The sequence below is a fragment of the Robinsoniella sp. RHS genome (genome assembly GCF_001029355.1).
Taxonomy (GTDB): domain Bacteria; phylum Bacillota; class Clostridia; order Lachnospirales; family Lachnospiraceae; genus Robinsoniella; species Robinsoniella peoriensis.
Map to the genome: position 1 here is coordinate 115,344 of NZ_JNGB01000013.1, position 57,671 is coordinate 173,014.

The 57,671-nt window shown below is 41.7% G+C and carries 49 protein-coding genes and 1 pseudogene (1 of these 50 only partly in view); 13 read left to right on the forward strand and 37 right to left on the reverse strand.

Annotated features, from left to right (window positions below; all coding sequences use genetic code 11):
* Positions 1-987, forward strand: partial view of an MATE family efflux transporter gene (locus RHS_RS06695; RefSeq protein WP_047832698.1) — the 3' portion only. The gene continues 432 nt to the left of window position 1, outside the view; only the last 987 of its 1,419 coding nucleotides appear in the window; the start codon falls outside the window, past its left edge; it ends in the stop codon at positions 985-987.
* Positions 988-1,084: 97 nt separating this feature from the next.
* Here RHS_RS06695 and RHS_RS30395 read toward each other — a convergent pair whose 3' ends face one another.
* The 6 genes and pseudogenes from RHS_RS30395 to RHS_RS06720 all read right to left on the reverse strand — a co-directional run bounded on the left by RHS_RS30395 (position 1,085) and on the right by RHS_RS06720 (position 12,503).
* Positions 1,085-7,174 carry a family 78 glycoside hydrolase catalytic domain gene (locus tag RHS_RS30395; RefSeq protein WP_395021591.1) on the reverse strand — a complete coding sequence of 2,030 codons (6,090 nt, stop codon included), beginning with the start codon at positions 7,172-7,174 and terminating at the stop codon, positions 1,085-1,087.
* Between the two features lie 13 nt (positions 7,175-7,187).
* Positions 7,188-7,316, reverse strand: a pseudogene (locus RHS_RS30400) (DUF6783 domain-containing protein); the annotation flags it as partial.
* A 258-nt stretch (positions 7,317-7,574) separates the two neighbouring features.
* On the reverse strand, positions 7,575-8,363 hold the full coding sequence (locus RHS_RS06705) for a nucleotidyltransferase domain-containing protein (RefSeq protein WP_044295206.1): 789 nt from the start codon (positions 8,361-8,363) through the stop codon (positions 7,575-7,577).
* A 134-nt stretch (positions 8,364-8,497) separates the two neighbouring features.
* Positions 8,498-9,466, reverse strand: coding sequence for a glycosyltransferase family 2 protein (locus tag RHS_RS06710; RefSeq protein ID WP_044295208.1), 969 nt, complete (start codon positions 9,464-9,466; stop codon positions 8,498-8,500).
* A gap of 13 nt (positions 9,467-9,479) precedes the next feature.
* On the reverse strand, positions 9,480-11,438 hold the full coding sequence (locus RHS_RS30405; protein ID WP_070041024.1) for a hypothetical protein: 1,959 nt from the start codon (positions 11,436-11,438) through the stop codon (positions 9,480-9,482).
* 318 nt (positions 11,439-11,756) lie between these two features.
* Positions 11,757-12,503, reverse strand: coding sequence for a Nif3-like dinuclear metal center hexameric protein (locus RHS_RS06720; RefSeq protein WP_047832699.1), 747 nt, complete (start codon positions 12,501-12,503; stop codon positions 11,757-11,759).
* Positions 12,504-12,682: 179 nt separating this feature from the next.
* Here RHS_RS06720 and RHS_RS06725 point away from each other — a divergent pair, with 179 nt between their 5' ends.
* A complete protein-coding gene (locus RHS_RS06725; protein ID WP_047832700.1) occupies positions 12,683-13,309 on the forward strand; it encodes a Crp/Fnr family transcriptional regulator in 627 nt (208 codons plus the stop codon).
* A 360-nt stretch (positions 13,310-13,669) separates the two neighbouring features.
* Here the strand turns inward: RHS_RS06725 and RHS_RS06735 are convergent, their stop codons facing one another.
* From RHS_RS06735 to RHS_RS06760, 6 genes are all read right to left on the reverse strand, one after another.
* Positions 13,670-13,885: a hypothetical protein gene (locus tag RHS_RS06735; protein WP_047832772.1), complete on the reverse strand. Its 216-nt coding sequence runs from the start codon at positions 13,883-13,885 to the stop codon at positions 13,670-13,672.
* A 230-nt stretch (positions 13,886-14,115) separates the two neighbouring features.
* On the reverse strand, positions 14,116-14,961 hold the full coding sequence (locus RHS_RS06740; RefSeq protein ID WP_242881430.1) for a nitroreductase family protein: 846 nt from the start codon (positions 14,959-14,961) through the stop codon (positions 14,116-14,118).
* A gap of 94 nt (positions 14,962-15,055) precedes the next feature.
* The gene (locus tag RHS_RS06745; protein WP_044295212.1) at positions 15,056-17,062 is read right to left on the reverse strand and encodes a TIM-barrel domain-containing protein; all 2,007 of its coding nucleotides are present in this window, start codon (positions 17,060-17,062) and stop codon (positions 15,056-15,058) included.
* A 46-nt stretch (positions 17,063-17,108) separates the two neighbouring features.
* Positions 17,109-17,954, reverse strand: a complete 846-nt coding sequence (locus tag RHS_RS06750; protein WP_047832701.1) for a carbohydrate ABC transporter permease — start codon at positions 17,952-17,954, stop codon at positions 17,109-17,111.
* 1 nt (position 17,955) lies between these two features.
* On the reverse strand, positions 17,956-18,864 hold the full coding sequence (locus RHS_RS06755) for a carbohydrate ABC transporter permease (RefSeq protein ID WP_044289149.1): 909 nt from the start codon (positions 18,862-18,864) through the stop codon (positions 17,956-17,958).
* A 146-nt stretch (positions 18,865-19,010) separates the two neighbouring features.
* Positions 19,011-20,384, reverse strand: a complete 1,374-nt coding sequence (locus tag RHS_RS06760; RefSeq protein ID WP_027292726.1) for an ABC transporter substrate-binding protein — start codon at positions 20,382-20,384, stop codon at positions 19,011-19,013.
* A 332-nt stretch (positions 20,385-20,716) separates the two neighbouring features.
* On the opposite strand from RHS_RS06760, the gene RHS_RS06765 reads away from it, so the two are divergent.
* A complete protein-coding gene (locus RHS_RS06765) occupies positions 20,717-22,879 on the forward strand; it encodes a UvrD-helicase domain-containing protein (RefSeq protein WP_047832702.1) in 2,163 nt (720 codons plus the stop codon).
* 12 nt (positions 22,880-22,891) lie between these two features.
* Here RHS_RS06765 and RHS_RS06770 read toward each other — a convergent pair whose 3' ends face one another.
* Both RHS_RS06770 and RHS_RS30410 read right to left on the reverse strand, forming a co-directional pair.
* Positions 22,892-23,620 carry a response regulator gene (locus RHS_RS06770; RefSeq protein ID WP_044288918.1) on the reverse strand — a complete coding sequence of 243 codons (729 nt, stop codon included), beginning with the start codon at positions 23,618-23,620 and terminating at the stop codon, positions 22,892-22,894.
* A gap of 12 nt (positions 23,621-23,632) precedes the next feature.
* Positions 23,633-25,411, reverse strand: a complete 1,779-nt coding sequence (locus RHS_RS30410) for a sensor histidine kinase (RefSeq protein ID WP_395021598.1) — start codon at positions 25,409-25,411, stop codon at positions 23,633-23,635.
* 69 nt (positions 25,412-25,480) lie between these two features.
* Here RHS_RS30410 and RHS_RS06780 point away from each other — a divergent pair, with 69 nt between their 5' ends.
* A complete protein-coding gene (locus RHS_RS06780) occupies positions 25,481-26,434 on the forward strand; it encodes an AraC family transcriptional regulator (RefSeq protein ID WP_052377676.1) in 954 nt (317 codons plus the stop codon).
* 57 nt (positions 26,435-26,491) lie between these two features.
* Here RHS_RS06780 and yicI read toward each other — a convergent pair whose 3' ends face one another.
* From yicI to RHS_RS06795, 3 genes are all read right to left on the reverse strand, one after another.
* Positions 26,492-28,861, reverse strand: a complete 2,370-nt coding sequence (yicI, locus tag RHS_RS06785) for an alpha-xylosidase (RefSeq protein WP_047832703.1) — start codon at positions 28,859-28,861, stop codon at positions 26,492-26,494.
* Between the two features lie 204 nt (positions 28,862-29,065).
* The gene (locus RHS_RS06790; protein WP_052430824.1) at positions 29,066-29,869 is read right to left on the reverse strand and encodes a YgcG family protein; all 804 of its coding nucleotides are present in this window, start codon (positions 29,867-29,869) and stop codon (positions 29,066-29,068) included.
* A gap of 22 nt (positions 29,870-29,891) precedes the next feature.
* Positions 29,892-30,470, reverse strand: a complete 579-nt coding sequence (locus tag RHS_RS06795; RefSeq protein ID WP_027292721.1) for a LemA family protein — start codon at positions 30,468-30,470, stop codon at positions 29,892-29,894.
* Between the two features lie 306 nt (positions 30,471-30,776).
* On the opposite strand from RHS_RS06795, the gene RHS_RS06805 reads away from it, so the two are divergent.
* Positions 30,777-32,531: a S8 family peptidase gene (locus tag RHS_RS06805; protein ID WP_027292719.1), complete on the forward strand. Its 1,755-nt coding sequence runs from the start codon at positions 30,777-30,779 to the stop codon at positions 32,529-32,531.
* Positions 32,532-32,613: 82 nt separating this feature from the next.
* Here RHS_RS06805 and RHS_RS06810 read toward each other — a convergent pair whose 3' ends face one another.
* Positions 32,614-33,474, reverse strand: coding sequence for an AraC family transcriptional regulator (locus RHS_RS06810; RefSeq protein ID WP_047832705.1), 861 nt, complete (start codon positions 33,472-33,474; stop codon positions 32,614-32,616).
* Positions 33,475-33,619: 145 nt separating this feature from the next.
* On the opposite strand from RHS_RS06810, the gene RHS_RS06815 reads away from it, so the two are divergent.
* Positions 33,620-35,794 (forward strand): family 78 glycoside hydrolase catalytic domain, encoded by a 2,175-nt coding sequence (locus RHS_RS06815; protein WP_047832706.1) that lies wholly within the window; start codon positions 33,620-33,622, stop codon positions 35,792-35,794.
* Between the two features lie 76 nt (positions 35,795-35,870).
* On the opposite strand, the gene RHS_RS06820 is transcribed toward RHS_RS06815, so the two are convergent.
* The 12 genes from RHS_RS06820 to RHS_RS06870 form a co-directional block, all read right to left on the reverse strand.
* Entirely contained in the window at positions 35,871-36,284 is a 414-nt protein-coding gene (locus tag RHS_RS06820) for a hypothetical protein (protein WP_027292712.1), read from the reverse strand.
* Positions 36,268-36,501, reverse strand: coding sequence for a helix-turn-helix transcriptional regulator (locus RHS_RS06825; RefSeq protein WP_027292711.1), 234 nt, complete (start codon positions 36,499-36,501; stop codon positions 36,268-36,270). Before RHS_RS06825 ends, RHS_RS06820 begins: the two co-directional genes overlap by 17 nt.
* A gap of 66 nt (positions 36,502-36,567) precedes the next feature.
* Positions 36,568-37,557 (reverse strand): GTP-binding protein, encoded by a 990-nt coding sequence (locus RHS_RS06830; RefSeq protein ID WP_047832707.1) that lies wholly within the window; start codon positions 37,555-37,557, stop codon positions 36,568-36,570.
* Between the two features lie 53 nt (positions 37,558-37,610).
* A complete protein-coding gene (locus RHS_RS06835) occupies positions 37,611-38,501 on the reverse strand; it encodes a TIGR03943 family putative permease subunit (RefSeq protein ID WP_047832708.1) in 891 nt (296 codons plus the stop codon).
* Positions 38,498-40,060, reverse strand: a complete 1,563-nt coding sequence (locus RHS_RS06840; RefSeq protein WP_047832709.1) for a permease — start codon at positions 40,058-40,060, stop codon at positions 38,498-38,500. Before RHS_RS06840 ends, RHS_RS06835 begins: the two co-directional genes overlap by 4 nt.
* A 14-nt stretch (positions 40,061-40,074) precedes the next feature.
* A complete protein-coding gene (locus RHS_RS06845; RefSeq protein ID WP_044295242.1) occupies positions 40,075-40,875 on the reverse strand; it encodes a metal ABC transporter permease in 801 nt (266 codons plus the stop codon).
* Positions 40,872-41,534 (reverse strand): metal ABC transporter ATP-binding protein, encoded by a 663-nt coding sequence (locus RHS_RS06850; RefSeq protein WP_044295244.1) that lies wholly within the window; start codon positions 41,532-41,534, stop codon positions 40,872-40,874. Before RHS_RS06850 ends, RHS_RS06845 begins: the two co-directional genes overlap by 4 nt.
* A 45-nt stretch (positions 41,535-41,579) precedes the next feature.
* Positions 41,580-42,632 carry a metal ABC transporter substrate-binding protein gene (locus RHS_RS06855; RefSeq protein WP_152614207.1) on the reverse strand — a complete coding sequence of 351 codons (1,053 nt, stop codon included), beginning with the start codon at positions 42,630-42,632 and terminating at the stop codon, positions 41,580-41,582.
* A 109-nt stretch (positions 42,633-42,741) separates the two neighbouring features.
* Positions 42,742-43,065: a hypothetical protein gene (locus RHS_RS06860; RefSeq protein WP_052377675.1), complete on the reverse strand. Its 324-nt coding sequence runs from the start codon at positions 43,063-43,065 to the stop codon at positions 42,742-42,744.
* 42 nt (positions 43,066-43,107) lie between these two features.
* The gene (locus RHS_RS06865) at positions 43,108-43,512 is read right to left on the reverse strand and encodes a Fur family transcriptional regulator (RefSeq protein ID WP_047832710.1); all 405 of its coding nucleotides are present in this window, start codon (positions 43,510-43,512) and stop codon (positions 43,108-43,110) included.
* A gap of 48 nt (positions 43,513-43,560) precedes the next feature.
* Positions 43,561-43,686: a hypothetical protein gene (locus tag RHS_RS30415; RefSeq protein WP_255348065.1), complete on the reverse strand. Its 126-nt coding sequence runs from the start codon at positions 43,684-43,686 to the stop codon at positions 43,561-43,563.
* Between the two features lie 34 nt (positions 43,687-43,720).
* Entirely contained in the window at positions 43,721-44,620 is a 900-nt protein-coding gene (locus RHS_RS06870) for an AraC family transcriptional regulator (RefSeq protein ID WP_047832711.1), read from the reverse strand.
* A 166-nt stretch (positions 44,621-44,786) separates the two neighbouring features.
* On the opposite strand from RHS_RS06870, the gene RHS_RS06875 reads away from it, so the two are divergent.
* From RHS_RS06875 to RHS_RS06890, 4 genes are all read left to right on the forward strand, one after another.
* Positions 44,787-45,545: a sugar phosphate isomerase/epimerase gene (locus RHS_RS06875; protein ID WP_047832712.1), complete on the forward strand. Its 759-nt coding sequence runs from the start codon at positions 44,787-44,789 to the stop codon at positions 45,543-45,545.
* 94 nt (positions 45,546-45,639) lie between these two features.
* A complete protein-coding gene (locus RHS_RS06880; protein WP_047832713.1) occupies positions 45,640-46,812 on the forward strand; it encodes a Gfo/Idh/MocA family protein in 1,173 nt (390 codons plus the stop codon).
* Positions 46,809-47,813 carry a Gfo/Idh/MocA family protein gene (locus tag RHS_RS06885; protein WP_047832714.1) on the forward strand — a complete coding sequence of 335 codons (1,005 nt, stop codon included), beginning with the start codon at positions 46,809-46,811 and terminating at the stop codon, positions 47,811-47,813. The genes RHS_RS06880 and RHS_RS06885 overlap by 4 nt, the downstream gene beginning before the upstream one ends.
* A gap of 62 nt (positions 47,814-47,875) precedes the next feature.
* On the forward strand, positions 47,876-48,718 hold the full coding sequence (locus tag RHS_RS06890) for a sugar phosphate isomerase/epimerase (protein WP_047832715.1): 843 nt from the start codon (positions 47,876-47,878) through the stop codon (positions 48,716-48,718).
* A 162-nt stretch (positions 48,719-48,880) separates the two neighbouring features.
* On the opposite strand, the gene RHS_RS06895 is transcribed toward RHS_RS06890, so the two are convergent.
* From RHS_RS06895 to RHS_RS30420, 4 genes are all read right to left on the reverse strand, one after another.
* The gene (locus tag RHS_RS06895) at positions 48,881-49,279 is read right to left on the reverse strand and encodes a Fur family transcriptional regulator (RefSeq protein ID WP_027292699.1); all 399 of its coding nucleotides are present in this window, start codon (positions 49,277-49,279) and stop codon (positions 48,881-48,883) included.
* A 24-nt stretch (positions 49,280-49,303) separates the two neighbouring features.
* Positions 49,304-50,821 carry a catalase gene (locus RHS_RS06900; RefSeq protein WP_047832716.1) on the reverse strand — a complete coding sequence of 506 codons (1,518 nt, stop codon included), beginning with the start codon at positions 50,819-50,821 and terminating at the stop codon, positions 49,304-49,306.
* Positions 50,822-51,008: 187 nt separating this feature from the next.
* Positions 51,009-51,656 (reverse strand): hypothetical protein, encoded by a 648-nt coding sequence (locus tag RHS_RS06905; RefSeq protein ID WP_047832717.1) that lies wholly within the window; start codon positions 51,654-51,656, stop codon positions 51,009-51,011.
* Between the two features lie 173 nt (positions 51,657-51,829).
* On the reverse strand, positions 51,830-52,069 hold the full coding sequence (locus RHS_RS30420; protein ID WP_395021684.1) for a DMT family transporter: 240 nt from the start codon (positions 52,067-52,069) through the stop codon (positions 51,830-51,832).
* A gap of 315 nt (positions 52,070-52,384) precedes the next feature.
* Between RHS_RS30420 and RHS_RS06915 the strand changes: the two genes are divergently transcribed.
* Positions 52,385-52,693, forward strand: a complete 309-nt coding sequence (locus tag RHS_RS06915; protein ID WP_047832719.1) for a hypothetical protein — start codon at positions 52,385-52,387, stop codon at positions 52,691-52,693.
* Here RHS_RS06915 and RHS_RS06920 read toward each other — a convergent pair.
* The gene (locus tag RHS_RS06920) at positions 52,686-53,882 is read right to left on the reverse strand and encodes an MFS transporter (RefSeq protein WP_047832720.1); all 1,197 of its coding nucleotides are present in this window, start codon (positions 53,880-53,882) and stop codon (positions 52,686-52,688) included. The two genes, RHS_RS06915 and RHS_RS06920, sit on opposite strands and share 8 nt — an antisense overlap.
* Positions 53,883-54,304: 422 nt before the next feature.
* Positions 54,305-55,222, reverse strand: a complete 918-nt coding sequence (locus tag RHS_RS06925; protein ID WP_395017818.1) for a helix-turn-helix transcriptional regulator — start codon at positions 55,220-55,222, stop codon at positions 54,305-54,307.
* Positions 55,223-55,301: 79 nt separating this feature from the next.
* On the opposite strand from RHS_RS06925, the gene RHS_RS06930 reads away from it, so the two are divergent.
* Positions 55,302-56,372, forward strand: a complete 1,071-nt coding sequence (locus RHS_RS06930; protein WP_047832722.1) for a uroporphyrinogen decarboxylase family protein — start codon at positions 55,302-55,304, stop codon at positions 56,370-56,372.
* Between the two features lie 250 nt (positions 56,373-56,622).
* On the opposite strand, the gene RHS_RS06935 is transcribed toward RHS_RS06930, so the two are convergent.
* Positions 56,623-57,042, reverse strand: a complete 420-nt coding sequence (locus RHS_RS06935; RefSeq protein ID WP_377146651.1) for a VOC family protein — start codon at positions 57,040-57,042, stop codon at positions 56,623-56,625.
* Positions 57,043-57,207: 165 nt separating this feature from the next.
* Here RHS_RS06935 and RHS_RS30425 point away from each other — a divergent pair, with 165 nt between their 5' ends.
* A complete protein-coding gene (locus tag RHS_RS30425; RefSeq protein ID WP_255348096.1) occupies positions 57,208-57,330 on the forward strand; it encodes a hypothetical protein in 123 nt (40 codons plus the stop codon).
* Positions 57,331-57,671: the final 341 nt, after the last annotated feature.

Below are 57,671 nucleotides of genomic sequence, written 5' to 3' on the forward strand. Positions count from 1 at the left end.
TATCTGTTTACCAGTGTTTCCCAGATATATCTCTGCATTATGAAAAATACCGGCAAGGCATTGTTAAGTACTATTATCAGTTCCACTGCTATGATTTTAAATATTTTATTAAATGCAGTATTTGTATTTGGCCTTTTCGGCGCTCCTAAATTAGGTGTAGCGGGCGTGGCTATTGCAACAACTATTTCCCGGGCAGTGGAACTAATCTGGTGTATCGCAGAATCCCTCAAAGAAAATAATATTCACATTCGAATCAAATATATTATAAAAAATAATTGGGAACTGTTTAAAGATTTTATGCACTATTCTACACCTGTATTAGGAAATGAGCTGGTATGGGGTTGTGGGTTCACCATGTATTCCGTTATTATGGGCCATCTTGGAAGTGATGCTGTAGCGGCAAATTCCATTGCCAATATCGTTAAAAACCTAGCAATCTCTCTTTGCATCGGTGTCAGCAGCGGAGGTGCAATTCTACTTGGAATCGAGTTAGGAAAAAGAGATTTAAAACTGGCTAAACTATATGCTGCCAGGCTTTGTAAACTTTCCCTGATTACCGGTGTGATCGGCGGAGGCATTATACTTGCCGCCAGACCCTTTATCCTGGATTTTGCATCTTTATCTGATCTGGCAAGAGGATACTTAAGTACGATGCTGTATATCTGTTCCTATTACGTTATTGGGAAGTCAATCAATTCTACTATTATCGCGGGGATCTTCTGTGCCGGAGGGGATACTAAATTTGGCTTTATCTGCGATACCATTGATATGTGGCTGTTTGCGGTCCCTTTGGGACTTTTATGTGCATTCATTTTCAACCTGCCGGTTGGCTGGGTATACTTTATCATCAGTATGGATGAACTTGTAAAGCTTCCATTCGTATACCGGCATTATAAGAAATACCTCTGGCTTAAGAATATTACACGGGAGTTTGACAACATTAATCCTGATGGAGACTTAGTAGCAATTAAAAAAAAGGCGGTATAGCGCATCATGCTATACCGTCTGTTTTTTTATCTTCTGTTATATATCTTCTGTATTTGAACTACTTTTGAACTATTTTTGAACTATTTTTGAACTACTTTTAAACTACTTCTACTTTTACTTTTGTGCTCTTTCCATTGCTGGTTTTAATTGTGATTACGGCTTTTCCTTTTTTCTTAGCCACTATTTTTCCTTTCTTATTTACTGAAACAAATCTACTGGCAGAAGTTGTATAGGTAATTTTATCCGTTGCCGTAATTGGTGACCTGGAGATCTTCAATTGGTAACTCTTCCCTTTTTTCAATGTAACTTTCTTCTTATCTGCAGTAATCTTATTCGTTTTTACAGCGCTTTTTACAACTTTTATTCTGCAGACCGCTTTTGCACCTTTTACGGTTGTAACTATAATACTGGTATTTCCAGCTTTTTTTGCAGTAATTTTGCCTGATTTCGTTACCGTCGCAATTTTTTTATTTTTACTTGTCCAGCTTTTGATTTTATCTCCTGACAGGAGTCCCGATGCTTTCAACGCTTTTGTGCTCTTCTTTAATTGCAGTTTTATAGAAGATGCGTTTAATTTAACTCTTGGTTTTACTACTTTTATAGAACAGGAACCGGATACGTTACTTCCATCTGCCGCTGTGGCGATGATCCTTACCGTTCCATCTTTTTTAGCTGTGACTTTTCCCTGGTTATCAACAGTTGCGACTTTTGTATCCGATGAAGTCCAATTAAGGTTCTTATTCGTGGCATTTTCCGGAAGTAACACCGCTCTTACCGTAGTTTTCTCTTTAATAAAGATCCGGTTAGCTGATGCAGTAACGGAAATGCGACTAACCTTTACATCGGACGGCGGCACTGCTTTTAATGTTACAGTGGCTGTCCCAAATTTATCAGGATCTACCGCTGATGCAGCCCGAACCGTTAACAGTGCTGCTGTTTCATCTATTCCTACTGTCAGTACACCATCCTTGGAAATTGTGGTAGCCGCACTGTAATTTCCGGTAACGGACCATGTTACTGTCTGCTGAGGTTCATTTTTACCAATTACAGATGCCGTAAATTTCTGTGCGCTTCCTCTTTCCAGTACTGTTGACCCCGGAGATACTTTTACACTTTCTACAACCGGTTCTCTGTCTGCTGCTATCAGGTCTTTCATTGCCTGATTCAGAGCCTGGGCAACAGTGTCCACGGTTTCCTGATCTGCAGTTTCATCACTAAGTATCCTTTGTGCTTCTTCTAATGCATCCTGGAAATTTTTCCAGCTTGATTCCGTATAATCAGCCTGCTTACCCTCATAAGTTTTAGCATCTTCGATTGCTTTTTCCAGAGCAGCTCTATCAATTACCGGTTTGTTATCCCGGTTATAGATCCCCATTTCAGCCAGCTGCAGGAAATAATAATCTCTGTCCGCCGCTGCCGGATCGCCTAATTTTGTTACATGCAGTCTGACATACCTTGCATTTACGGATTCAAAAGTGAATACGGAAGGCTTACCAACTGCCGCTTCATAATCCGTATTGGTTACAATTGTATCGTATTGCGTTTCATTTTCTTTGCGTACTTCAAATGAAAAATCTTTCGGGAAATTCGGTGCCCCTCCGTTGATACTGAGGGTATCTGACCTTGGATAGAGCTGGATACGATTGAAGTCCGTATCTTCCCCTAAATCAATTTCTACCCAATAATCCACGTCCGGTGACTGACCTTGCATCGTAGTATAGCCCAAGCTTTGGGATTCACTGGTTAAAATACCATCTACGAGATTTGCATGTGACCATGCATCGATATCCCAACCTGTTTCATTACTGGTGACCGGCTGCTGTTCCGCCAGGTTTTCACTGCCAATCCATGCAAATTCTGCTGTTAATGTCATATTGCCCTGAGGTGTAACTGTAATCTGTGAGCTCTTAGCAGATGCATCTCCACTCCAACCCACACAGGCGTAATCTACATCATTAACCGGTACCGCTTTGATTGTAACAGCTTTTCCCTTTTCCACTTTAATTCCGGAAGGCATTACCTGCATCTCACTGCCATCCACACTTATGAGACAAGGAATTGTTGTATCTGCATTTTTCAGTGTGATATTACAGTATTCAGCCACACCTGTACTAAAGTGGTACGAGCCGGAAACTGCTTCAAACACAGCTTTATTATCTTTTGTTTCTATGTAGGATAAGCCATCTTTTTCTGCCGTCACTTCTGTATATGATTTTCCATTTACCGTAACTGTTTCACCATCCTCTACCGGAATAGAAATGGTTGCAGTTGTATTTGCAGGTACTACCGCATCATAATTAAATTTGGCATCCTGATAGCTCCAGTTGCTGACAATGCTGCCGTATGCCGAATCATATGTGCAATCCACTTTCTGAATAGACTGATCCGGTGATGGCTGAAGAATAATATGCTTGAATCCCGGATTCTGGGTGTCATACATAATTCCTGCCATGTAGCCATACATCCATTCTGCAACTGCCCCATAAGCATAGTGGTTAAATGAGTTCATGCTGACCGGACCGAATCCATCTTCAATTGTATAAGAATTCCATCGTTCCCATACAGTAGTAGCTCCCTGATCAACTGAATACAGCCAGGATGGATTACCATGCTGAAGCAGCAGCTGATAAGCCACATCGGTTGCTCCGATATCTGATAATGTCTGCATGATAATTGCGGTCCCTAAAAATCCAGTCTGCAGTTTATTGCCATTGCGTTTGATATTATCTAATAGCGCCTGTTTTACTACCGCTTTAGAATTTTCATCCGGCAGTAAATCCATTTTTAATGCCATCAGACATGCCGTTTGTTCTGTACGCTTCAGACTGCCGTCTTCCTGTACAAACATTTCCTGGAAAAATGCTTTTTCTTCTTCATAAAGTGCCTGATACCGCTCTGCATCCTCTGTTTTTCCCAATACCGCAGCCATTTCTGACATCATTGCGGCATCCCAGGCATAATAGGCGATACCAAACAGATTTTGTACTTCATCGTCATTACTTTCATATGCTAACCAGTCACCGTGATTATGGCCTCCGCCCATCTTATTCGTGGATGCCATAAAAATATCCATGAAGTCCTGCATGTTACTATAATTTTCTTCAATGACTGTGGCATCCCCGTACATTTTATAAAGGTTATAGGGTATGATAATACCGGCATCTCCCCATCCAAGCTGTCCGATCTCGCCATATCCGTTGTAAGGTGCAGTATCCGGATAAGCCCCATTGTATTCGCCCTCAGTTACCTGGGAATCATTCATATCATCCATATATTTTCTGAGAAATCCCTTGGAATCTCCGTTATATGCAGCAGCAGTTGAGAATACCTGAGTATCTGCCGTCCACCCTTTCCGCTCATCACGCTGCGGGCAGTCGGTAGGCACTGAGAGATAATTGCTATACTGTCCCCACAAAATATTGCTGATCAACTGATTTACATCGTCATCAGAAGTGGAGATCATTCCAGTATCATCTGCCACGGAACTCACCACAATACCTTTCATTCCATGAATCGTCACATCCTGCGTTGTTGTAACTTCCACATACCGGAAACCATAAAAACTGGAGGTGGAATGATAGCTTTCAATTCCCTCACCATTCATGATATAGCGTCCCGCCGCCTTTGCCGACCGGAGATTGGCTGTATAGATGCTGCCTTGTGCGCCATCATTTCCACGGGATTTCAGTCCGTTATTATCATTGAGCATTTCGCTGTGACGCATGGTCAGGATCGTACCCTTTCTGCCTTCAGCCTGTATCTCATCCCAGCCTGCAAAATTCTGTCCCATATCAAATACTGCTGTCTCTCCTGCTTTCAGAACAAAAGCGGATACAGGAGCATAAGTTCCTGTTATATTGATCCTTCCGAACTGATTTTCATTTGCATCCACAGCACCATCATATACTACCGCAGATTGTGCAGTAAGTTCAAGATCATTACGAACGCGTACAGACGGCCCATCCTGCGGGCAGATGATACCATTAAATTCTTTATTCAGATCCGCATATGTCCACTTTGAATCATCATAACCGGTCTGCCGGAATGACAAGTCTGCATTCGCATCATAGGTTTCACCATTATAAATATCACCATACAGGATAGGTCCCTGAAGCGCAGTCTTCCAACTTCTGTCTGTTCCGATCACTCTGGTCGAACCATCTCCATAAGTCAGCAGCAGCTGAGCACGGAATGCCTCTTCTTTGCCATAAAAACCTGCAACCTGTCCGGACCACCACCCTGAGGTTACATGTGCTGATATCACACTGGTTTCTTCTCCATTTACCATTTGTGTAACATCATAAGTATGGTAAATTGTTCGTTTGGAGTGATGGTTATAACCTGGTTTTAGTTCGTCATAAATCACAGATCCATCATCTTGCCTGGTTCCAACACGTTCGCCATTGATGAATACGTCATAAACACCTAATCCGGCAGTGTATAGCTTCGCAGATACCAGATTATCACCAGGTGTTACTTCCTTACGAAAAGTGGAAATCCCCTGAGGCGGCAGAAGAATACCCACGCCCTTTGTTACAAATCTGCCATCCTCTACCGCACCGGTAAGAAATGGGTTTTCATTTTCAAAATCATAATCATATACAATATGTCCGCTGATATTATCTGTATAATCTACTAATCTAAAATTATCTACTGTTCCGTTTTCCTCAAGATCTGCACGAAATCCCAGATGTGCAATTTGAGGAGCAATTCCTATTGAGTTCTGATCGCTCAGTTCACCAATAGAAAAAGTATCTATTAACTGTTCATTTATGTAAGTTTTTATTTCTTCTTCCGTTACATCAATCTTAATATGTGCGGAATTGGTCTTAAATTCCTCTGCTGAACCTAAATATGAAGTGACATCTTTATTATGACTGCTGTATGTAGCAAAGCTGCCATCCTTCCATGTATGGGGTTTGAATAAAACCTTTCCCGGCTGATCTTTTGTATTTAACTGAAACATGTAGAAGTTAGATGTATCTGTCGCATTAAATAATAAACTTACCGCATCCGTATGGCAGGTAATATCCGCCTCTACGGAATAATGCACTTTTTCTACTGTTTCTTCCTCTGTTTTCTCAAGCGCAATTGTTTCTACTCCTGTATATTTTGTATTCAGCCTGCCATTTTCAACGGCACCGTCATCAAAAGGATTATAACCATCCTCAAAATCATATTTTTTCAATACAATTCCGTCCGGATCTACAGAATAATCAGTCAGTGTAATATTGTCCATCCACCCTGCTTCATCTTCCATTGAATGAGAGCGGAAGCCCAAACGCCCTATGGTTCCGTTTAATCCAATTCCTCCCAGGTCAGATGCCGGAATCTCCTCAATTAAATGATCATTCAGATAAGTGGATATGGATTCATTAGTGGCAACAACTTTTACGTGCTGAACATCCGTATCTTTTCCGTTTATATACTGTGACACATTCATTTGCCGAATCGTATGGAAATTCCCCGCCTTCCTATAATGTGGTTTAAATTCCATATACCCGTTTTTATTATTAAACTGCCATAACAGAAAATTATTATTGTCTGTAGCTTCCAACAGAAGGCTGACGCTGGTAGTTACAATCTGAATATCGGCTTCCACAACATAATTCGTCTCTCCTGCTGTGGATGTTGGCGGTTCCGTAGAATTTCCTACCTGTATCCACTGGGACTGGTTCCATCCTTCATTTCCCAACAATCCCATTTCAAAGCTGGCTGCATCTGACTGTATTTCATTTCCGTCTTTATCCCATACTACCACCTTCCAATAGTAGGTTGTTGATGCTTCTAAAGGATTGCCTGCATATTTGATTCCCACTGATATGTCACTCAATATCTTTTGAGAGTCCCAGTATACATCAGCAAATTCCACATCCTTTGCCACTATAATCTGATATGCTGTCTGGCACTGTCCCATTGCAGTTGAGTTCATTTTCCAGCTAAAAACCGGATTAGCTGTATCAATACCAACCGGATTCACCAGGTCATCTGTTTTTAAATCATATATCGTAGTATCCTGGGTATCGTCAGCAAAGCTGCTGGTATCTTCTTCACCCACCATGCTGATTTCTGCTGCAAATACAGGTGCTTCGAGAGATACAACACTCATTACAACAGCTAACAGCAGCGCTAAACTTTGTTTTCTTTTCTTCCAAAACCGATTACAAATACTTTCTCTCCATTTCATACGTATCTTTTCCCTATCCCTTCTTCTTTTGCTTCATTCCAGAGCGTGTTTGATCATTGCTTTCCGACATCTGTGTGTCACACATTGTGAGGAATTTGTTCCGAAAATACAAGGCGCAGCGAGCTGCCTGACTAACTTCGGGGCAAAATTCACAATTTTTTCTTTTTTAATGCAGAAAAAAATATCACTATTATCAATTTTTTCTCATTTAGAATAGCAATAACCCGTCTTTTTTACTAGAGTAATATCTTTTGATTAGAGGTAAAATCTTTCTTTTTCTAAAAACCTCTTCTAGATGCGGATATAAAAATTGGCAAACAACAGGATACCCCGTGTTTGCCAATGTCATTCTAATTATGTATTTTAGTCTTTGCTTTTAAATTTCCAGGTGCTATGTATTTTACCACTCATAAATCAACGGCCGTGGCTCTATCCACCACTGCTCAAAATCACTTACATACTGGCTGAGAAGTTTGCTGTGTTCCTTTTCATGAGGATAATCAGTCCAATTCAGATATGCATTTACAACCTTATCACAATTTTCGCTGGACAGGTCAGACTCAAACTCTCTGCAAAGTTCCACAAACCCCTCCGGCTTATTTTCCTGTGCCTGCACCGTCTCCTCCAAACGTCTGTTACACGGGAATAACACCTGATTTTCCTGTAAGATCATTCGATAGCAGCTGTATATAATATCCCCTGCTGTCTTAAGACGCATGTACCCCTCTGGCTTACAGATGCTCCAGAAATAATCGTAATTCAGTTTCAGGCAGCTGTAAAAAGACTGCATCTTTTCAGCCTGTTCCTGCTTCTGGAATACAGGAATTTTTGCTACGATTTCTTCAATTTCCGGATCTATACTGTATACCACTTTAGAGGACATGAATGAATTTCTGGTGGGTTCATTCGCTTTTTTAGCTGCCTGTTTCAGATATTCTTTGGTCATATATTTGATATCAAAGTAGCCGCCTTCATAAGTACATCTGCCGTTAATCGTCTCACTCAGCCTGTTCTCCGCCTTTTTTTCTTCATATCCCCGGGGCGTAAGAATGACCATGGCATCCAGATCCGAATCCGGGCGTTCTGTTCCCTTAGCTACAGAACCTCCAAAAACAATTGCAATCACTTCTTCATTTTTGTTAAAATAGTCCACTAAATTTTTTAGTGATACCTGGTGATGCTTATACATAATTACTCCCTTTCCGGTTGAAAAACCTGCCTGTATTTATCCGCTTTTCTTATTTATATTTTCTTCTTAATTATCTACACATTATACTAATATACTATGAAATGTGCAATAGTAAAAGCGGTTTGGCATAGATTTTAAACCGGGTTTTCTGCCTTTTCATGATCCCCTTTTTCCTGCATTGTCTTATATCCCTCAAATTGATTCAGAGATAATTCAAACTGCTGTCTCTGATTGGTGCTGATTACATTTAAAATCAAACCGCTGAAGTATGACTGTAAAGAAGCCACAACAAGAAAGCCGCAGATAATCAGGGTTGGAAAGCGCTCTACCAAGCCTGTTTTGAAGTATTCTCCCAATACCGGTACAAAAAAAGCAACAGATAAAAGAAACAAAATAACGGCAATAATGCGATAAAAGGAAAAGGGACGGTAATGTTTGTATAGTCTCGCCACCATTTTTAAAACTTTTATTCCATCAGAAAAAGTATTCAGTTTGGAGATACTTCCCTGGGGGCGGTCTTTATAAGAAATGATCACATTTTCCAGGTGCATATTTTTATCCAGTGCATGGATCGTCATCTCTGTCTCAATCTCAAATCCTTTTGATAATACTGGAAATGTCTTGGCAAATCGATAACTAAATGCCCGATAGCCCGTTAGGATATCACGTATATTGTTTGCAAAAAGGAGATTAATCAGCTTGCGCACCACTTTGTTTCCAAGGTTGTGGAACAGTCTTTTATTTTCTTCAAAATATGTAGAAGACAGACGGTCGCCGATTACCATATCAATTCCTTTATCTAACACAAGATCTGCCATTTTCCGGGCATCTTCTGCCGGATAAGTGTCATCCCCATCTACCATCAGATAACACTGTGCATCTATCTCCCGGAACATGGTCCGGATCACTTCTCCTTTCCCCTGCTTCTTTTCATAGCGGACAACCGCTCCTTCCATTCTTGCTATCTCATCCGTTCCGTCGTTGGAATTGTTATCATAGACATAGATAACCGCTTTTGGCAAAGCACGCTTAAAATCCCTGATCACTTTCCCAATGGTAGTACTTTCGTTATAGCATGGTATTAAAACTGCTATTTCATCCATTATCTCACCTCTTTCAATTGCAAAGATACAAACCGCTTAACAACACACTGATCCCTGCTAATACGCCTGTGCCTGCATGGATTGCTGCCTTAAACTGCCTGTCTCTTATCTCGGTTTCCGCCTGCATTATTACCAACACTGCCGGTATGCATAAAAAGATTCCAAAGTCACACATATACCGCATTAATATACCTGCCATCTGCACATCTGCACCCATAATTACAATTGCTGCTGCCAGTGAAACCAAAGCAAAGGCAAACAGCCCTTTTTGCCGGAGTCCCTTTTTCATCTTTATAATGAACACGTTGAGCCATAGGAAAGGATGCAGCATTAAAATCCCCCCATACATTCCTTCGAAAATAGTGATCCCCTGATAGGCAGCCGCAACGTCTACTTTCTGCATAAACGGAAATTGTGTCTGAAAGTTTACCGGCTGCAGCAAAAACATATAGATTCCCAAAGGAAAGCGGTCCAGATGAAATCCTCTGTTTGTCATATCATTAGTTGTAAGATTATAATTTGCCCCGAAATCAAAAGGGGATCCAAATCTTGCATAATTATAATACATTAGCCCTGCTCCAATCAGAAGAAAGGGTAAAAGGCAAATACCAGCCTGTTTCGCCCAGACTCTTTTATCCAGCCTCCATGACTTTTTTAAATGCGGAGCCAAAAGGCAAAAACAGGGGAAACAGGCCGCCAGCATCTGTGGACGGCACCCTGCAGTAAGTGCCAGGCAGATACATCCTGTAAGGACACGTTTTATATTGATTTTCTCCTGCCCCGATCCGGATATTAAAAAATACATTCCCCATACCACAAAGCACATTCCCATAATGATCGGGAGGGCATAAAATGTGGGATATTCTGCTACAATCAGGCTTCCGCTTCCGCAAAATACTAATATTTCCAGAAGCAGCAGCATTCCAAAAGAAGTCTTTTTAAAATATCTTTTTACCAATTCCAACAGCAACATTACAATTCCCAAAACAAACAGTGCTTCGCAAAAGACTGTTCCCGCAACTGTCGGAAACCCCTGTCCGGTAATCAAGTAATATGGAAGATAAAAAAACAGTACCGGGGCAATTCCAAAATAAACATAATATTTTCCTTCAAAGTAGGCGGTATCCCATTCGGACGGAACTTTCAGGTTTTTCCGACGCTTTGTATCATAGGGATTATCCATAGCCAACAATTCTTTCGATGGTTCAATATCCAGATAAAAATGTCCTTTCGCCAATGATTGCGCCAGCTTCTCATATTGGTAGTGATGAACCCATGGCGGATCCACATATTTTGCAGTCCCAAATGCGCCAGACAATACCACGCCTAACTCAATACCAATCACCGCCACACAGATGCAGTATTGCTTTTTATTCCTCATATCACATTTAGCCTTCAATAAATTCCGCATGTAATACAGTCCGGATAACAGCATCCATAATATAAAAATCCCTGCTATATTAGAAATATGTAAATTTAAAGGCTTATGAACATTCAGACCAATCTGTTTGATCCAAACTGCTTCTCCTTTTAAATCTTCCAGTTCTATTTTCAGCTTTTTTGCTTTACCACTCAGGTTTAGTTTCACATATTTACCAGCAGCGCTGTTGACACTTATAACAAAGGGTGGAAGTTCATAGTACAGCTCATTTCCTTCATCCGCCGCTGAAATCCGAATTTGGAATTGCCTGATACTCTCCTTTTCCGGCTGCAAATCCAGATATAAATTGTGAACTGCTTCATTGATATCTGTAATTTCAATTACTGCCTCCTCTTTGCTAAAATGCACTTTGCCCGGCTCTTCCGTCTCCTTCTCCACACTATAGTCAACCGAATATCCCTCTATGGGTGAAAAGGTGAAAGACTCCCAGGTCCGATAATTGACCAGAAAGCATTCTGCCAGGACTGCAATCAATAAACCAATGATTACACTCTTTATCATCTTTCTCTTTGACTCACATTTCATTTTCATTTATTGCCAGCTCCATTCTGTTGTCTGTCTACTTTTTCTCGTTGTAGACCTTACTGTTATCTTAAAATAAGAATCTTTCAACACCCTTACAAAATCAGAGAACATTCTTACAGTTTTGTCATAATTTGTTTAAAACCCTGGATTGAACCTATATTTTTGCCATAAAATAAAAAATACTAACCGGCGATATGGAAAGACATGGACGCTGAATTGAAATCCATTTTTCTTTTGTATCGTCAATTAGTAATTCATAAAGTTTGGTTTTAGCTAAGAAAAGGAAGGGCCCTTTCTCAGCAAAAACCAATGTTTAATATAATTTCAATCGTTACTTTCCGGTATCCGGTACACTTCCACATCTGTACCCAAAACCAGTTTTTCCGCCATAGCATGTACTCCTGAAATCTCCGTATTTGTATGGCTGCCAACAAACAGATTCATTCCCGCAAAACGTGCATATTGCTGGGAATACAATGCATATTCACCGGTGACGTAGGTATCACATCCTTTTTCTACCGCAATTTTCATTTCCGTTGTAAGGTTCCCACCGCCTGCAGCTACGCATATTTTTTTAATCTTTTTGTTATGATTCTTATATTGCCGAACGGGTTCCTCTAAGATTCCAGTCAGCTTAACAGAAAATTCTTCAAATTGCATCCCGGTATCCAGTTCCCCTATACACCCACCATTATAAATTTCCGCATAAGGCAAATCCTTTTTTAAATTTCTGATTCCCAGCGCCTTAGCCAGCGAGGCGCTTGTTCCAAAATCCGCATCATCCAGCGGTGCGTGAAAAAATGCATGGATTATATGATATTCTTTCAGCAATGCATTACACTCTTCTTTCATTCCGAAAACGAATTCCCAGGAATCATGATGTGTCAGCATGAAATTGACCTCCATCTTTTTTGCTCGAAGAATAATTTCCGGCGTCAGATTCGTGGCATATCCGATACGGCGCACATCCAGCTCCATTTCATTATAAATCCCCCACTCTTCCGGTTTAGCAGCCAGTTTATCCGAATCAAACAGACCTATTAATTTAGATTTTAATATACAGTATTTCATTCATATCTCCTTTTCTGTTTATTTAATATCTCTCACTTTTCACCACATGGCTTTACATATACAGAGTGTATCTAATTGTGTATTAGATAATAATCTCACAGCTTTAAAGCTTGACAATAGAATAACCCCAAAGTATGATTAATGATAAGGTCAGTTGACCCACTTAAGGAGATTTTTATATGAGCAAAGATTTACTTTTATATATGCCTCCGGGGATAAAGGAAAAATTAGTGAGAAAACATTATTCTGCCGGAAGCCCAATCCTGCTTGCCGGTCATGATAATTCCTTTGTGTTTTTCTTACTCAAGGGGGAAGCCGAAGCATTTATTCAAAATGCGGAAGGTACAATGACTACCGTATATGTATACAAATCCAACAGTATATTTGGAGAAATTGAACCTTTCTATGATGAATTGAAGCCGGTAAGTATTACAGCAAATACTTCCTGCACGGTTGACGTACTTCATAAAAAAGATTTTATAGAATGGCTGCAGAATGATTTTGACGCAGTATCGGCATTAATTTCCATAATTGCAGAAAAGCTTGTAGGAAACAGTCTGTTAATTGAAGAATTATCATTAATGAATGTGCGTGAACGGGTTTTAAGATGTATTGCTGTACATTATGAACAGAATCGTCTGCATTTGCTTACAAAGAAACAGATTTCATTAGAAGCGAATGCTCCCATCAGAAGTATAAACCGTGCGATCGCACAATGTATAAAAGAAGAATTGTTCTGTTATGAAAACAAAAAAATACACATATTAAATAAGGAAGCTGTCTTGAACTTTCTTCCCCATATTTAAAATCAATGCACATAACACATAGCGGGGCAGCAAAAATCTGCCCAGGGAGGTTTTATTGTGATTACATATATCATTTCAATCTTATTATTGGTTTTGAATATCTTTAATCCCAGAGTTTTATGGTATTTCAAATTTTGGCGGGCTTTCGGTAAAAGTACCGAGCCTTCAAAAACATATATCCTTTATAACGGCATTTTATCTGTCGTTGCCATGATAATACTTTCCATTGCCTATTTTACAACATTTCTGGCGACACCCTGAATCTGGGAAAGATAGGAAACCCATAAGAAATAACTCAAAAATTGTTGGAAAATTGAGAAAGCGAGGAAACTCTTTCCCCGCTTTTTCAAAATCTTTCTCTTAATCTCTCTCGCTCTTATTTCCCGCTTTGTAATCGTCTCTTGCCCAGTTTGAAGCATTGACAGGACCAGCCTTAGCATTTCCGCTTTTCGCAGCACCCTGAATCTCAGGAACCTTTGCCTGTTCATTCTTAGGATGATGCATCCGTTCATGATTCTCTGTTCCGTGATTTTTAGGGTCATAAGGACTTGGCCTTCTCATACCTGCTTTTGCCATGATCATACCTCCTCTTGTTTGAAATTCATTCCCTCCATCTGTACGCCCCTTCGCGTGAAATTTGTCCCAAAAATAGTCAGCGTAGCCCGCTGCACCTGGCATTTTCATAACAAAATCCCACATTGTGTGACGCACAGCTGTCAGAAATCAAATTTTAAACATACTCTAGTTTTTGTATCTCAGGCAAAATTAATCAGGTAATATTTTGTAAATGCAAAGACTTAAGAACGTTACCGCCAGATAACGTCTGCTTTTCGCCTTGGGGCAGTTCTTCTGTATTTTACGTTTGGATATCCCAACAGCATGCAGCAAGACACCTTTTTTTCTCCAATGCCCAGCCATTCCTGCAATGCCGGACTCGTTCCCAGAACCCGCATCATATATCCGCTGTACAATGCTCCGGCTCCTTCTGCCACAGCCATGTTCTCAATATTTGCCGCTGCCAGTCCTCCATCCAGAGGATTTTGGGAAGCAATCACCAGAAATGCCGGTGCATTGAATAAAAATGTATCATCCTTTGGATTTCGCTGCCATTTTTTATAAAAACTTCGAAATGCTCTTTCATAATCCGGCGCTGATTCCTTTAAGATTTCCAAAACTCCCGGTATTTCATTCCAAAGCAATTCCCTGAATTCTTCCATCTGCTCCTGCACCAGCACGAAAGTACACGCCTGCATATTCTTAGCAGTAGCGGTATATCGTCCTGCATCTAATATACGGTCCAGTTTATCTCTTTCTATTTTCTGCTCCTTAAAATCGCGGATACTCCTTCGAAATTTCAATGCATGAAGATAGTGATCAGGACAGACCTTAAAATCTGCCTCCACATATTCCTCAACCTCATCCATCTCATATTCCGGAATACTTACAGCATTCACAGGGCAGATAGCCACACAATGTCCGCATTGTATGCATGGGCGGCAGGATTGCGCCTTATCCTCTGCCAATTTGATTGCCTTACCCGGGCAGTCCTTTATACATGCCCCACATCCTGTACATAATTCTTTATCAAATACTACCATAATTCCTCCTGACTGAGCTTGTTCTTCATAATCCGGATTGGAAACTGCCAACACCGGATTCAAAGATAAATGCTCTCAATTTCTAGTAATTCACCTCCTAAGTATAACATTAAAATCTGGAAGAAAACAGTATAAAGATACAGGAAGTTCATGCTTCTGATCTACAAGCCTTCCCAGCCCTGCAATATACCGGCAACGCATCTAACGGTGCTTCTGCCAGGATCGTCTGCCCGCCTTCATATTTCTCTTTCGTCCGAATGTCCGTCCATTTTGTTCCTTTTGGAAGGTAGACTTCCCGCTGTCTCTGTTTTTCATATAAAACCGGAGCAATTAAAAGCTCATCTCCAAACAGGTACTCATTTTCTATTTCCCAGCAAAGCCCGTCTTCCGGGAAATCATAAAATAATGGACGCATAGGCGGCGTTCCTTTTTCATGTGCCTTTTTCATCATTCTGGTGATGTATGGCTTCATTTGTTCCCGAAGTGCTAAATATTTCCGGCAGATTTCGTATGCTTCTTCGCCAAATGACCACACTTCATTATCCGCACCCGATACGCAGGCGGCACCGCCTTCTGATCCCATAGGCGCTTTAAGCGGTTCCCGATATCCATGAAGGCGCATTACCGGGCAAAAGGTTCCATATTCAAACCACCGGATCAGCAGCTCCCGAAATTCCGGGTCTGCGGGATTACCTCCATGAAATCCTCCAATGTCCGTAGTCCACCAGGGAATTCCCGCCAATCCCATATTTAACCCGGCTGCCAGCTGATTACGAAGGCTGGAAAAGCTGGAATGGATATCGCCGGACCAGACAAGTGCACCGTATTTTTGTGACCCTGCCCATGCACAGCGCAGAAGATTTATAACATTCTCCTGTCCCTCCGCTTTCATTCCATCATAAAAAGCTTTTGCGTACATTGCAGGATAAATATTTCCAATCTGTACATTGGGTCCCAGATGGTACCTGTAATTGTCAAAATCATATACAGAATACTCCGGCTCGGCTTCATCCAGCCAGAATACTTTTACACCTTTATCATAATAATTTTTCTTCGCCTTATTCCAGATATAATTTCTTGCATCCGGGTTGGTAGCGTCAAAATGAATGGTATTACCATGAAAATCCATGACCATACGAAATCCTCTGTCTGTTCTGATTAAATAGCCCTTTTCCTTCATCTCCAGGAAATTTTCGCTACGATAATCAACCGTGGGCCAGACAGACACCATCAATTCTATACCCATTTCTTTTAGTTCTGCTATCATTCCATCCGGGTCAGGCCAATATTTCGGATCAAATTTCCATTCTCCCTGCAAAGGCCAGTGAAAATAGTCAATTACAATTACCGAAATGGGCAGTCCTCTTTTCTTATATTCCCTGGCTGTCTCAAGCAGTTCTTCCTGAGTCTGATATCTGAGTTTGCACTGCCAGAATCCCATGGCAAACTCCGGCATCATTGGAACCGTTCCGGTAACGGAGGCATAGGCTTCTTCTATTTCAGCCGGCGTATCACCTGCTGTAATCCAATAGTCCAGTACCTTTGTTGAAACTGCCTCCCAACTGGTAATATTCTTTCCAAAGACAACCCTTCCCACCGCCGGATTGTTCCAGAGAAATCCATACCCCAGAGAAGATAATGCAAAAGGCACACTTGCCTGTGAATTTCTCTGCGCCAATTCCAAGTCCGTACCCTTTAAATTTAAATACGGCTGCTGGTACTGCCCCATTCCATAAATTTTTTCATCAGGATCAGATACAAATCTCATAGTCAAATGATAATCACCACCGGGTATCGGACAAAATTCTCTAGCCTCAACCTCCAGGGCACTGCAATAGTCTGCAAAAACGTCCAGGCGGTTCCTCAGATATTCCTCTAATAAAATCTCTCCTTTCTGGTTGTAAAAGATCATTTTCCCATACTTGGAAATAACTGCCTTTATTTTTCCGTTTGAAACAGATGCCTGGTCATCTTCAATCATTACTCTGAAGCAGGACTTCTCTTCTACTTTCTGAAGCGCCCAGTCCTCCCCGGGCATATCTGCCTGTTTTGTTGCTCTGATCCTTAAACTGTTTTCTCCCCAGGGCTCTACCCATAATTTTTCCGAATCATAATGGAACACCAAACGATTTCCATCTAATTGAAATACCGACATAGTCATTCCTCCTGTTTATTATTTTGTACGCTGTTTTTTTCATTATTTATCCCTTAACCGCTCCGCTTACCAGTCCACTGACTATATGTTTCTGCAAAGACATAAATAAAATTACAATAGGCAGAATTAATAAAACCCCATAAGCCATAATCATGTTCCACCTGGTTCCGTACAGCGTCAGAAACTGATATATTCCCGCTGTCATAGGCCGCATCGCCTCTTTTGTATTAAAGGTCATAGAATATGCAAGGTCATTCCAAGCCATAATAAATCCAAAAGAAAAAGCAGTCACAATTCCGGGCTTGGATATGGGAATAATAATTCTGATAAATGCACTGAACCGGTTGCATCCGTCAATTCTGGCTGCTTCTTCTAATTCTATGGGGCAATTCAAAAATATGGGCCGCAGCATTAGAATTACAAAAGGTACCGAGACAGTGGCCGTAGATAAAATCGGTGCCAGATAATTATTTAAAAGTCCCAGTCTGGAATAAATGAGATACAAGGGTGTCAACACTAAGGAAGCCGGAAGCATCTGGGTTACCAGAAATACCAGCATAAAAAACTTGGACCCTTTCACCTTATATCTTGCCAGTCCATATGCCGCCGGTACGGAGAGAGTCAGGCATATCAGCATAGAACCCACTGCCACAATAACGGAATTCAGAAAAGGTCTGAATACCGAGTTTGCACCGGTAAACTGCTGGATATATGCCGATAACGTAGGCAGATGGGGAATCAGTGTAGGCGGCTTTTTGAAAATCTCCTGATCCATTTTTAAGGAGCTGACAACGACCCAGTAGATCGGAAATAAAAATATAATCACTACAAGAACTGCCAGTCCATTATTAATCCGGTTTCTTTGTTTTTCATTTAAATGTATTTTTTTCATATTACATCACCTCGTCATCCGAAATAAATTTTAGATAAATCAGGCCTACTATGAACAGACATAGGAACAGTACATTAGCCGCCGCTGAACCATTTCCAAAATTGAAATTCTTAAAGGACAATTGATAGGAATAAGTGGATAGCACTTCTGTTGCATCCACCGGCCCGCCGGATGTCATTACATATATCAAATCAAATACTTTAAAAGTAAGCACAAATCCCAGAATCAAAACAGACAAAATAGTAGGCTTTAACAAAGGAAGCGTAATGTGAAAAAAACGTTGAATTTTATTTGCCCCGTCAATGCCGGCACTCTCATATACATCTTCAGAAATATTCCCAAGACCATTAGAAAGAAGAAGCATATTAAATGGTATTCCTACCCAGGAATTGGCAATGATAACTCCCAGCATGGCTGTTTTCCGCTCAATCAGCCATCCGATTGGCTCCTTAATAAAATGCAGGCTGAGCAGAATCTCATTGACAATGCCGTTTCCTTCTGCAAACATAAACTTAAAAGTAAGTGCCGTGACCGTAACCGGCAGCATCCAGCTGATCACGATCAGACCCCTGGTATACCGGGAAAAGGTAAATTTTTTCGAAAAAAACAGAGCAAGTGCAAAACCGATTACAAACTGAAAAACCAGACATCCTCCTGTATATACAAATGTATTTTTTAAGGAAGTCCAAAATAATTGATCCCCGAAAATTTCCCGGTAATTTTTTAAACCTGCAAATGCTTTGTTATTCTGGGAAATGGTCAAAGCAGTGGCATCCTGAAAACTGATTATGATGTTGTAGATAATCGGATAACCGATTAAAGCCAGCATAAAGACAACTGCCGGAAGGATAAAAGAATATCCCATCATCATATCCCTTCTGTATTCTCCTGTAACCTTTCTTTTTTTCATACAACCACCCATAAAAATCCTTTCTGCTAATGAATTTCATCTGTCCACTTTCTGTTTCATTAATAAATCCTGCAATTTTGACATAAAAAGTCCTGCCACCGTCTTCCCTGGCGGCAGGACTCCTGTATTTTCATTTAAAACAACAGTTATTTAATCGTAGCATTAATTTCATCTACTGTTTTCTGAGCTTCTTCCAGTGCATCCGGCACTGATTTTTCTCCGGTAAGAGCCTGTTGGATTCCTAACTGAATCGCGGTGGAAAGCTCTGTCCATTTTGGATGTGGTCCTCTTGCCTTTGCCACTTTCAGCTGTTCCCCGAACACTGCCATAACCTCGTCATCCGGGAAAGTCTCTTCTCCGGAAACATCGGACCTAGGAGAGAATTTTTTGATTTCACCACACAGTTTTTTGGATACGTCTTTACTTTCAAACCATGTTATAAAGTCCCAGCAGGCATCAATATTGGCATCTTTGGAAACAGCCAGATTCTCTCCGCCCAAAACAGATGCGAATTCATTATCTTTTGGTATCATCGCTACACCCCAGTTTTTGTCAGGTGCATCATTTTCAATCAGGTTATTGGACCAGGGTCCGTTAATCATCATGGATGCCTGTCCTGCTGCAAACTGTTTTTCTATATCCGTCTGCCCCCAGTTAATTATCTCTTTGCTCATATATCCTTTGTCTATGAGGCCGGCAATAAATTCCAATGCGCTTTGCGCTTCCGGTGTATTTAAATGTTCCGGATCCCCACCAGCCGATAAGAGGAACGGAATAAACTGGAATGTTGCTTCTTCCGTTTTAATGGCACTCATCGCCAGTCCATAACGGCCATCCTTTGTGAGCGCCTCCGCTGCTTTCTCCAATTCATCCCATGTTGTAGGAACTTCTATATTAGCCTCAGCCAGCTCGTCTTTATCGTAATACAGCGCGAGACAGTTGCTGTTAAACGGAATCCCATATATTTTATCCTGATATGTACAGGAATCCATAGGTCCCTCCAGAAACTGGTTTTCTTCCCATGATTGGAACTTTTCTGTCAGGTCTGCAAAAATTCCCATGGATGCGAAAGAGGAATGGTCGGTACAGTCAATGATTCCGATATCCGGAAGTTCACCGGATACAGCCCCGATGGTATACTGTTTTAAAAGCTCTTCCCTGGGTACATATTCCGCTTTTACATAGACTTTATTCTGGGACTCATTGTACTCACTTATGGTATTCTCCAGAGCTTCTTTTTCCAGTTCCGTTATGTAATGCCAGAGTACCACCTCTTCTCTGCCCTCTGCTGCTGCCGTACTCTCTCCCTGGGTCGATGCAGATGTGTTTTCCTCATTTGAACCTGCTTCGCTTACGGCTTCTGTACCTGCATCAGATTTTGTTCCTGCATCTGTTTCCGCCGCTTCGTCTGTTTTCGTCCCGGTTTCTGTGGTTCCACCGGAATCTGATGCAGCGCTGCAGCCAAAAAGTGTCGTTGCTCCTAATGCCATTGCCAGTATAATTGCTAATCTCTTTTTCATTTATCCTACCTCCTGCTTTTTATAACTCTATTATAAGAAACCCTGAGGAAAATTAAAATTCCAATATTATAAGAAAAGTGTAAATGATTATAAATAACAGTCATATCCTAAACTTTGTGGATGACGTATAAATAAGAAGATTTGAGGGAAATTTAGTATAGAAAAAAAGGCAATTGCGCATAAGCACCAATCACCTTTTCTCTTGCCTTTATTGTATCATACATAATCAGCAACAACAAGACTGTTTTTCAAGTTTTAGTTGTGCTAGACTTGATGGACAACGGCTATGGGACTAAGTTCCGGCCAATTCTGGATGAGAGGTGTTTTTCATAATGGTAAATAATCAATCTGAATTAGAATTTGAAAACAAAAGGCTGGAACAAACGATATCTTTAGCAGAGGAACAACTGGAAAAGGCAAGACAGAACAACGAAGAGAATAAGTCAGCCATTATTTCAGCAAAAAAAGAGATGCGCGAAAATACGTCACACTCTATATCAGGGCTCTGGTCATCGGAAGGTTTTGAAGCTCTCGCTGAGTTAAGCCAATATGTGAATCCGGTTCTGGATAAAATTGCAGACTATGAAGAGGTGGAGAACAAAATATTTCTGTTGGAAAATTTGATCAAATCCCCATATTTTGCCCGAATTGATTTTAAGTTCGATGATGAAGATACTTTTGAAAAAATATATATCGGACGTTCTTCTTTGAAAAACCTCACTACACACGAATTGTACATCTACGACTGGAGATCGCCAATTGCAAGTGTCTTTTACCGTTTTTTAACAGGGCCGGTATTTTATGATGCCCCCAGCGGGAGAATTAACGGAGAGGTTAACTTAAAGCGCCAGTTTGAAATAAGCTGCGGCAAACTGGAATACTTTTTTGACGCCGATGTTCAGATTGTAGACGAGTTTTTAAGACAGCTATTGTCTAAGAATACTTCTTCAAAAATGAAAACCATAATTGAAACCATACAGAAAGAACAGGATATTGTGATAAGAGACATGGAAAATGACCTGATGATGGTGCAGGGCGTGGCCGGGAGCGGAAAAACTTCCATTGCCCTCCATAGGGCTGCATACCTGATGTATCAGGACCTGCAGGTGAAACTTTCTGCGAATAATATTATTATTATCTCTCCAAACTCACTATTTGAACAGTATATCTCTGACGTATTGCCGGAACTCGGCGAAAGTAATGTTGTTTCCATGGTGTTCGAAGAAATTATTACAAAACTATTCCCGAATGTACATTTACAGTCAAGAAACCAGTTTTTAGAAAACCTGATCACAAGTCCCGAATACCGCAAGGTTATAAAAAGCAGTATCGAATTCAAAACCTCCCGGAGATTTCTGGAAATGATTGACCGATTTATTTCGGATTTGCCCCAGAGATGGATCGCCTTTGAAGATGTCTATTATGATAACAAGTGTATTGTAAGCAAAGATATAATGAGATATAAAATATCCGGAAGAGCAGAAACTCCTTTGGGAATGAAATTAAAACAATTAGAGACTTTTATTCTGGAATCTGTAAATGCAGCACAGAAAAAACGTTTGTCAAAAGCTCAGGAATCTTTGATAAAAGAAGAAATAAAAAAATTCACAGAACTCAATATTTCAGACCTGTACAGACAGTTATTCCTTGATAAAGAATATTTTTATAGCTTAGCAGATGACTTAGAGCATAATGAATACATGGAAGAAATTTTAGAATTCACACAGGAAAACTTAGACTCTAACCTTTTGCATTATGATGATGCAGCTGTTCTGGCTTATTTGCATCTGAAGATATATGGAACAAACGACTATAAAAGCATCAAACAGGTGGTAATTGATGAAGCCCAGGATTATTATCCTCTGCAATTTGAAATTTTCAATTTATTATTTCCGAATTCCAAATTTACCATTTTAGGAGATATGAACCAGACCCTGGGGAAACAGGAAAATCTATCGCTTTACGATCAGATCAGCAGTATTCTGAATAAGAAAAAATCATCTCTGGTTACCATGGATAAAAGTTTCCGCTGCACCAATGAGATCCTGAATTATAGTTTGAAATTTATTGAACATAACCCAGGTATCAAGAGCTTTAACCGCCAGGGCGATGCACCGGAAATTCATGCTGCTTCTGACCCGTCAGCTCTTAGCGGTATGATCCTTAAAGAAGTAAACACCTGTATGGAAAAGGGATATCGCTCCATCGGACTTATCTGTAAAAGTGAAAGAAATGCCCTTAGGCTGTTTGATTCCTTAAAGGACAAGATTGATCTTCAGTTAATAAAAAACGAAAGTGTGGCTGACCTTCACGGCGTGTTTATCATTCCTGTCTATATGTCAAAAGGACTTGAGTTTGATGCTGTTTTAATATGTGACACCGATGCCCTGAATTATAACAATGAAGATGACAAAAACCTTTTATATATTGCATGTACAAGGGCACTTCACCGGCTTAATCTGTTCTGCCCGGGAGATATGAGTCCGCTGTTGTAGTTAGGGTTTTGCTCAGCTAAACCCACGCTTTAAACTTGAAACATACTGTTTCGCCGATACCCCTGCATATTCTTTAAACACCTTGGAAAAATATTTCTGGTCCGGGTAGCCGGTCTGGCATGCGATCTCATAGATCTTCATATCTGTTTCTTCCAATAACTGTTTTGCTTTCTGCATTCTTACTTCTTTCAGGTAATTGGAAAAGGTCTTGCCAGTCTCTTTGGCAAATAATGTGCTCAGATACTCCGGTGCCATTTTATACTTGCAGGCAAACAAATCCAGACCCAGGTGTTTACCGTATTCTTTATGTATGGTTTCCACCATTGCGCAGATACAGGCGGAGTAGTGCTTCTCCTCTTTGGGCTGCTCCTCCCTGCCTCTGTTTTCAATATTCGCCAGCGTTTCCCGCAGATTATTCACCGTGATCGGCTTTAGAAGATAATCACGGATGCCAAGTCTTACTCCCTCCTGGGCATAACCAAATTCCGCATAACCGCTCAGTATGATAAAGACCGGATTCAGGCTCATGTTTTTCAGCTGCCTGATCATACTCAGTCCGTCTACTTTTGGCATCTGTATGTCTGTAATTACTACATCCGGCTCAAAATCTCTGACAGCCTTCATTCCTTCATAACCATTATCCGCTTCTGCGACTACGCAGTATTCCGGATTTATTTTCTCAATACACTTAACCAGACTATGCCGCACCCGCAGTTCGTCTTCTACTACTACAATACGCATATAGTTCACCCCTTATGGAATCATTAAAATGACTTTTGTTCCCCTTCCCGGTTCACTCTCAATTTGGATCTGTGCTTCACCTTTGTAATACAGATTCGTTCGGTTTACAATGTTGCTGATACCGATACTCTCGCTGTTAAGAGGCGTTTTATTGGAGATATCATTGTGAATCCGCTTTAGGATATCGGGTTTAATACCACATCCGTTATCCTCAATGAATATCATTAATTTCCCATCTTCTAAAACCTCCGCCTTAACAGAGATAACTCCTCCCTGCTTTTTATCCTGGAAACCATGAAGAATAATATTTTCAATAATCGGCTGCAGCAGCATTTTATAAATTGGATAGTTCAGTGACTCCTCCTCAATGTCATATTGGCACACAAAGGAATCGTTAAATCTTTTCTGCTGCAAAAAGGTGTATTTTTTCATCCATTCCAGCTCCACTTCCAGCGGTACCTGCATATCTATATTCGTAACACTGTACCGCAGCAGGCTCCCCAGTGAACTCAGCATCTGACTGATCTCTTCCTGATCATTCTCTATGGCAATCCAATTGATGGAATCCAGGGTATTATATAAAAAATGAGGATTAATCTGAGCTTCTAATGCCTTGAGTTCTGCCTTTCTCTGCCGGTTGGACATGGTCATAATTTCATAGTTCTTATCTTTTAGCTCCTGTATCAGCTTCTCATTTTTACCCCGCATCTTATCAAACTGATAGATGATCGATACCAATTCATCCTTTTCCTCCAGACGGGGCAGAACTTTTGTCTCTCCAGGCTGGTACTCTTCAATATACCGTGCCGTTTTTATAATAGAGCGGGATAAGCGGTTCGTAATTGTAACCGTCAGGAGTGTAAAGGACCCCATGATAACAGCTACGATTAAAAAGCTGATCTGCCTAAAAAATGTCACATCCTGAAACAGCAGTGTTTTGTCAATAACCTGTACCAGCTGCCAGCCTGTTCCTTCAATTTCATTAAAGAATATCCTGTGATTACTGCCATTTCCGACGGCATTGGCTGCTGTTTCAAAATCACTGCCTATCAGTTCCCTGTTTTCTGCAGCAATTACCTTACTGCGGTTATCAATCACATACGTAGTAATGCCCAGTTCCTCCATATATTTCTTCATTTGATTATTGCTGATTTTCGTATAATGAAACATATCCTCGTCCACGCCCACTACAATGATCCCGAACTTTTCTTTCGTAACCGCATCCTTTAGGGGATACGACAAAAAGAAAGAGTAGATTTTTTCTTCCCGGTTCTCCGTAAGGCAAAGGGTGGGAAGATATACCACTTCGTCCTGATCCCATACATTCAGGTAAAAATAATCCCGGTAGATCCGGTTATTCCATATTGTCTCCAGACGTCCCAGCCGCTTATCGTATAAAATATATTCGTCGCTGTCACTTAAATAAGTAATACTGTTTACATTGTCATAAATAGATGTGAAACTCTGAATTTTTTCCAGGATCTTTGATTTGTACGTATATTCCCCCTCCCTGCCGGCCTGATCCATTTTTCGGACCAATTTTAGAAGCTCCCTGTCCGTTACGATATTATAGAGAATATTCCGGTTGGACTTCAGCCGTTCTTCAATTACCTGCAGATCCCTCTGTGCGTTGTTATCCACAATTGCCTCTATTTTGGAATTGATGCTGCGGCTGTATACCAGATAACTGCCAATTCCGATGAGGATACACGGAATGATCCCCAGCAATATGTATCCCAGCACAATCTTATTCTTCAGCTGCATTACTTTTTTATCTTTTTTCTCTGTCATTTTCTTCTCTTACCTTATCTTGACTTTTCTCCTAAAAACGATTACATTAAAATTCAGGAGGAACGACTTATGCCTAATCACGAATTTGAATATATCAAACACAGTAAAACAAGTTATTGCAAAATATTTCTGGCTGAAATTTTCCAATGCACTCCCCAGCACTGGCACAGCGACATGGAATTACTTTTGGTATTGGATGGAACGCTTACTATAACTTCTCTGCCGGATAACCCCATTGCCAAAGAACATGACATGATTGTTTTTAACAGTTATGAAACCCATCGGCTTACCTGCACCTCCGGAAAAGGGCTTGTGCTGGCTGTCCAGTTTTCCTCATCCTTCTGCCGCAGTTATTATCCGTCCTTTGAATATACCTATTTTCATCAAAACCTGCTGTGTTCCTGCAGCAAATACACAACCTTGCAAAAACTAATGCTTCAGATGGCTTCCTCTTTTTTCCGGGAACCGGATTATTTTTCCCTCCATTGTATCGGGCTATTAAATTTGCTGACGGAACAGATGCTCCTAAATCTGCCTTACGGCCTGTTGGACATGCAGGAACGAAGCAGCCGTGAGAAAAATATATTCCGTATGCAGAGTATCCTTAACCACATAGAAAACCACTATACGGAAAAGCTGCTGCTTTCCGATATTTCTGAGCAGAAAGGACTGTCTCTGCATTATCTGTCCCACCTGTTCAAAAAAACCCTGGGCATTTCTTTTCAGAACTATATGAAGCAGCTTCGTTTTGAAAAAGCCCTCAATCTGCTTACCGAGACCGATAGCAGTATCCTGGATATCTGCATTGCCAGCGGTTTCTCAGACATCAAGTATCTGAACCAGCTATCAGAGGAATATTTCGGCTGTACCCCCGGTCAGTACCGCCGCCGTTTAAGAGAAAAACAAAGCGCCCCTGTCCCTATCCCTTATATCCGGGAGTGTTCCCTTACCAATGAGTCTCTGAGTGAAAACTTCTCCATATTATGCAGTTATTATCCTGAGCTGGAACTTGATCATGTTTGACAGGCGCCATTATGAAAGAAAACTTCCATTCTTTCATAACCGCACCTGTCCCTGTAATTATAATACCTTAATTTTATATTCCTTACAACCCGCTTCCGGAATCAGATATGTCTGATTACCTTCTTCTTCCAGACTTCCTCTGCCTCCAGTATTGCTGCAAGGATTTTCCAAACACAGCTTCCAGCCTGAATCATGTGTGGCCGTCACCGTTAAGATATCCCCGTTCTTCTCTGCCTGAAGCTCTAATTTATCATTCAGTTCCTTCTTGTACACTACGGCTTTTATGCTCTTTCCCTCTTCCGGTTCAATCAGATGGAACGTCACATTTCTGCAGTAGTCATATTCGGCACAGTCATCTCGGTCTCCCACTGCCAGCAGTGTATTCGGCTTCACTAACAGCGGCAGGGAAAAATAATCAAACTTCTGTGTATACCATCTGCCTCCCACTAATTTTTCTTTTGTTATCCAATTGGTCCAGTTACCCTCCGGTACATAGTAGTTTGCTATGCCGTCTTCACGGAATACAGGTGCTGCCAAAAGGCTGTCACCTAACATATACTGCCTGTCCTGATATGCACAATTTGGATCTTCCGGAAATTCAAGCATCATAGCCCTCATCATCGGTATCCCCTGTTCATGAACCTGCACTGCCTGAGAAAACAAATAGGGCATCAGAGAGCATTTTAACCTGGTGAAAAATCCCAGTACATCACAGGCTTCTTCATCAAACATCCAGGGCACACGGTAGGAATCATGTCCATGAAGCCTGCTGTGGGTAGATAAAAGACCAAATGCCGACCATCTCTTGTATAGATCCGGTGTGGCGGTGCTGTCAAATCCACTGATATCATGCGCCCAAAATCCGAAACCGGACTGGCAGAAGGACAGGCCTCCTCTTAGGCTCTCCGCCATAGATTCATACGTTGCCAGGTTATCTCCGCCCCAGTTTACCGGGAACTGCTGGGTTCCTACCGTTGCGGACCGTGCAAATACGCAGGCATCCCGTTCCCCTTTTTTGCGCTTAAGCATTTCATAAACCGTCCGGTTATATAGAAAGGTGTAGTAATTATGCATTTTTTTGGGATCAGATCCATCAAACCACTGCACCTCTGTGGGTATTCTTTCCGCAAAATCCGTCTTCAGGCAGTCTACTCCCGTATCCAGCAATTCCTCTAATTTCCCTGCAAACCACCGGCACGCATCAGGATTTGTGAAATCTACAATGGTCTGTCCGGGCATCCAAAGATCACTCTGCCAGATGCTTCCGTCTTTCCGTGTGAGTAAATAACCGTATTCTTTTCCTTCCCGGTACAATTCAGAACGCTGTCCTATGTACGGATTAATCCAAACACAGATTTTAACACCATTTTCCTTTATTTTGGCTAACATCCCCTTCACATCTTTAAATTTGCTGTCCCATTTAAAGTTGCAGAGTTCAAATGGCTTCATCCATCCTGCATCATAATGGAATACGCCAAGGGGAATATTCCTTTTCTTCATTTCATCCACAAAACCGTGCACCACTTCCGGCTCATAACTCGGTGTCCAGCTGGTAGACAGCCAAAGCCCAAAGGACCATGCCGGCGGAACCGGGCTTCTTCCTGTCAGCGCAGTATAATTTCCAAGAACCTGCTTCGGTGTACCCCCTCCGATTACCATATATTCCAGAGTCTCACCCTCCACACTGAACTGCACTTTTCTCACATTCTCCGTTCCCACTTCAAATGTAATATGCTCAGGATGATTTACCAGCACGCCGTATCCGTAATTAGACAGATAGAACGGAATATTTTTATAGCTCTGATCGCCAAATGTTCCGCCGTCTTTATTCCATATTTCGATCGTCTGGCCATTTTTAACGAGTGATGTGAATCTCTCCCCCAAACCATAGATATATTCCCCTACCCCTAGCGAAAGCTGCTCTCTCATATAGGTTTCCTTCATATAATGGGGACGCGGCGGACAATGATTGAAGTCACACCACTGGTCTGCCTCATAATCCAAATCTGTCACATATGCCAGGCTCCTGTCTTTACTGGAAACCATTTTCTTCCCTTCATAAAAAAAGCTGAAAGCAAATTCTCCTTTTTTTTCTATGATTACCGTAGTTTTGCCGCTGGTCATCGAAATGGTTTCTTCCGTATCTGCAAATTGCAGGTCTGTCTGCTCCTGAAATAACTTAAATTCAGGTCCTTTTTCGATTTTTCCGTCATAATGGTTCACCCTGATTTTGATAACATCCCTTCTGGGGGAAGTAAACCATACCGTCATTGCAGGTCCGTATGTAGTATCATTTAAATCCCGGATTTCAGCACAGGGGACGAATACCTCAATCCCCTCATCTGAAATCTTATACTCCCATAATGAGTGTACTTTATGCTGCCTGATTCCCTTTGCTTCTTCCCATATTCCATCTGTAAACCTCATGTTTTCCCTCCTGTATTATCAATTTTTCTTGTTGTAAAAAGTATATACAGAATTGATAAATTAAACATGGGCTTATTTGTCTTTTTTATTATGCAAATTAGCTATTTTATTTTCCGCGCACTACCTCTATCTTCAAAGCGTCCCTTACTCAGCTAAACCCCAATTTAAGCTGAAATTGTTTGGCATGGGGAATTGCATGGACTTTTAAAATCTCCCGGAAGCCCCGCCGCCGCCTGAAGAACCGCCTCCGCCAAAGGATCCGCCGCCACCGAAGGAACCGCCCCCGAAGGAGCCGCCGCCGAAAGAGCCACCGCCAAATGGGCCTCCAAAGAATCCGCCGCCGCGTCCGCCTCTGCCGCCGCCTCTTAAGAAGATTACGATAAAAAATAATATCAGACCTATGCTGATAAACGAACCTCCATTTGATGATTCCCCGTAATCCTCATCAGCAAAGCCCTCTTGTATATTGGCATCGTCCAGGTTAGATGGTTCTTCCAGGTTATATTCTGCGTACACTTCCTTTAATACACCGGTAAACATGGTCTTCATCCCCAAGTCCCAATTATCTTCTTTTAAAGCCGGTGTACCCAGATTGCGGATGATTCTTCCTGCCTTGGCATCATTAATCGCCCCCTCAAGTCCATATCCCACTTCAATTCTAACTTCTCTTTCCTGTAAAGCCAGAAGAATTAAGACACCGGAGTTCTTGGATTTATCACCAATTCCATATTCCCGGAACATCTCATTGGCGTAATCTTCAATAGAATTTCCATCCAGGGTCTGTATCGTTGATACAACAACCTGTGCTTTCGACTTGTCATTTAGCAATTTACTCTGTGCAATCATATATTGTTTCGTTTCATTACTCAAAAGTCCTGCGAAATCATTTACATAAAACTCTCTTGTGGGAGCCTGAATACCGGCTGCCGCTTTTACCGGTAAATAAGCCAGCATCAGCACCATCGTAACCATAAGGCTATATGCAAAAATATTTTTTATTTTTTTCATATGACTCCTACCATACCATCTCCTATTGCCCCTCAAAATTGACTTCCGGTACCTGCTGCGCCCCTTCGGCAGCCTGGAAATATTCTGCTTTCTCAAATCCCAGCAGATTAGCAAAAATGTTGGAAGGAAATCTTCTTATTTTCTGGTTATAATTTTTCACTGCATCATTATAGTCTTTTCTTGCAACTGCAATCCGGTTTTCCGTGCCCGCAAGTTCATCAGAAAGAGCGATAAACTGTTGATTTGCTTTTAGATCCGGATAATTTTCCACAACCATAAGCAGTCTGCTCAGTGCACCGGACAATTGATTGTCAGCATCTGCCTTTTCTTCCATACTTGCAGCTCCTGCCAGTTTTGCTCTGGCATTGCTTACATCTTCGATTACCTCTTTCTCATGTTCTGCATAACCTTTTACCGTATTTACCAGATTGGGAATGAGATCTACTCTTCTTTGGAGCATCGTATCAATATTAGCCCTCTGATTTTCCACATTTTCATTAATTCCTACCAGGGAATTATACTGGCTGATACCAACAACTACCAGTATTACAATAATTCCAACAATTACCCATATTGCGATTTTACTTCCAGATCTTTTCATGTTTTCACCCTCTGCACATTGCCGTTAACATCAGCAATGCTGCCGCCTCCTATTGATTTCTGTTGATTCTGCTGCCTTATTTGAAATATATTATATTTATTTTTATAGTATGAACGTTTTCTCTTTCTTAATTCTATATTAGTATTTACTATCCTTTGTAATCCATTCAGATTTTTATTATAGTAATTTTTTATCTTTCTATACATAAAAACAAACTAAAAACAGGCTTTCTGCGAAAAATAAGAACTATGGTCTTTCTTTCCGGCGATTTACATATATTGTAGAAAATGATTCTGGGAGAATTTCATGGAATGCAATCAAAATGTTGCCTCTGAAGAGTTTGCTGATTTTATCATATCGAATAGCAATTATAGTTTAGATGATACACTTCAGAACAATCCTTCGGCATGTGGGGATTATGTCGACAACCAATTTTCTATAGTATATATTCCCATGCAGGAAGCAGCTCCAATAACTACAGAAAAATACGAATATTATTCTATTCCAAATCTTTATACCACTCTCGATACATCCAGCATGGAAGCATCCGGTATATTGGATACCATTGAACAACCTCTTTTGAATTTGCGGGGACAGGGAACTATTATTGGATTTATTGATACCGGAATCAACTATCAAAATCCGTTATTCCGGCTTTCAGATGGCAGTTCCCGTATTTTGGGAATTTGGGATCAGACCTTACCGTCTTTGGAAATTCCCCAGAAATTACCGCCGGGAATACCAGGTTTCACTGTAAATGACACCATTATTTATGGAACAGAATTTACGAATACCGAAATTAATGAAGCTCTGGCATCCGAAAATCCATTAGAGTTAGTTCCAAGTACAGACACCAACGGACATGGAACCTTTCTGGCTGGCATAGCCGCAGGTACACAATCACCAAATGGAGATTTTATCGGAGCCGCGCCGGAATGTAATATTGCAGTCGTTAAACTCAAACCTGCAAAACAATATTTACGGGATTTCTACTTAATACAGGACTCTGCTGTAGCATATCAGGAAAATGATATTATGATGGGAATTAAATATCTGACACTTATATCTGCCCGATATAAAATGCCATTGATCATTTGTCTCGGACTTGGGACTAACATGGGAAGCCATGAAGGAACATCGCCGCTTGGGCTGCTGTTAAGAAGATTAAATCTGATGACAGGATTTGCATCAGTTGTAGCTGCCGGAAATGAAGTAGGAATGTACCATCATTTTTTAGGCAATATCAAAACCGGTTTGGAATATGAGGATGCAGAAGTATCCGTTGGCGTTGATGAAAAAGGATTTGTGGTTGAACTATGGTCATCTCCCCCGGAACTTTACACCGTCGGTTTTGTATCACCTACCGGACAAACGATCCCACGCATTCCCTTGATCGAGGAAAGAGACACACATGTGACTTTCACACTGGAAAACACACAGATTACAGTTCATTACGACATATCGGAAATGGGCTCCGGCAGTCAGTTTATCACTATGCGGTTTCAGTCGCCTACACCGGGAATTTGGAGAATCCGCGTGTATAATTATCTTTTTATAACCGGTAATTACCATATGTGGCTCCCGATTCAGGGATTTATTTCCAGCTCAACCGTTTTTTTAAAACCAAATCCGTTTACTACAATCACAGAACCGGCAAATGCCTACAGTTGTATTACTGTCGGCGCCTACAACCATCGGGATGGCAGTCTGTATATTCATTCCAGCTATGGGTATAACCGCATTAACTTTCTGAAGCCAAACCTGGTTGCACCCGGAGTGAATGTATATGGCCCTGCTGTGTCCGGCATACCTGCAGAATCCGGCATACCCATGACCTATCAGACCGGAACTTCCGTAGCCGCAGCACATGTTGCAGGCGCTGCAGCCAATCTGATGACCTGGGGCATTGTGCAAGGACATAATCCCGGTATGAATGCAAATTCTATCAGAACCTATTTAATCCGTGGTGCTGACCGAAATCCTGCGTATGTTTATCCGAACAGGGAGTGGGGTATGGGTACGCTCAATCTCTATCAGACGATTCTCAGGCTTCGTGAGTAGATAACGGGCTTTGGGTGGGAAAGTACCAAATTCAGAAGATGCAGTGTTCTGTATTGACTGGATTTGGTGCTGTACCATCCTGTTATGGCATCAGCTTCCTATATTCTCTGGGAGACATCATAACAAGTTTTTTAAACATACTGTTAAAAAACTTAATATCATCATATCCCACGGCACTTGCTATTTCAGATATCCGCAAATCGCTTCCGGCAAGCAGCACACAGCTTTTCTCTATTCGAATCTTCTGCAGGTATTCCCGAAAAGTAATTCCGGTCTCCTGTTTGAACTTCCTGCTTATATACTGCAGGCTGAAATGATGCTCCTGACAGAACATTCCAAGCGTGATGTGCTCCCTGTAATTCCTGTCCACATATTGAATCGCATCTAAAACAATCTCATTTTTAGTGATTCTCACATTGCTCTTTACTATACCACGCAGAGTAAGTATCAGAATTTCGATCAGTCTGCAGCGGAAAATCTCCGTATACCCCGGTCTTTTTTCCCGGTATTCTTCTGACATACCGGTCAGCAGCTGCAAAACCCTCTTGTCTTCGTCATGAAAGATACAGTTAGCCGGAGTCTGCATGAGTGATGGTGTATAGTACCGGATGAGACACCCCTGTATCAGTGCATCGAATGAATGGCACCCATGCAGTGTGTTATCTATAACTTCCGGAAGGAACAGACAGTTAATCAGATTCAGATTCCTGCTCTGGGAATAACAATGGACGCTCCCATAATCCACTATAAAATAATCCCCCTGCGTAAGCTCGCTGCTTACATCATTCAAGGTATGGATACAAGTGCCGCAGGTTACATAAACCAGTTCAAAAAAACGATGGTCATGGCTTTCCATATCATCCTGGCTGCAAGGCATCATCACCAGATTTTCTTTATCTCCTAAAGCAATCTGCTTCATATCAATCGTACTTTTTTTCTCCATAAAGATAAATTCACCCCCTATTTAAGTAGAAATCAGGTCTTTTTTTCCATTTTATTCTCTGGTATCATTAATGTCAAGAAACAACCATACATACTTAAAGAAATTTACAATCTCAGGAAATTTACGTAAAATGGAGGTAACTTTTATGGAATGGAAGGCAAAATGGATTAAACCCTCACTTGAAATGGGCGATGTGTGTCCTATGTTTAAAAAGAAATTTCAGACTACTGAAAAAGTAAAAAAAGCAACACTGACAATCACCTCTCTGGGGGTGTATGAAGCTCTGATAAACGGCAGCCGGGTAGGTGAGTTCATCCTTGCACCAGGCTGGACTTCTTACAAAAAAAGGCTCCAATATCAGGTATATGATGTAACGGATCTGCTGGGCGAAGAAAATCTGCTTCTTGTCACCGTAGGAAAAGGCTGGTACCGCAGCAGGATGCCAGGATGGGCCAGTTCAAAAGTGCAGTCTGCATTACAGCAAAATCCTGCAGGACTTCTGGCACAGCTAGATATTGTCTTCGAAGATGGCAGTAAAGAAACAATTATGACAAATGAGACATGGACTGCTGCCGAAAGCAATGTCCGTTTTTCAGAAATTTATGACGGGGAAACCTATGATGCTTCTTTCCAATCTGCCGATGAGACAGAAGTGTGTACTTTTGACGGACCTTTTGATACACTGATCTCACAGCAGGGTGAAGAGATACGGGAACAGGAAAGAGTTTCTGCCGCATGTATTTTTACAACCCCATGCGGAGAGACCGTAGTTGATTTCGGTCAGGAGGTTACCGGTTATATTGAGATTGAAGTTGATGCCAAAGCAGGTGAAGAAGTTTTGCTGTCCCATGCCGAAGTTATGGATCAGGATGGTAATTTCTATACCGAGAATTACCGTTCCGCCAAGGCACAATTGCATTATATCTGCAAAGACGGGCACCAGATCTACAAACCAAAGCTCACGTTCTTTGGCTTCCGTTATATTCGTATTGATAAATTTCCGGTTGCTGTGTCCGCTGCAAAACCAGAGAATTTTACTGCTGTGGCTGTTCATTCCGAAATGAAAAGAACCGGATTTTTACGTTGCTCGAATCCATTGCTGAATAAACTCTTCGATAATATTATATGGGGTCAGAAAGGTAATTTTGTAGATGTTCCAACCGATTGTCCCCAGAGAGATGAGCGCCTTGGCTGGACCGGAGACGCACAGGTATTTATTAGAACGGCATGCCTGAATTACGACGTAGAAAAATTTTTCACGAAATGGCTGGGCGATATGGCAGCAGACCAGAAAGAGGATGGGCAGGTAGGCCATGTAATACCCAATTTGCTGGATGATCCGGATAGCAGTGCTGCCTGGGCAGATGCTGCCACAATCTGTCCCTGGGAACTCTACTTAGCTTACGGCAACGATGAAATATTAAAATCCCAATTCAATTGTATGAAAAAATGGATTGGATATATTACCACCCATACAAAAGATGAATACCTCTGGACCGGCGGAATCCATTTCGGAGACTGGCTGGGACTGGACGCACCGGATGGCAGCTATAAAGGATCCTCCAGGGAAGATTTTATTGCATCTGCATTTTATGCATATTCCACCTCGCTGGTAATAAAAGCCGGTAAAGTTTTAGAAGAAGATGTTGCAGAATATGAGACACTCTACAAGAAAATCTTAACAGCTTTCCGAAAGACTTATACTGAGTATCATACACAGACCGAATGTGTGCTTGCGGTATATTTTAAACTGGCACCTGACTGCCAGGCTGCAGCAGACCAGCTTGCAGATCTCGTGAAAAGCTGTGGTAAACAGCTTCAGACAGGTTTTGTGGGAACGCCGTATCTGCTGCATGTTTTAAGCGAATATGGTTATACACAGCTCGCATATGACCTTCTGCTGAGAGAAACTTACCCCTCCTGGCTGTATCCAATCACAAAAGGTGCTACTACTATTTGGGAACATTGGGATGGAATTAAGGAAAACGGAGATTTTTGGAGTAAAGATATGAACTCCTATAACCATTATGCGTATGGCTCCGTAGCGGACTGGGTATATGGAGTAGCTGCAGGCATTACGCCTCTGGAGGAATATCCTGGTTATGAAAAAGTTCGAATTGCTCCTATGCCGGATCAGAGGCTTGACTGGCTGGAAGCAACACTGGAAACGCGGCATGGAATTATCCGCTCCGGCTGGAAAATCGAAGATGCATCATGGCGCTATGAGATAGTAACTCCTGTAGCAGCTGATATAGTAATTGCCGGACATGAATATCATTTAGAAAAAGGCAGTTATCTTTTCTATAGTAAAATTAAATAATCTATCTGATAGCAGCTGCCGCAGTACTGGGCAGCTGCTGGATAAAGTTTCAAAGAAGACTCGTTCAGCATTTGGATTATTCGTGTTTTTCCAGATAAATATTAACGGCCAGGTATATAAGAAACATTAGAACAAGCACTGCACATAATGTCCCGGCTATGACTAAATAATATTGATACTTAAAGATTCCATATAAAAGTGTGAAGGTAAAGGTTAGACCGCATATCACATAATTCATAGCCTTGATGACTAAATGACTGCTTTTCATAACCAGATATAAATCTCTTTCATCCGTGTTTTCTGCCAACTCTTCTAAAACACCCTTTTTCGAAAACCCTCTTATAAAGTTAACTGCTGATAAAGCTGCCAGCAAAACGCCTGATATCATGAGTCTCTTTTCATAATAGCCGAAATAGGAAATGAAACATACAATAGATAAAATTGCTGTCATAATTCCAATAACTAAACCACGTTTATTTTTTACTTTCATTCTCTTTTTCCTCCATTTTCGAGTTTTCTTTTAGACAGCATAAATCCTCAATACTTACGTCAAATATTTCAGAAATATGGTATGCCAGCATTAGAGATGGATTATATTGTTCTTTTTCGATAGAAATAATCGTTCTTGACGAAACATGAACCAGGTCAGCAAGCTGCTGCTGCGTTAATCCCATACTCGTTCGCAGTTCCTTAACTTTAGTCTTCATACAACACCTCTTTCTAATGTGAAGTAGACTTCTCATGAAGCCAACTTCATATTATACCGAAACATATCATTTGTCAACAAATAATTCCTGCAGCCTTTCTGTATCTAAAGAAGTCCCGATCACGCAGACTTTTCCGGTATATTGTGGTTCGCCTTTTATAATTTTCCACTCACCGGGCACCATATTAAAATAAATCCACTCTCCTTTTATACTTTCTACAGAACCCTTTGCACGTAAAACCATGCCGTTAACGGTATCCTCATCTAATTTTTTCAGTATCTGCTCTAACTCCTGTTTTGTAAAAACCTTTGCCGTCTCCTTGCTCCAGCTGCTAAATATTTCATCTGAATGATGATGGCTTTCACAGCTGCATACCCGAGGTGCATTCCGATGATGAAGGGATTTTTCATGACCGCCTTTCTCATGGAAAACTTCCTTCTTTTTTTCCCCGGTGTCTTCTGCTTTCCCTTCCATTACTTCTAAAATCTGCAGCCCCTTTAACTTTTCCAGAGGCGTCGTAATTACGGATGCCTTGGGGTTGACTTTACGGATTTCCTCTCTGCACTCTATTATTTTTGCTCTGTCTGCTTTATCGGTCCGGCTCAGCAAAATTGTATCTGCATTCCTGACCTGGTCGTTAAAAAATTCCCCGAAATTCTTTTGATACAGACCAAACTTCATTACATCCGCCACAGTAAGGCTGCTTTCCAATATTACGGACTGTTTCCCTTTCATCTCCTGAACTGCCTTGATTACATCTGATAGTTTCCCAACACCGGACGGTTCAATAAGTATACGATCCGGGCTGTATTTTTTCAGCACCTCCTCCAATGCCTTGCGGAACTCGCCTTTCAGGGAACAGCAGATACATCCCGAATTCATTTCCCGGATCTCAATGCCGGTTCCTTTTAACAGACCTCCATCGATGCCGATTTCTCCAAACTCATTTTCAATTAACAGAACCTTTTCCTTTTGAAATACTTCCCGAAGTAATTTCTGAATCAACGTTGTCTTACCTGCACCTAAAAATCCTGATATAATATTTATCTTTGTCATTTTGATTCTTCTCCTTGCTGAAATTTATTAAGACGTGCTACGCCACATTTTTCTTAACGAACTACTGGATAGACATAATCCTGTTCTGCCTTATCCGCATCTTCTATTCCGGTTACCTGGATTTCAATTCCTTTATCTTTATTATAATGGAAAATTCCCGTTACGGAAACCCATTTATCCTGTTCTAGATTTGACGCATCATCCCAAATGCATATTGGTCCGCAGGGAGAAAGGTCTGCTATGCAGCAGCTCATTAATAACCTGGTCACGGCAAACTCGTTTTCTTCAAAAGACTGATCCCGGTAAACTGTCCCATGCATTGTTATCTGATATCCATCATACTTATCCGAATAATAGCTAAGCTGCAGCAGCCAATTATAAAAATCTTCATCACGAACTGTTATGGTTCTGTTTGCCTCATCCAGACCTGCCGGAACCGGTTGTTTTTGTTTATTTGGCGTAGTTGGTGTGGTATTATCCTGAGCCTCGGTATTAACTTTCGTTTCCGGATTCGTCCCATCTGTAACTGATTTCCCGGCTTTCATATCTGTCTCATCCGTTTCGGACTCTCCTGCATAAGCCTGCCCGTCTTCTGGATTCCCCCCATCTATCATCTTTTCTGACTTTCCCGATCCACCACTTAAATAGCTTCCAACTGCTGCAGCGGACGTAAATGATCCATGGGGAAGCAGTATAATCATTAATGGAATCACCAGAATCAGACATCTGTTCATATTCATCTTATACTTTGGTATGCCTGCCTTCCAGAAACGAGACAGCGCCCAGATCATCATGACAATTCCTGTAAAATACAGAAAAGGCTCCATCCTTGGTGTAACAAAAATAAGATAACTTTTACTGTAAGCCATAGCAAACATCATAACGGAGAACAACAGGTAGCAGGCACCTTCCAGTACCGCTTCATAATTCACGTAACGTTTCATAAAACTACACCGCCTCCTCCCAGCAAACCAAATATCAGAACAATGCCAAAGCAGACAACGAGAGTCGTTAATGCCAGCCTGACTACAAATGACTTCTTAAAATACCCATTTAACATCAGCAGATTCTTAATATCCATCATAGGTCCAAAAACCAGGAAACCCATCATTGGCACAAAGGAAAACGTACCGGACATACTTCTGGCAACCACTGCATCCGAAGAAGAACATAAGGATAACAAAAATGAAAGGGCAATCATAGCCAAAAGCGCAATTGGCAGGCTGATAGTCCCCAGCCCTTTCAGCCAACTCAAATCAGCCACCTGAAATACAGAAGAAATGAAGATTCCGATAATCAAATATTTCCCAACATTAAAAAACTCCATCTGGGAATGTCTGAAAAACAGTTGGACTTTACCAGAAATTCCTTTCTGTTCTCCGATCTCTTCGTAACATCCGCAGCTGCAGCAGCCAAAATCCTCAGCCCCTTCTTTTAAGATCTGCTGCGGTCTTTTCAGAAAAAAAGTAAGTCCAATTAAAAACGCACACAGCAGTCCCAACCCCATCCGGTAGATTACAATCCGAATATCCAGGTTAAATGCATAGTAAGTAGACAGCAGTACTACCGGATTGACCACCGGCGCTGCGGCCATAAAACAAATGGCTGCCTGTATGGGAACTCCCTTTTTCAGCAGGCTCTTGAAAACCGGTATAGAAGCGCAGTCGCAGACAGGCAGAAAAAATCCCCCTGCCATCCCAATGAACATTCCAAGTATGGGATTTTTCGGAAATACACGCTCCATCCAGCTCTGGGGCAAAAAGACCTGGATTGCCGAAGACAGCAAAACGCCCAGCAATAAAAACGGTACCCCCTGCAGGAATACCCCCATAAAAAGAGTAAGAATGGTGTTGAGTGGCAGCCCTTTTTGTTCCAGAAATGGTGCCGCCAGTATCAGACTCCCTATTACCCCTATGCTGGCAGCCGCCGGAACATAGGGTGCCATTCTTTTTTTCTGAACCGTCTGCTTCATTTCCGGTTGAGAAAGCAGGTGGACTTCCGATCTGGAAATACCGTGAATCTTCTGTTCAAACCTGCTTCTGTCCTCTTTGGTCTCTGCATTGCGAAGAAATGTCAGGTCACTGGCTGCCACCTGAGAAATTGGTGCTTCTCCGGTCTGCCCAAGCAGCATATCCGCCACAGGCACATCTGCCAGATAGATCACTTTTGCGATATGGAAAAGTTCGCCCATCCGAAGCTGCAGAAAAATACGTTCCAATTTTGAAAATGCCTCCATCCCATTCCATTCCACCCAGATTTCATCAAACTTCTGATGCTGCATTATCTGGCAGATTTCATCTGCAATACGTTCAAAGGATTGCTCCAGTTCTTTTTTCGACCAGCCAAGAAGCTTGCAGTGCTGCGTGGCATACAATATCTGTTCCCCTTCTTCAAATTGCAGAACCAGTATTTCTTTTCTTCTGCAATGGCGAAGCATCCGGGATATGAATGTTGTTTTGCCGCTATCCAGGAAGCCGGCAACTACATATAAAGGTGTTGTCATAATGCTCCTCCTTCCTATTTTTTTATCAGCGCTTTTCGAAAAACAATAATGACAAACCATACCACTTCCAAAAGTACGATTGTACCTCCCGGTTTCCAACCGGCATAATAGGAAAGTATTAATCCTGCAATTGTTGTTGACACTGCAACGATTACGGCCCACAGAAGGGCTTTTTTATAGCTTCGTCCCATCTGCATTCCGCAGGCTGCCGGCACCACCAGCATGGAAGAAATGATAAGCGCCCCCACCGTACGGGATGCTATCGATATGGTAAGCGCCGTCAAAACAGTAAACACAAAATTAATCCTCTGAACCGGTACACCGGAAATACGCGCTGCATTTTCATCAAACCCTATGTAAAATAATTCTTTATAAAGTAGCAAAACCGTAATCAGCACTATCAGACTGATAACAGTAACCAGTACAAGTTCCTCCCTGCTGATCGCAACAATGCTGCCAAATAAAAAACTGCTGAAATTCGCACTGTTTTTTACAAACCCGGACAATACCCCAGCTAAACCAATACCCCCGGACATAACAATTGCAATAGCCATCTCCGAATAGCGGGGCAGTTTCTTACGGATCCGCTCAATACCCAGTGCCGCAGCCACGCATACCACTGCCGCACTCAGAACCGGATTGATACCAAAGATCAGGCCTGCTGCCACTCCTGCAAGTGAAGAATGGGAAAGGGCATCCCCGATCATTGACATTCTTTTAAGCACAATTGTCATCCCAATACACGGGGTTATCAGCGCCAGCAGAATGCCTGCCAAAAAGGCTCTCTGCATAAAACTATATTCCAGTATACTCATTCTCTGATTTTCCCCTCTTTCATCTTAAGTATCCGATGCGCTCCAATACAGTCTGTGGTACTTCCATGGGTAACCAGGAATATCGTAACTTTGCGGCTCAGATTAAGTTCCTTTAACAACCGGTAAAAATTCTTAACTGATTCCGCATCCATCCCTGCAGTGGGTTCATCCAGAACCAACAGCTCCGGATTACCCACTAACGCCCGTGCCAGCATAATTCTTTGCTGCTGCCCTCCGGACAGTTCTCCAATCCGGTTCTTCATAAAACTCTCCATTCCAAGTTCCTCCAATGTTTTGCGTACACGATCCCGGTGCATTCTGCCCGGCAAACGAAATCTGCCAATCTGCAGATAAAGACCTGTCAGCATAATTTCTTCCACCGTTGCCGGAAAACTCTGGTTATGGCTAATACTGTTTTGCGGGACATAACCTATGCGGCCACCGGAAAAAACATGGGTTGTTTCCTTTTCGAATATTTCCACACGCCCTTCCTGGGGCTGTAATTCCCCCAGTAAAAGTTTTAATAGGGTACTTTTTCCACTTCCATTTTCTCCGGTAAGAAGCACATACTCCTCTTCCCCGATTTTTAAACTCAAATTTTTCAGAATCGGTACATCTGCATACCGAAAAGTGATATTATCCATGCTGACTATGTTCATGAAGCGTTCCTTCCTTACTATTATTTTTAACTATTTAGCACAATTCTATTTTAAGGCTTCTTCCAGCGTTTTCAGATTGTCCCGCATTACAGAAAAGTAGTCCGCACCCGCCGAAAGCTCCTCATCGCTTAATCCTTCCAGCGGATTCAGAACTTCTGTCTTTGCTCCAATTTCGCTTGCAATTGTTTTTGCAACTTTTGGACTTACAAGCTCTTCAAAAAAGATTGTTTTAACATTGTTTTCCCTTGCAAACTGAATAATCTCATTCATTCTTGCCGGGTCCGGCTCGGAATCCGGCAAAAGACCTTCGATCCCAATCTGATTCAGTCCATACGCTTTACAGAGATACCCAAAAGCTTCATGCGCCGCAATCAGGTCTTTGCTTGCTGTTTTTGCAATTCCTTCTCTATACTCCTGATCCAGCTTTATAAATTCCGCTGCATAAGTTTCATAATTTTTTTCATAGTAATCCTTGTTCTCCGGGTCTGTTGCCACAAAAGCATTTTTAATGTTCTCCATCTCCGATTTAGCATTCATCGGATCAAGCCATACATGAGGGTCGCAGCCAGAGTATTCTTCGGTTTCACCCTCGGTATTTATTTTGCCTTTATCATCGGTTTCACTCTCAGCGTCTGTCTTACCATCCCCCTCATGGCTGTGGGTTTCTTCCATGAGTTTTAATCCTTTCGACGCTTCTACGGTAGTCAGCTTCTGATTATCCAGTGATTCCAATATATTTTCTACCCAATGTTCCATACCGGCACCGTTGTAGACAAACACATCTGCGGTCTCTAATTCTCTGATATCCGTTGCTGCCGGCTCCCAGTCATGAGGTTCTGTGCCTGCCGGTACCATATTAATAACTTCCACTTTGTCCCCGCCTATTTTTTTAGCAAAATCATACATGGGATAGAAACTCGCTATCACTTTTAACTTATCTCCGGCATTATTTTCATCGGTTTCCCCACTGGCATTGCTGTTTATCTGGTTAGCCATTTCTTTGTTCTCATCTGCCCCTATACTGCTTTGTTTTCCACAACCTGCGCAGCACAAAGAAACCGCCAGCGCAGACAGGATAATGTACACTGATTTTTTCATGATGAAATCCTCCATATTCAATTATAATTTTGGTAATTTGGTAAAATGGGCGCAAAAAAACAAGGTTTCTTTCTGCAAAAAGGCAGAATTCTCCCTTGCGTCCGCTGATTTAATCGTTCAGCCTTACCTTATAAGATATGAGTGTTTTTCTCTGAAAGAATTGATAAAATGACGGTATCATAGCGATAAATGCTGCTACAATACAAACTACGGAAGCAAAACAAATTATAGCACTTCCAATCTGATGAATCAGACTTTCTGCATGCTGTATTTCGGCACACACCGGACAGCTTTCACCTGTACATTGATGATGGATATTTTCTGCAATAAAAAAATTAGAGAGAAATAGAACGCTTAAAACAGCTGCAATCAGAAGAATGGCGGCAGCTTTTTTGTAGACTTCTTGAGTTTTATTATGCAGATTCATCATCATCGTTATTTCTCCCTCCTTTCAGATTGCATTTATTGTTCCGCTTCAGCGGCAAAGACTGCAATAGCCATAGAGTGTCGTGTGCTGCTGATCCAGTTCAAAATGATGTTCATTTAAAATATGGACAGAAAAATCCTCCATACAATCACATTTTAAAGGAACCGTTTGTCCACATTTCAGACAAACCAGTTTCCCATGATTCTGTTTATCTTCATCTCCTATATACCTATATTGAGCAGGGGAACCGTCCATAGATGGAATTTTAGTAACCATCCCTTCCTGGTGCATCCGCTCCAGCATACGATATAAAGTAGTCTGACCTGCATGCATTCCCTCGTTGCGCATATAATCCATAAATTGTTCAACTGTATAGAATTTCTCCTGGTTCGCTTTCAGACATTGCAGGATATTCTCCCTTTGTTTGGTCTGATACTGACCGCGTTCCCCCACCGTGTTTTCCTCTTTTCTTCAAATATGAATTTGAAAATCATTTTCATTTTATAGTAGATTGTATATTTTGTCAACTGCTATTGCTTTGGAAAGGTTAGAAAATACCAGTTCTGCGGCCAGCTGACGGAGTCCATACAAGTTTCCCACTCCAATCTTGACCTGCACCATCTCCATCTACAAAGCGTCCCCTTCTCAGCTAAACTGCTTCCTACTTTTTCACCATAATACTTTCTGCAGTATGCGGATCAATGATACCGCTCACAGGCGGAAGCACTCCCCTGTCCCTAAGTGGAGAATGTCCAAGGATTCTTTTATAAGCACGATAAAAAGCGGAATAATCTGCAAATCCTGAGGCGGCGGCCGCATCTGCCGCGCTGCACCCGTTAATCAGCAGCTGCTGGGCAAAGATCACCCGCTTTTGCACCAGGTAATCAAAAACCGTAGTCCCAACTGCCTTGCGGAAAACTCTGTTCAAATAATGTTTGCTCAGCAAAAATTTCTCAGCCAGATTATCCAGCGTAATTTCCTCTGAAAGATGGCGATTCAGATAAATTAAGATCTTTGTTGCCAGGTCATTGTCCAGATTATGCCCATGAACTCCGCTTTCTTTACCGATTATGGCAACAATACGGCCAAGAACGGCTTCCATACCTATGGGGATTAGCTGTTCCTGAAGTCCGGACGGGCTTTTCACATATTCACAGAGTGCCTGCAGGCAGGCATCCAGTTGAAATTGTCTTACATTTTCAAAATATATTTTCTGTTTTGGATTTTTCTCAAAAGCTTGAAATACCGATAATAATAGCCTTCGATGTTCCATGGAGATAATATCCGGATGAAAATGAAGCGCATATCTCCGGTAATGGCTGTCGGAATTAATTTTTACTCCATGAAATACATGGGGCGACAGCAAAAGAAGGCTGTGGGAAGTAAGGCAATATCGCTGTCCTTCCACCAGGTAGTCCGCTTCTCCTTCCACAAAGTAAAAAATCTCGTAATAGTTGTGACAATGCAGATCATACTGACCCGTCATATACTGTGTATCACTATAGCCGACATTGATCAGTTCCAGATAACGGCTGTCCTGTTCTTTTTCATTTTCTGGCATTTTATAACCTCCCTCAACCGTAACATAAAAATACTATAAAACATCAGAGCGATATTTGCAATATAATCGACTCTGCAGGCAATGGTATTTTTATTATAAATAGGCTATAGTTTCTTCAAAGCTCCGGTAAACAAAAATAAAAACACCGGACAGAAAGGATATTATTATGATAACAGGAGCACAGCTTTATACCGTCAGAGATTATATCCAAACGGAAAAAGATTTTACATTTACAATTAAGAAAATAGCAGCCATGGGCTATACAACGGTGCAGATATCTGCGATCGGCAAGGATATTCCTGCTGATCGGATACGTGAAGTGTGTGATGAAGCAGGTTTGGAGATCGTTTTAACCCATAATAGTGCTGACCGGATTCTATATGATACGGATGCACTGATTGCAGAACACAATCTGATGGGCTGTAACTATATCGGACTGGGCTGTATGCCGGACAAATACCGCAGTACAGACTGGATTTCTCATTTTGCCGATGATTTTCTGGAACCTGCTAAAAAAATTGCTGCCGCCGGAAAACTCTTTATGTACCATAACCACAACTTTGAATTTGAAAAACTGGGACAGAAGCGTATCCTGGAATATCTTCTGGAAGCCTTTGCGCCGGATGAACTGGGCATTACGCTGGATACTTACTGGGTCCAGGCTGCAGGCGGTGACATATGCCACTGGATTACGAAATTAAAAGACCGTATTCCCTGCGTCCACCTGAAAGATATGGCAGTTGATCATGGTACTGCTGTCATGGCACCGGTAATGGAAGGAAACCTAAACTTCACTCAGATTCTGCAAACCCTTGAACATACAAACTGCAAATATCTGCTGGTGGAACAGGATATCTGCCAGACCGGTCCCTTTGACTGCCTGCAGAAAAGCTATGACAATCTTGCTGCTGCAGGTTACCGTTAAAACAATCATCCCGGGGCGTGTCTGGAAAATCATTTTATCACTCTGACACATCCCAACCTCCGTAAGAAGTGAAAAATAAAATGAGGAATAGAATATGGATAAAATAAAACTTGGAATTATCGGAATTGGAAATATGGGCAGCGTTCACGCTGTTTCGCTGATTGAGGGAAATATCCCTGAACTGGAATTAACCGCAGTAGCCGATATACGGGAATCCAGAAGGTGCTGGGCAAAAGAACATCTCCCTAAAAATGTACAGATCTTTTCAGATGGAGACAGCCTGATGGAAGACGGTTGCTGTGATGCCGTACTGATCGCTGTCCCCCACTATGACCATCCGCGTTTTGTCATAAACGCATTTGCCCATGGACTTCATGCCATGTGTGAAAAGCCGGCGGGTGTATACACGCTGCAGGTACGTAAAATGAATGAAGCGGCAGCCAAAACTGACCGGGTATTCGGCATGATGTTTAACCAGCGCACCAATCCTGTGTACCGTAAGATATATGAAATGGTGCACAGCCAAAAATATGGTGCATTGAAAAGAGTGAACTGGATTATAACCGACTGGTACCGAACCCAGGCATATTATAATTCCGGTGGCTGGCGCGCCACATGGGCAGGGGAAGGCGGCGGCGTTCTGATTAACCAATGTCCCCACAACCTGGACCTTCTGCAATGGATCTGCGGAATGCCTGCAAAGGTACACGCATTCTGCCACATTGGAAAATGGCATGATATTGAAGTCGAAGATGATGTAACCGCATATATGGAGTTCCCAAATGGAGCCACCGGCGTATTTGTAACTACAACGGGGGATGCCCCTGGTACCAACCGTCTGGAAATCACCCTTGAAAAAGGAAAAATAGTCTGTGAAAATAATGTTTTACGCTTTTACGAACTGGATTGCAGCGAACGGGAATACTGCTTTACTACCCCGGAAGGCTTCCGGCCTCCAGACGGACACTGGACCGAAATAGTTACAGAAGGCAAAAATCTACAGCATACAGGCGTCTTAAGAGCATTTGCCGCAAACATTTTAAGAGGGGAGCCCCTGGTGGCAAACGGCGAAGAAGGCATAAACGGTCTTGCACTTTCCAATGCTATGTACCTATCCGGCTGGCTGGGCAAAACAGTGGAACTTCCAATAGATGAGAATCTGTTCCTGGAAAAATTAAATGAGCTGCGCGCGAATTCTAAGATGAAAGAAGTGCAGGAAATAACCTTTAATACAGAAGGAACTTACGGTTCGGGGGGAAAACCATGAGAGCGGCTATAGTAGGATGCGGCAGTATTGCCCACGTCCACGCAGAAAGCATCTCCCGGTTAAGCGATATCACCCTGACTGCATTTGCTGATATCATCAGTGAGCGGGCACAGGATTTCAGGAACCGCTACGGTGGAAATGCCTATTCCTCACTGGAAGAAATGCTGGCAAAGGAAAAACCGGATGTGCTGCATATCTGTACACCCCATTATTTACATGTACCAATGATGCTGTATGCACTTAAGCACGGAATTCACGTCTTTTCAGAAAAACCACCGGTAATCTCAAAAGATCAGCTTAATGAACTGCTCTCTCTCCATACAGAAAAGTATATGGGATTTTGCTTTCAGAACCGTTATAATCCCAGCATCCGCCTGGTAAAAAAACTGCTGGAGTCAAAAGCTGCCGGAAATGTCATAGGTGCAAGAGGAATCGTTACCTGGGAAAGGGATGCATCCTACTATAACGAAAGCGGCTGGAGGGGGAAACAAGACACAGAAGGAGGCGGAGCGCTGATCAACCAGGCCATCCACACAATGGATCTGCTGGTTTATCTGCTGGGGACACCGCTCAGTGTAGATGCCGGAATGCACAATCATCATCTAAAAGGGGTGATTGAAGTAGAGGATACACTGGAGGCATATATCCGTTTTCCAGATGCAAGTGCTGTCTTCTATGCAACCACTGCTTACTGCGAAAATGTCCCTCCACTGATCGAACTGTCCTGTGAAGACAGAACCATTCGGATTGAAGACCACGCGGTCACTTATTACTACCGGGATGGGCGCATAGAAACTCCCAAACTTTCCTCCGCGGAAGCACTGGGGAAAAGCTACTGGGGAAGCGGGCACGTGAGCTGTATAGCAGATTTTTATAAATCCCTCTGTGAAAACAGCCGGTTTAGCCTGGATCTTCCGGGAACACTGGATACCATCCGTCTGATGCTTGCTTCTTATGAATCCGCCCGAACTCAGAAAGAAATTTTTCTCTTAGATAACTAAGTGAAAACTATATAACATACTCAAATAGTATTTAACACGTTGGAATAGAAAGGATTACAAATATGTTGAAAAATGCAAAGATATCCTGTTTCGCTGACGAAATTGACACAGACCTGAAAAAACAGATGAGGCTTTTGAGAGAATTAGATATACAATTTATAGAATTCCGTAGTGCCAATCACAAAGGCATTGCAGATTATACTCTTGCAGAAGCGTTAAAAGTCAGGAAAGAACTGGATCATAACCGTATTGCTGTTTCTGCCATCGGCTCACCCATAGGGAAAATACATATCACTGATGATTTCACTTCACACTTTAAACAATTTCAGCATATAGCAGAACTGGCTGATATTTTTGAGACTCCTTATATCCGGATGTTCAGCTTCTATCTCCCCAAAGATGGCGCGCCCCAGACCCATAGGTATGAGGTCCTGAAACGCATGGATCTGCTGGTGAATTACGCTGCAAAGAAAAATCTGATATTGCTTCATGAAAACGAAAAAGGGATCTACGGCGATACTGTATCACGCTGTTTGGATATGATGAAACAATTCTACGGACCGAATTTCGGTGCCACCTTTGATTTTGCCAACTTTATACAATGCGGGCAGGACACCCAGGAAGCTTACGAAATGCTGAAACCATATATTGTGTATCTTCATATCAAAGATGCCATACAGGCTACCGGGGAAATTGTTCCAGCCGGCAAAGGAGACGGACATATCTCTTCTATCCTGAAACAGCTGGATCAGTGTGGATACAGCGGATATATCAGTCTGGAACCTCATCTTGCGGACTTTGATGCCCTGAAATCACTGGAACAGGAAGGGCAGCAAAGAGGGAGGACAGATGGAGCCGAGGCATTCCGAATGGCCTATCAGGCATTAATGAGCATCATACAGTAACTTGCCCCCGCCCGACGACATCGTACATTTTTCTAACTTCATACGTTTGACCTCATGTGGTGTGATATACTATGCTTTTTGAGAAATATGATATTTGTTGTAATAAACAGCCTTTAAAATATAGGAAATAGGCAGGGAATCAATCTTCCCTGCCTACGTTTTCTAATCCTTATTAAGTATTGACTTCTGACAGTCGCAACATATGCCATCAAATACAGTGCGGTGGCGCATTACAATATAACTGGTCTGCTCTTGGACTGTAGTATCCAGATGTTCGTTATAAGAAAGCGGCAGATCTGTTATATTTCCGCATTTCGTACAGATTATATGATAGTGGTAATCCAGCCGACAGTCAAACCGGTCTGCACTTGGCACTTTAACTTGTAGAATCTCTCCGGATTCAGTCAGGAGATTTAGGTTGCGGTATACGGTTCCACGGCTGATTTTATCATCCTTTTCCCGTGCCTCCAGGTAGATTTCATCTGCACTTGGATGGTCATGGTGAGATCTGACAATTTGTAACACAAGTTCACGCTGTCTGGTATTTCTTTGCTGTTTCATAAAACACACCTAACAAATTATATTTTACTCCATTATAGGTGAAATCGTTGCCTGAATCAAGCTTTTATTGTCCAATTTTGCAAGCTTTTTGACCTTGTCCATTGATAAACCTGCAGCCTCAGTAAAACGTTCGCCATATTCCGGATCTGCCAGATAGCAGTGAACGGCATGACGGTACTTAATATTAGGGGTAACGCTTGCAATATCATCTGCCGTATTCTGTATCAGGATTTGCTTTTTTTCTTCTGTCAGAACCCGCCATAAGTCACCACCTGCACGGAAACAATCATCCGTGGGATCGTCCTTTGGATCATAACGGTACATAGCACCTTCCAGAGAAAGCTCAGGTTCCATGACCTCAGGCTGTGCGGTCCAAACCCCTGCACTGTTAGGAGTATAAGCAGGAGCTCCCCCATAATTTCCATCTGTACGCATGGCACCATCCCTATGATATTCATTTACCTCCACTTTTGCGCGGTTTACCGGGATATGATTATGGTTTACCCCCAGACGGTAGCGCTGTGCATCTCCATAAGCAAAAAGTCTTCCTTGTAAGAATCGGTCCGGACTAAATCCTATACCCGGTACCACATGCGCAGGGGCAAATGCAGCCTGCTCAACCTCAGCAAAATAATTATCCGCATTTCGGTTTAATTCCAACTCTCCCACTTCAATAAGCGGGTATTCCGCGTGTCTCCAGATCTTAGTGATATCAAATGGATTTTCATAGTGGTTTGCAGCCTGTTCTTCTGTCATAATCTGGACATACATGGTCCATTTGGGAAAATCACCTTCTTCAATGGCATCATACAAATCTTTCCCGTGATATTCCCGGTCCAAGCTATTAACTTTTGCGGCTTCTTCATTTGAAAAATTCTTTATACCCTGCTGCGTTTTAAAATGAAATTTGCACCATACACGTTCATTTTTTTCGTTGTATAGAGAAAATGTATGCTCGCCAAAAAAGTGCATATTCCGGAAAGAAGCTGGAATTCCGCGATCGCTCATAACTATCGTTATCTGATGGAAGCATTCCGGAAGGAGGGTCCAGAAATCCCAGTTGTTTTGTGCAGAGCGGCGCCCTGTGCGGGGATCTCTTTTGACTGCACGGTTCAAGTCAGAGAAATTATGAACATCCCTGATGAAAAAAGTGGGGGTATTATTCCCAACCAGATCCCAATTACCTTCTTCGGTGTAGAACTTCGTGGCAACACCTCGTATATCACGCTCACAGTCTGCCGCTCCACGTTCTCCGGCTACCGTGGAAAAACGGGTAAAAGTTTCTGTTACAGCGCCAGGCTGTAATACCTTTGCTTTGGTATACCTGGAAATATCATGGGTTACTGTAAATTTCCCATAAGCCCCCCAGCCCTTTGCGTGCATACGACGTTCCGGAATTACTTCCCGGTTAAAATGTGCCATTTTCTCCATCAACCATACATCCTGCATCATCACTGGTCCTCTTGAACCGGCGGTGATTGAAACTTCATTATCGGCTACCGGAGCACCGACCTCGTTTGTCAAATTTTTATGTTCATTCATAGCAAAACTCCTTTCAATTATTATATATGTGATGTGTTAATGAGTATCTTTCTGAACAGCTGCTGTGTTTCTTAAATTTTGGTTTTTCGGGTACCAGCCCTTTTCCACCTATCCACCCCTCCTTTTTCTCCCTGCTAATAGAACGATAGCGGGATAAATAATTATGTATTCGAAAGATTATTATCCCCTACAGAAATAAGCACATGCCGATAATCCAGAGGTAGCAGCCTGTTTTGGGCAACATCAGCATTCCGATCTTAGGGTTACGGTTTGCAAAAAGAACAACCGGAAGATAAAAGGAAAAGCTTAATAAAATGGCAAGCCACATATAATGGACACTTGCTATCACATTTCGGTTCACAAAAAAGAGTATAGACACCATAAGGCCCATAACAAAGAAAGGAATGTTACGATAGATTCCCCACTTCACCGGAGGTTGGGCATCTGTCCAACGGTTCCACGGAAGTAAACAAAGTGCTATGCGCAGAACAGCCAAGACATAGATTATATAGTTCCAGAATGGTAAAACCGAAATATTGCTTATCTGCAGTCCTATCTGCCAAAGCAGAAGGTAAAATACAGTCATAGAAACAGAGGTAATCTGCTTACCACGCCCCAATGCAGTTCGCCGGGCTATTTCATTTTTAGAAATGATAACCCTGATACGGGGAAGAAGATGAAAAGAATCTCCAATTACCAATATCAAAGCCATAATTCCAGCCAGCATATGCAATTTGGAAGCAGATACCATAAGCAGAAAAATCCCCATTATTAAGGCTGAAAGCAGGTACAATATATCAAAAGCAATTTCAATCTTTCCAAAAACTCGTTTCATTATAATTCTCCTATCTTCCAAATAAAACAGTAATAGTACTTAGTACTAATAATAGCCGATTATATGATCCGTGTCAAGGAATTTTATTCCAAATGATGGAAATATGTAAAAGATACCCGTCTATGCTTATGAATTTGAAGAATCTTGTTTTTCGTTAAAATGCAGGCAGGAAATCAAAATCCCCCCAATAATACACCCCAGTCCAACCATATGTTCCCCATAACAGTTTCTTTCAAAACAACCGCCGACAATACAATACTGCTGACCGGAACCATACTGGTAAAGACTGCCGCATTGCTGGCGGGAACTTTTTCTATTCCTTTAAACCAGAGCACATAAGAGAGAAACGAAACGAAAAAACCGTAATAAATCACGCAAATAACAGAGGAAAGATCTATTCTTGTCCTAATGATTGCAGAAGGCTATCTGGAAGGACACCAGGGATCCGGCACGATTGTAGCAGACGGCATACAGGAGTTAAAAAATCCGCTGAATCATGCAGGTATAGCTGGAATCCAAGTAAAAATAAGTTAAATCAGACAGATGATATAAATACTATAGGGAATAGAAATAAGACAGACAAAACAGCTAATACAGAGTCAATAGAGTATTCAGGAAAAGTTCATCATAAGGAAAAATATAAGAATACCGGAATATTACAGAACACTGGCAAATTTTTAGAATACTGGAGAAATTCAAAACACTGAAGAATTTCAGAATACTGGAAAATGAAAAAGTACTATCACAAAAACCGAAATCATCTGATCCGGGAATTAACGGATCAATTTGCCAGTGAGTTTAAAATCCTCGGGCAGGCTGCCGGACTGCATATAGTAGTCCGGTTTCATAACACAACCTTTTCCAGGGATCTGGTACAGGAAATAGCACATCAGGGCATCCGCATATACCCGATTGAAAATTATCTGCTGGAACACTCCGGCTGCAATTATGCCAGCGAAATACTTATGGGTTACTCTCATTTGAGTTTTGAAAATATTGCAGAGGGCGTCCATATTCTTAGGAAAGTCATTACCTAGACGATGCATATTTTTTTGCAACAATTTTATTTAACCGCTCGGACATAACCAGCATCAAAATTGCAAAAATACTTAAATATAATGGAAATATACTAATGTTGATAGCGGAAGCAAGAAAACCAAAAAGCGGCGGCATAATCGTTGTACCCACGTAGGCGCTTGCCATTTGGATTCCGATAATCCCCTGTGAATTTTCTCTGCCAAAATTAAAAGGTGTTGAATGGATAATAGCCGGATACGTGGGAGCACATCCCAGGCCCGTAATAATTAATCCAATCATTGCAAAAAACGTTCCTTCTACCGGCAGGGCAACGAAAATGATTCCTAACAATGAAAGCAAAATACCAAAACGGATTAGTAACTTATCTCCTAATTTATCTGCTATAAATCCACAGAGAAATCTCCCCGCTGTGATACCAAGACAAAACAGAGAGGCAAACCTGGCTGCAATACTCACGTCCAGTCCCCTATGCTGCACCAGATAACTACTTGCCCATAACATTGCCGTCTGTTCCAGCGCACAATATGAGAAAAATGTTACCAGAACCAGGGGAACCCCTTTCATTTTTAAAATCTGCGCAAACCCTAGGGGTTTGGATGAAACTTCCTTATCAAGTTCCGCATGTTGTATATGATCTGTATTTCCCCTCTTCCAAAGCGGCAGGCTGATAAAGAGAATTACAGTTAATATAATCTGCACGATACTGACCACACGATAACCACTGTGCCATCCATGGCCGCCCGTAAGGCAAAAACTCATTATGTACGGGCTGACAGCCGCCCCAACTCCCCAGAAGCAATGCAGCCAGCTCATATGGCGTGATGCATAGTGCAGGGCAACATAGTTATTCAGTGCTGCATCTACCGCTCCTGCTCCCAGTCCATACGGAACCGCCCATAAACACAGCAAAATAAAAGAATTCGATACCGAAAATCCAAACAGCGCCATGGCTGTTAAAAATACACTGAATGCCGTAACTAATCCGGCTCCAAATTTCCTGGTAAGCCTGTCTGACAGAAGGCTTGAGACAATTGTCCCACAGGCTATAATCATCGTAATGATTCCCGCGTATGAAAAAGGAACTCCCAATTCTGACTGCATCACTGGCCATGCAGAACCTACCAGGGAATCCGGCAGTCCCAGACTGATAAATGCAACATAAATAATCACTAGTAAAAATGAAAACATAGCAAACTCTCCAACTCTATATGATAGCGCCTGTTTTGGAATCCAAATACATGATTGGAATTTAATACAAATCAAAACCTTCACCTGCACAATCCAATAATGCCAGGAGAAAATCTCACCACTTAAAAATCACTAAGGATTCTGCGCCGCATAGAATATTATTATAATGTCTGTAATTAACTTTTCATATAATAAAAATGTCATTTTATATGAATATTATGTCATATTCACATGTAAAGGCTCACATGTTGAAAATGTACTGCAATCCAACATAATATCTAAAACGGAGATACATATTTTTTATCCATTAGTTCATAAAGTTTAAATTTACCGTTAATGTTCTCTATTTCAAATATTGACTCATAAGATTGTTTTGAACAGGAGCCATAAGCCAATTATAAACTGTTAGATCTAGCTATTATTCACAAATTCAAATGATTCTTCCGAAACTTCTGTGGTGATATATTGCAGTGCTTCTTAAATGCTTTAGAATATGAAAATCCATCTGCAAAATTACATAAAAGTGCTATTTCATTTAAATTCTTCCCGGTGTCTAACAGCAGGGTCTTTGAATAATTAATCCGGCTGTCAATCTGATATGCTCCCGGGGAAATCCCGTACATATCCTTAAATTTTTTCCGAAATCTGTCATAAGACATGCCGATACAATCCGACACCTCTCTGGCATTTAAAAAGCGTGGCTTCCTCTGGCAGAGCAGTTCCTCTGCCTTCTGCATTTTCGCAAATTCCCTGCCATCCACATATGAATTTCTGACACTTCGAAACATCTCGATTGCAAATTCCTGACTGTAAAGATACAAAACCGACAGCTGGTCTTCCGCCAGTTTCCGGAAACATTCCATTAAATAATTGCACTTTTGAAAAGTATGAGGGGTCAGTCCCGGATAAATCACAGGTGTATCCGAAATTAGTTTCAGATCTCTTAAATTTTCATAAGTTTTTTTGCCAAAACAAACAAAAAACTCCAGCCATTTTCCATCCGGATTTACCATGGTTGTATGCTTCCTGCCCGGCAGCCTCTGTATGTAAGCTCCCGGTTCCAGATCATATTCATATCCCTCTGAATCCGTATAACTCCCCGAACCGTCCAGCAGCAAAAATGCACCATAGTGTTCAAAGACAAGACCACTTTGAGAAAAACCTGCATTTGGTTTATGCAGGAAACCACAGCTTAATACACCGTCCTGGGGACTGTGGGTAATATTATAATGCATCGTTTGATTGCGGTACAACCGCTCCGGTATTTTCATCTCCTTCGTCCTTTCTATTTCCAAAAATGACATGCCCAGACCAATAATCCCATTCATATTCTTAATCATATATGCTAACATGTGGATAAGTCAATAATGAAAAAGAAAAAAGAAAAATATTGTGAAAGGAATATAAACAGGTGCTGATATGACAAAAAGAGAAAACTTAATCGCTATGCTAAAGGGTAAACCTTACCAGGAGGTGCCCGTAGAATTTAATTTATGCCCGGAACTAGTGGCGACCTATCATGAAAAAACAGGAAGTGACCTGAGCTATATGGAGTATTTCCAGATGCCCTGGCGCTATGTGGATGATATCGCCATCAAAGAAAATCCGGAACAGTTTCTTAAATATTATCCCTACGGATTGAAAGAAGGATCTAAAATCGATGTATGGGGAATTGCACATGAACCAGGCAGTGCAGCTGCCAAGCATATGACAAGAATGCGCTATCCGCTTAGTCTGACAGAGGATTTGGAAGAAGTTAAGGATTACCCTTTTCCCGATTTCGCTGCAGGCAATGCATCCCATCAGCCAGAACAGGTTAAAGCAATCCATAAACAGGGACTGGCTGCTGTAGGCAGTATGCAGGTGACTATCTGGGAAACATCCTGGTACATCCGGGGTATGGAAAATCTCATGTCTGATATGATCAGTGATCCAGAAATTGCTTCTTTCATTTTTGACAAAGTCACGGCACAGGCGCAGATTCGTGCCAGGTCTTTTGCCCTGGCAGGTGTGGATATCATTTACCTGGGTGACGATATTGGGATGCAGCACACCCAGATGATGAGTGAAGATCTCTATTGCGAATGGATTTTACCGCGCCTGAAGAAAGTAATTCAGACAATCCGTTCCGTTAATCCGGAAGTTATTATATTTTACCACAGCTGTGGGTATGTTACCCCTTTTATCCCCTATCTGATCGAAGCAGGAATTGATGTTCTGAATCCTATTCAAAGCGAATGCATGGACTTTCAGGAAATTTTTCAAAAATATGGCGGGAAGATTGGATTCCATGGCACCATTGGGACCCAGACCACCATGCCCTTTGCCTCCCCGCAGGAAGTGAAAGCAACCGCCATCCATTTACTGGATATTGCCGGCAAAACCGGCAGGCTCTTTTTGGCACCTACCCATATGCTGGAGCCGGAGGTACCCTGGGAAAATATCACGGCATATGTAGAAGCATGCAGAAATTATACTCTGCAATTTTAGTATATTTTTGAAAGCATTGTCGGCTACAGTGGTTACCTTTTAGGTATTATCGGATATTTTAATTAAGCTTTTTTGCTTAAATGTATCGTTTTTTTAACTTCAGGCAAAATATCTCTTACGACACCAGTAAAAAATGCAAAAAAGAATCGTTTAGTCTGACTGCGTGCTAAAAATCACGTTCAGACAAAACGACTCTTTTTTATTTTTACTTTTATTTTCTTTTATTTTTCTTTTATTTTCTTTTTTCTCATTAATCCTCTCGGTAAGTGTCCAGACAGAACGGGTGCCCCGCAGGATCAAACAGCGTTCTGGAATCCTCGAAAAATATCTCTTCCGCCAGCCTTGCTCCACAAAGCACAGCATAGCTGATCGCTTCTTCCAAGTCTTCCACTTCTAGATCAAAGTGTATCATTTGTCCCTGTTTTCCAGCTTTCCACGGCCAGACCGGAGATTCATACCCCTCAACCTCCTGAAATGCCATCACATTTCCCTGGGGAGAGGTGATGGCAGACGTCCCATTCTGCGCCGGATGCGAGAGATTCCATCCAAGCAGTCTGCTATAAAATTCCGAAAGTACTTTAGCGCCTCCCATACCACAGTCCATCACAATAGGCCCCATTTTAATATTGGGTCTGTTTTTCTCCATATCAGATTCTTTTAATAGTTCCATACTGATCTCCTCTTTCATTTTTTATTCATTTATGATCTATACTACATATTTTTACTTAAATGAATTCTCAAACACACTCTTATGAGTCATTACTTGAAATTGAGACTCACTCTAGGTTTATTATATTTGGGTTTAGCTAATTAAGACGCTTTGTAGATGTAGGCAGTGTACGGAAAGATGGGTGTGGGAAACTGGCATGGACTCCGTCAGCTGGCCGCAGAACTGGTATTTTCTAACCTTTCCGAAGCGCTTTTTGGCGGCACGCGGGCATTCGCTCCGAAATCCTGATACATTTCGCAGCTCACTGTCCGCTTAGTATCCGATGGGAGCCAGTCGAATACTATCCGCCAAAAAACACTTCGAAAAGGTAAGTAAATACTCATCTCTGCTCTACGCTTCCTCCGCCCATACCAGTTTCCCACACCCATCTTTCCGAGATAGCATTCGTTGATACAAAGCTGGTTTTCTCAGCCTGGTGGAGACCCCTGGGTTGTGACGGTCTGTTCGTTTTTGGATGCAGCAGAGTGTGTTACGGCAGTTCAGTGTGAAAGGGGGATGATAAGACGAAATTTTACCTGCTTTCCTGATCACAGACTTAACTGGATGTAGGTACTATAACCACAAATATA

What these genes read in the sequence shown, in the direction of transcription:
- RHS_RS06925 (WP_395017818.1), bottom strand. Translation starts at nt 55,222, where the DNA reads ATGATTAAGAATATGAATGGGATTATTGGTCTGGGCATGTCATTTTTG.
- RHS_RS06765 (WP_047832702.1), top strand. Translation starts at nt 20,717, where the DNA reads ATGGTAAATAATCAATCTGAATTAGAATTTGAAAACAAAAGGCTGGAA.
- RHS_RS06825 (WP_027292711.1), bottom strand. Translation starts at nt 36,501, where the DNA reads ATGAAGACTAAAGTTAAGGAACTGCGAACGAGTATGGGATTAACGCAG.
- RHS_RS06870 (WP_047832711.1), bottom strand. Translation starts at nt 44,620, where the DNA reads ATGCCAGAAAATGAAAAAGAACAGGACAGCCGTTATCTGGAACTGATC.
- RHS_RS06895 (WP_027292699.1), bottom strand. Translation starts at nt 49,279, where the DNA reads ATGAAACAGCAAAGAAATACCAGACAGCGTGAACTTGTGTTACAAATT.
- RHS_RS06735 (WP_047832772.1), bottom strand. Translation starts at nt 13,885, where the DNA reads ATGGCAAAAGCAGGTATGAGAAGGCCAAGTCCTTATGACCCTAAAAAT.
- RHS_RS06780 (WP_052377676.1), top strand. Translation starts at nt 25,481, where the DNA reads ATGCCTAATCACGAATTTGAATATATCAAACACAGTAAAACAAGTTAT.
- RHS_RS06915 (WP_047832719.1), top strand. Translation starts at nt 52,385, where the DNA reads ATGAAAAAGTACTATCACAAAAACCGAAATCATCTGATCCGGGAATTA.
- RHS_RS06815 (WP_047832706.1), top strand. Translation starts at nt 33,620, where the DNA reads ATGGAATGGAAGGCAAAATGGATTAAACCCTCACTTGAAATGGGCGAT.
- RHS_RS30415 (WP_255348065.1), bottom strand. Translation starts at nt 43,686, where the DNA reads ATGGAGATGGTGCAGGTCAAGATTGGAGTGGGAAACTTGTATGGACTC.
- RHS_RS06755 (WP_044289149.1), bottom strand. Translation starts at nt 18,864, where the DNA reads ATGAAAAAAAGAAAGGTTACAGGAGAATACAGAAGGGATATGATGATG.
- RHS_RS06760 (WP_027292726.1), bottom strand. Translation starts at nt 20,384, where the DNA reads ATGAAAAAGAGATTAGCAATTATACTGGCAATGGCATTAGGAGCAACG.
- RHS_RS06850 (WP_044295244.1), bottom strand. Translation starts at nt 41,534, where the DNA reads ATGAACATAGTCAGCATGGATAATATCACTTTTCGGTATGCAGATGTA.
- RHS_RS06745 (WP_044295212.1), bottom strand. Translation starts at nt 17,062, where the DNA reads ATGTCGGTATTTCAATTAGATGGAAATCGTTTGGTGTTCCATTATGAT.
- RHS_RS06860 (WP_052377675.1), bottom strand. Translation starts at nt 43,065, where the DNA reads ATGATGATGAATCTGCATAATAAAACTCAAGAAGTCTACAAAAAAGCT.
- RHS_RS06795 (WP_027292721.1), bottom strand. Translation starts at nt 30,470, where the DNA reads ATGAAAAGATCTGGAAGTAAAATCGCAATATGGGTAATTGTTGGAATT.
- RHS_RS06830 (WP_047832707.1), bottom strand. Translation starts at nt 37,557, where the DNA reads ATGACAAAGATAAATATTATATCAGGATTTTTAGGTGCAGGTAAGACA.
- RHS_RS06750 (WP_047832701.1), bottom strand. Translation starts at nt 17,954, where the DNA reads ATGAAAAAAATACATTTAAATGAAAAACAAAGAAACCGGATTAATAAT.
- RHS_RS06820 (WP_027292712.1), bottom strand. Translation starts at nt 36,284, where the DNA reads ATGAAAGTAAAAAATAAACGTGGTTTAGTTATTGGAATTATGACAGCA.
- RHS_RS06705 (WP_044295206.1), bottom strand. Translation starts at nt 8,363, where the DNA reads ATGTATAAGCATCACCAGGTATCACTAAAAAATTTAGTGGACTATTTT.
- RHS_RS06710 (WP_044295208.1), bottom strand. Translation starts at nt 9,466, where the DNA reads ATGGATGAAATAGCAGTTTTAATACCATGCTATAACGAAAGTACTACC.
- RHS_RS06885 (WP_047832714.1), top strand. Translation starts at nt 46,809, where the DNA reads ATGAGAGCGGCTATAGTAGGATGCGGCAGTATTGCCCACGTCCACGCA.
- RHS_RS06835 (WP_047832708.1), bottom strand. Translation starts at nt 38,501, where the DNA reads ATGAAACGTTACGTGAATTATGAAGCGGTACTGGAAGGTGCCTGCTAC.
- RHS_RS06935 (WP_377146651.1), bottom strand. Translation starts at nt 57,042, where the DNA reads ATGGAACTATTAAAAGAATCTGATATGGAGAAAAACAGACCCAATATT.
- yicI (WP_047832703.1), bottom strand. Translation starts at nt 28,861, where the DNA reads ATGAGGTTTACAGATGGAATATGGGAAGAAGCAAAGGGAATCAGGCAG.
- RHS_RS06875 (WP_047832712.1), top strand. Translation starts at nt 44,787, where the DNA reads ATGATAACAGGAGCACAGCTTTATACCGTCAGAGATTATATCCAAACG.
- RHS_RS30395 (WP_395021591.1), bottom strand. Translation starts at nt 7,174, where the DNA reads ATGAAATGGAGAGAAAGTATTTGTAATCGGTTTTGGAAGAAAAGAAAA.
- RHS_RS30410 (WP_395021598.1), bottom strand. Translation starts at nt 25,411, where the DNA reads ATGACAGAGAAAAAAGATAAAAAAGTAATGCAGCTGAAGAATAAGATT.
- RHS_RS06920 (WP_047832720.1), bottom strand. Translation starts at nt 53,882, where the DNA reads ATGTTTTCATTTTTACTAGTGATTATTTATGTTGCATTTATCAGTCTG.
- RHS_RS06890 (WP_047832715.1), top strand. Translation starts at nt 47,876, where the DNA reads ATGTTGAAAAATGCAAAGATATCCTGTTTCGCTGACGAAATTGACACA.
- RHS_RS06930 (WP_047832722.1), top strand. Translation starts at nt 55,302, where the DNA reads ATGACAAAAAGAGAAAACTTAATCGCTATGCTAAAGGGTAAACCTTAC.
- RHS_RS06810 (WP_047832705.1), bottom strand. Translation starts at nt 33,474, where the DNA reads ATGGAGAAAAAAAGTACGATTGATATGAAGCAGATTGCTTTAGGAGAT.
- RHS_RS06855 (WP_152614207.1), bottom strand. Translation starts at nt 42,632, where the DNA reads ATGAAAAAATCAGTGTACATTATCCTGTCTGCGCTGGCGGTTTCTTTG.
- RHS_RS06840 (WP_047832709.1), bottom strand. Translation starts at nt 40,060, where the DNA reads ATGACAACACCTTTATATGTAGTTGCCGGCTTCCTGGATAGCGGCAAA.
- RHS_RS06770 (WP_044288918.1), bottom strand. Translation starts at nt 23,620, where the DNA reads ATGCGTATTGTAGTAGTAGAAGACGAACTGCGGGTGCGGCATAGTCTG.
- RHS_RS06905 (WP_047832717.1), bottom strand. Translation starts at nt 51,656, where the DNA reads ATGAAACGAGTTTTTGGAAAGATTGAAATTGCTTTTGATATATTGTAC.
- RHS_RS06725 (WP_047832700.1), top strand. Translation starts at nt 12,683, where the DNA reads ATGAGCAAAGATTTACTTTTATATATGCCTCCGGGGATAAAGGAAAAA.
- RHS_RS06720 (WP_047832699.1), bottom strand. Translation starts at nt 12,503, where the DNA reads ATGAAATACTGTATATTAAAATCTAAATTAATAGGTCTGTTTGATTCG.
- RHS_RS06845 (WP_044295242.1), bottom strand. Translation starts at nt 40,875, where the DNA reads ATGAGTATACTGGAATATAGTTTTATGCAGAGAGCCTTTTTGGCAGGC.
- RHS_RS30405 (WP_070041024.1), bottom strand. Translation starts at nt 11,438, where the DNA reads ATGAAAATGAAATGTGAGTCAAAGAGAAAGATGATAAAGAGTGTAATC.
- RHS_RS06805 (WP_027292719.1), top strand. Translation starts at nt 30,777, where the DNA reads ATGGAATGCAATCAAAATGTTGCCTCTGAAGAGTTTGCTGATTTTATC.
- RHS_RS06900 (WP_047832716.1), bottom strand. Translation starts at nt 50,821, where the DNA reads ATGAATGAACATAAAAATTTGACAAACGAGGTCGGTGCTCCGGTAGCC.
- RHS_RS06790 (WP_052430824.1), bottom strand. Translation starts at nt 29,869, where the DNA reads ATGAAAAAAATAAAAAATATTTTTGCATATAGCCTTATGGTTACGATG.
- RHS_RS06880 (WP_047832713.1), top strand. Translation starts at nt 45,640, where the DNA reads ATGGATAAAATAAAACTTGGAATTATCGGAATTGGAAATATGGGCAGC.